This is a genomic window from Rosenbergiella collisarenosi, from assembly GCF_018494085.1.
In the GTDB taxonomy this organism is placed as follows: Bacteria; Pseudomonadota; Gammaproteobacteria; order Enterobacterales; family Enterobacteriaceae; genus Rosenbergiella; species Rosenbergiella collisarenosi.
Genome location: NZ_JABBFP010000002.1, coordinates 1 through 56,868, shown reverse-complemented (window position 1 = coordinate 56,868; position 56,868 = coordinate 1). Strand labels below are relative to the sequence as shown.

Below are 56,868 nucleotides of genomic sequence, written 5' to 3'. Positions count from 1 at the left end.
TTAATTACCTGTATTAACCGTATCCGCAATATGCTTCGCCGTATCATGAGGTAGCTCACCAACGACGCTAATTTCTTTATTATTGCGTATTTCAACGTAAAGCGTACGACGCCCAGTGCTATAAGATTGCGGAGGAGAAGCTTGCGTTACAGGCGAGACGTTTACCGTAAAAGTGAATAGCCCATCTGAATAGAGACGAGATTCGATAGTTTTCGCTAAAGCGGGAACGTGCCGCTGACTTTGTGAGAGCGCTATCGCCCCCGCGGGTAGCCAGCCAGCGGTCCAACTCAACTTTGTATGAGCGTTTTTAGGTAATGACGTCATCTCCGGAGGAAGTTGAGCATCCACGAGTGGCGCCATAACTTGTTGAATCTGGTCGTCCACGGCAAAATCAATAACCTGAAATTGCTCAATAGTCTCACCCTCTTGCGAGAGAAGATCGGCACGCAGCGGAAGCGATGTCGTGCTGTCTAACCAAACCGCATAACTGAAACGTGACCCATCCTTCGATACAATCCGTACCACATTACAAAGATGATCGGCGACGCGGGATCGTCCGACGCTGATAAAGTCGTAATACTCTTTTAGACGAGCGAAATTAGCAAAAAGTATCGAGGGCAAACCATCTATTATATGCTCACCGGGAAGTGTGAACGGATCAACCCCGGAGCTTGCATCAAAATAACTAATGGCATGATTGCGCTGAATCACTTCACGATGCGGGCCATCCATCTGCAATAGCTGTGCGAGAACCTGGTTGTTCATCACGGCGTGACGATAGCGTAAGGACTCTATCCCCTGCTCAGTGATATTGATATAGGAAAGCTGGTAGTTGAGCGAATCCACCGCTTTATCCATCTGTTCAAGCATCGCGAAAGGAGGAATAGCCTTGGTCGCTAGCGCATTCGTACCCTCGTCAGCAAAAAGGGCACAGGAATAGAGCAGGCTGCCGCAAAATGCGGCAGAGAGAAGCGTTTTTGCTTTCATTATTGATGAACAGTACCCGAATACTGTTGCTTATCAAGGATGGACGACGTAGGGGGTAGATTGTCACCATCGTTGAGCCGGCGCTGTAATTCGTAGTCTTGCAGCATCGCATTGATACGCGCGCGCTGTTCTTGAACTTGTCCCGTAGAAGACGAGGCTTCGAACATGTCACCTGGTACGCCGAGGCTAACAGGTGAAGCTTTCCCCATCATCGGCAGGGTATTAAATGCCGGGGTGTCTTGACTATCAGCTGAAGCAGAGTCGCCAGAGTGATTATACTGCTGTACACCGACGATGACCGCCATTGAGACACAGGCTGCCACACCTACTTGTGCCAATTGAGCGCCCCACCCACCTGTCTTAGAGAAAAAGCCCATTTTTCGCCAGCGAGACGGCGTAGGTTGCTCTTCTACAATAAGCGGCGTGACGGTGCTAGAAGCTGGCTCCTGAGCGATGGCTTCGGCAACCTTAGCAGCAATATCAAAATGAATGATTGGTGCAATATCACCCCGTAAAGTGTCACGGACTAAGTGATAGCGCTCCCAGCTAGCCTGTAACTCAGCGTCTTTAGAAAGTTCAGTGAGTAAAGATTGATCTAAGGCTTCGCCATCCATTAACGCGGAAAGTTGCTCTTTCTGCATACCTTAATACCCTTTAGGTAGTCACCCTGCGATGCGCATCAGCGCTGCAGTAGTGGTTGAACTTTATTATCAATCGCTTCCCGTGCACGAAAAATACGTGAACGAACTGTGCCGACTGGGCACTCCATAATTTCAGCGATTTCCTCGTAACTCAACCCATCTAATTCACGAAGCGTGATCGCCATCCGTAAATCTTCCGGAAGAGTTTCAATTGTCCTAAAAACTATCTGCTTCAATTCCTCTGACAACATTAAGTTCTCAGGGTTCGAAATTTCTTTCAATGCGCTCGCCGCTTCGAAATTCTCAGCGTCGCTGGCATCAACATCACTGGCGGGTGGACGACGCCCCTGAGCCACTAAATAGTTTTTCGCGGTATTGACTGCTATACGATATAGCCACGTATAGAAGGCACTATCCCCGCGAAACGACTCCAGTGCACGATAAGCCTTAATAAACGACTCTTGTACGACATCTGGCACATCACCTGGGGGAACATAACGTGTCACTAAACTGGCCACTTTGTGTTGATAACGTAGCACCAGTAAATTGAACGATTTTTGGTCCCCTTTCTGGACCCGCTCAACGAGAACTTGATCCGTTAACTGCTCGCTCATCTGAGGTTCTGTCCTCATAAAATATTCAATTTGTCACCACCCAGTACCGAAATGCTACTGCCATTAGCGAGCCAAAGGTTGGAACTGAATAATGTTCAAAAGTTCACTGAAAATTAAGTTAATTGCTATCTAGCTCATTCCAAATGGAATTTATCTTAGAAACAATAAAACTGACTGTACGGCAATTTACCCTATTAACCATTAATTTTCATGTTTTTATCAGTATAGATGATGGCTTAAAACGCTAGATAAAATTGTTGCGTGAGGGACTTAAAATCTGCGCTGTAGTCATCTTGGGGGTCACGAATTATTAGCTGCCCACGTTGACAGCGGTGGGTGTGACGACACCATGTCATTAATACACGTTTAACGGGTGTATTAATCCGTTCCCTCACCTCACACTGTTGATGCAACATCCAACCTTCTTGGTGAGCTAATTCCTCGAAACGCTGCGCCTCCTGTTGTGGGAGGATGAGTGAAAAAAAACCGTTATCCGCGATCACATCAGCAACCTGCCGTAATAAGTCACGATGACCAAGTGTACGACTATCACGTGCTTTTTCTCGCTGCACGTCTCGATAGTCTTTGCCTTGTTCGAAATAGGGAGGGTTACAGATGACTAACCCATACTTTGGCGAAGATGAGCGATCCCAAGTTAGAAAATCCTGCTGTTCTACCCGAATGCTTGCCCGCCATGGGGTGTAAGTGCAGTTATCTATCGCTTGTTCGACGGCGAGGTTATCGATGTCGATTGCATCAATTTCAAAGGCGGTATCTTCCAGACTTAAGCGCTGAGCCAGCATTAGCGCTAACAGACCGCTTCCTGTCCCAATATCTAACACGCGCCTAATGGCGGGGAGTGGTGCCCAAGCTCCCAGCAATACTCCATCCGTGCTCACTTTCATTCCACAGCGGTCATGACCAACGAAAAATTGTTTAAAGGTAAAGCCCCCACGACGAAGTGGTGATGATATGCTGGTCATCTTATACGTCTCCGGATCGTCTCTATTCGCCTACTCAGGCCACTGTCTTCGGCGAACTTTACCAGTAATTGTTATCTTTTACCTGAACAAAGCAGAATTAATCGGCAGTAAAAGGTGAACAATTCCGGTGAAATGTCTATAATCGGCGCCCCAACCAGAGGTAGAACATGACTGTAACCACATTTTCCGAATTAGAACTTGATGAAAGCCTGCTAGAAGCCCTACAGGATAAAAACTATCAGCGCCCAACGGCTATCCAAGCAGCTGCAATCCCACCCGCCCTTGAAGGCCGTGATATCCTCGGTTCAGCCCCTACCGGCACTGGAAAAACTGCGGCTTACTTATTGCCTGCCTTACAACATTTATTGGATTTCCCGCGCAAGAAACAAGGTCCACCCCGGATCCTAATCTTGACGCCGACCCGCGAATTGGCTATGCAGGTTGCCGATCAAGCGAAAGCGCTAGCGAAACACACGCATCTTGATATCTCGACGATTACCGGTGGTGTGGCGTATATGAATCACGCCGAAGTGTTTAGCACGAATCAAGATGTTGTTGTCGCCACGACAGGTCGGTTATTACAATACATTAAAGAAGAAAATTTTGACTGCCGCGCAGTTGAAACGCTAATCCTCGATGAAGCCGATCGCATGTTAGACATGGGCTTTGCTAACGATATCGAAACTATCGCAGCCGAAACCCGCTGGCGTAAACAGACGATGTTGTTCTCTGCCACACTCGAAGGCGAAGACATTGAAGATTTTGCCCAACGCATTCTCAATGAGCCCGTAACATTAGATGCCGATCCGAGCCGCCGTGAGCGCAAAAAAATTCAGCAATGGTATTACCGCGCCGACGATTTAGAGCACAAACGTAAATTATTGATTCACTTGCTTCAACAAGAAGATGTCACACGTTCCGTGGTCTTTATCAGAAAAAGAGATCGTGTACATGAAGTGGCTGCATGGTTACGTGAGGCCGGTATCCGCTGTACTTACCTTGAAGGCGAAATGGTACAGATCAAACGTAACGAAGCCATCAAGCGCCTAGCGGAAGGCACTGTAAATGTTCTCGTTGCGACCGATATTGCAGCCCGTGGCATCGATATTGATGACATCAGCCACGTCTTTAACTTCGATATGCCGCGTACTGCCGATATTTACTTGCACCGTATTGGTCGTACTGGCCGTGCAGGACGCAAGGGAACAGCGCTTTCACTCGTTGAAGCCCACGATAACGCACTATTACTTAAGATTAGTCGTTATATTAACGAACCGCTTAAAGCACGCACTATCGACGAGTTACGCCCGACGACTCGCGCACCTTCTGAAAAAGGACCGAAAAAAGCGTCTAAAAAAGAGATGGAGCGCCGGAAACAAAAACGTGATGCTTTAAAAGATGATGACAAACCTCGTGTTAAAAATCGTCATCGTGATGCGAAGAATGTTGGTAAACGTCGTAAACCCGCTGAAAAGCCAGCTGTTGTAGACGCTAAGCAGCCACCAAAAAGTAGCGAATAAAAGACAGAGGCGCATATCGCGCCTTTTTTTTATACCTGAAGACAGGAGTCAGTCATGAGAACCTCGCTGACCTGGCATGATGTGCTAGGGGATGAGAAACAGAAGTCCTACTTTACGCAGACGCTTGGCCACGTTCAGCAAGAACGTAGTGAGGGTACGATTATTTATCCTCCTGCTGCAGACGTATTCAGTGCCTTCAAACTCACTGATTTTGCCAATATCCGCGTCGTTATTTTAGGGCAAGACCCTTATCATGGCCCCAATCAGGCCCACGGTTTAGCCTTCTCAGTACAACCTGGTATCGCCCCTCCACCATCGCTGGTAAATATCTATAAAGAGCTCGTTACCGATATCCCTAATTTTACCCGCCCAAAAAGCGGTTATCTGGCGAGTTGGGCTGAGCAAGGAGTGTTACTCCTCAATACCGTATTAACGGTAAGAGCGGGTCAAGCCCATTCTCATGCTGGCTTAGGGTGGGAAACTTTTACTTCTCATGTTATTAGTATGATCAATCAGCATCATGAAGGGGTTGTTTTCTTGCTATGGGGCGCACATGCGCAGAAGAAAGGGCAGATCATCGACTCACAACGGCATCATATCTTAAAAGCGCCACACCCTTCCCCACTCTCTGCACACCGTGGTTTTCTTGGATGCCAGCACTTCTCGCAAACCAACGCTATCCTAACCTCACAGGGCTTACCAGAGATTGACTGGAAGATAGAATAATACCGATAAAAAAAGCTGCCCTGGGGCAGCTTCTCAAGCATTGATTCATAACTACGCTTTGGAGACCGCAACCATTGCTGGGCGCAGTAGACGACCATTTAAAGTATAGCCACGTTGCATAACCATAATCACGTGGTTTGGCGCAACCTCAGCTGACTCGATCATTGACATCGCCTGGTGGACATCTGGGTTAAACGGCACATGGACATCCCCAACCACTTCGACGCCAAATTTACGTACCGCATCTAACAATGATTTCAGAGTCAGCTCGATCCCTTCCACCATCGAAGCTAGTTCAGGATTTTCTTTATTAGCAACTTCTAACGCACGTTCTAAGCTGTCGATGACCGGTAGGAGCTCATTTGCGAATTTTTCTAACGCAAATTTATGTGCTTTGCCAACATCGATTTCAGTACGTCGACGGATGTTTTCAATTTCTGCCTGCGCACGAACCTGTGCTTCGCGTACGCCCCCCTGGGACTCGGCCAGAGCTTTCTCTAATTCAGCAATACGTGCATCGCGAGGATCGATATCCTGCGCGTCGCCTTCGAATTGCTGTTCAGCTTGCTCGGCATTCAATACTTCAGGATCTTGTTGATTCGGGGTATTCTGTTCTTTACTACTCATGAAAAATCTCCGCTGTTCACATTCATCTCGGCAATAAAGCTATTATGGGGATGAAATTTTCGGATTCAAGAGACTCTGACAGATTGTCGAGCGTTTTGCGCAAAGAGGAAGCATTAATTAATGAATAAGTTGTTTAATTGTATCGGTATTGTAGGCCATCCGAGAAATTTGAGCGCACTATCTACCCACGAGCAACTCTGTTGTTGGCTAAGTCAGCAAGGCTATGAGGTGCTTGTTGAAGAACAGATTGCTCGTGAAATGCAATTATCCAACGTGCAGACGGCAACTCTTGCCCAGATAGGTCAGAACGCCGACCTTGCGGTCGTTATCGGTGGGGACGGTAATATGTTAGGGGCCGCACGTGTGCTCGCCCGTTACGACATTAAAGTCATTGGTATCAATCGAGGGAATTTGGGCTTTCTTACCGATCTTAATCCCGAGAATGCCATTGAAGAGCTCGCCAAAGTCCTAGCCGGTGAATATATCACCGATTCGCGTGCATTACTCGAAGCCTCCGTAAGAGGTCACCAACCTCAGCCGCGGCTCGCTACCGCGCTCAACGAGATTGTGCTCCATCCGGGTAAAGTCGCGCATATGATTGAGTTTGAAGTCTATATCGATAATCAGTTCGCGTTTTCTCAACGCTCCGACGGTTTGATTATCTCGACGACCACAGGTTCCACGGCTTATTCCCTTTCTGCGGGTGGCCCCATTTTAATGCCCTCATTGGAAGCTATTGCTATCGTTCCTATGTTTCCTCATACCCTCTCAGCTCGACCGCTCGTTATCGATAGCCGCAGCACTATCAGCTTACGTTTCGCCTGTTTACGAAACGAGTTAGAAGTCAGTTGTGATAGTCAGTTGGCACTTCCAGTCCAGGAAGGTGAAGAGGTGATTATCCGCCGCAGCCCGGATGAACTCTTCTTATTACATCCTAAAGACTACAACTATTTCACCACGCTAACCGGTAAATTAGGATGGTCCGAAAAATTATTCTGAAAATCACCGTAGGGGTCTTTACTCAGTAAAAAAGATGCTTATACTGTATAAAAAAACAGTCATGTTTTTCTATACAGGTGATTATATGCTGGCACAACTTACTATCAGTAATTTTGCTATTGTTCGCGAACTAGATATCGACTTCCAACCGGGTATGACGGCGATTACCGGTGAAACAGGTGCCGGTAAATCAATTGCTATCGACGCGTTAGGACTCTGCTTAGGTAATCGAGCCGATGCGGAAACCGTACGCCCTGGTGCGCAGCGTGCAGATATTTGTGCCAGATTTCTTCTTAAAAAATCGCCTTCAGCCCAGCAATGGCTTATCGATAATCACTTGGATGATCAGGGCGAATGTTTATTACGTAGGGTAATAAGCGCTGACGGGCGTTCTCGCGGTTTTATCAATGGTACTGCCGTTCCCCTGTCACAACTGCGTGAGCTCGGCCAATTATTAATCCAAATTCATGGACAACATGCTCACCAACTACTGTTGAAAGCCGACCATCAGCGTATGCTCCTCGATGCTTACAGCCATCATCCCGTGCTGTTAGAGAACATGCGAGCTGCCTACGAAAATTGGCATAAAAGTTGTCGACAGCTAGCGGTATTGACTCAGCAAAAAAATGACCGCGCCGCTCGCCGCGAACTATTGGAGTATCAACTCCAAGAACTCAATAAATTCTCCCCGGTCGCGGACGAATATACGCAAATCGACGAAGAATATAGGCAACTCGCGAGCAGCGGTCAGCGCATCACATTAAGTCAACAGATTGTTCATATCGTCTCAGAAAGTGAAGATGCCTCATTACAATCACTCATGCATCAGGCTCAACAGCTCTTACAGGAATTAGTCTCGCTCGATGACCGTTTAGCTCCTGTACATGGGATGATGGATAATGCCGCCATTTTACTCAGTGAAATCAGTGACGAACTACGCCACTATCACGAAGCGATTGATTTAGACCCTAATCGTCTGCAAGGGTTAGAACAGCGCCTCTCACGTTATATTTCGCTAGCGCGTAAGCACCATGTAACTCCTGATATGTTATATAGCACTCATCAGCAATTACTCGACGAATACGCGCAACTAGAAAATGTTGAGTCTGATATTGAACAACTCGTCGTTGAAGTGGAGCACCATCATCAGCAAGCACTAGCGATTGCTGGCGAGTTGTCTGCCCAACGGCAGCATTTTGCAGTGGAGCTATCGGCGCTAATCACCGACTCAATTCAGCAGCTCGCCATGCCTCATGGTCAATTTACTATCGCGATGACACATGCGCCTGAGAAACTTACGGCCGAAGGCGCAGACAATATTGAGTTTCGTGTTTCGGCTAACCCTGGTCAATCGTTACAACCATTGGGTAAAGTTGTTTCAGGAGGCGAGCTTTCGCGTATCGCCTTGGCCATTCAGGTCATTACTGCTCGTAAAATGGAAACCCCTGCAATGATCTTTGATGAGGTCGATGTCGGGATCAGCGGCCCAACGGCAGCGATAGTCGGTAAGATGCTGCGCAAGCTAGGCGAATCGACACAAGTGCTTTGTGTAACACACTTGCCACAAGTCGCTGGCTGTGGTCACGCGCACTTCTACATTAGCAAATTAACCGACGGCACAATGACAGAAACACGCATGGTAAACTTGGATAAGCCTGCGCGTTTGAAAGAATTAGCTCGGTTACTAGGAGGTAGCGAGGTTACTCGTAATACCTTAGCTAACGCAAAAGAACTTTTAGCCGCCTAATCGGGCACTTTTTCTCTCTATAACAGTCATATCTTGCGCCAGAGGTTTTCATCTGGCGTAAGGTCTATTATTATCGACATCTAGCTTCCCTGCGATCAGGGTAAACTTATTGTGATGGCAAGTCATGCCTGCGGGCAACTGGTCAAGAAAAAGGAAACGATTCATGCGCAGTAAAATACTGACTGCTGCGACCGCGGCGCTGTTATTAACCACCGCTGGTTGCTCGACGTTGGAACGTGTAGTTTATCGCCCAGATATCAACCAAGGGAATTATTTAGTCGCGACCGATGTCAGCAAAATTCATACTGGTATGAGTCAGCAGCAGGTTGCCTATACATTAGGAACTCCGATGATGAGTGATCCTTTCGGAAGCAATGTATGGTATTACGTCTTCCGCCAAGAGCCAGGCCATGAGAAGGTTACTCAACAAACCCTCACCCTGACGTTCAACAGTAGCGGCATCCTCACCAATATTGATAATAAGCCTGCGTTAAGTAAGACCCGCTAAGTTTTTTCGCTACGCGTAAGTCTACGTGTAGCGAGAGTTTTATTTTTTAGTCGCTGCAGAACGCTCCGCGCGCTGCCTACGAAGCTCTTTCGGGTCTGCTAATAACGGACGATAGATTTCTACCCTATCGCCTTCTTCAACGATGTCCGAAAGCTTCACTGGTCGGCTGTAGATACCCACTTTGTTCTCTGTCAGTTGGATATCCTTGCGAAGCTCTAACAGACCTGAGGCGATAATCGCTTGTTCAACGGTGCATCCCTCATCTACCGTTACCGGTCGTAGATATTGTTTTTCTGGTAGAGCGTAGACAACTTCGACACGAATATCAGCCACGGTAAACCTCATGGGCACGTTCGCTGAACGCTTTAACCATATTATTCGCCAATTCTTTGAAAATTCGACCGAAAGCCATCTCTACTAACATATTGGAAAATTCGAAATCGAGACTCAATTCCACTTTGCAAGCGTCATCACCCAACGGCGTAAACGTCCAGCCACCGGTTAATTTTCGAAACGGCCCGTCGACAAGCTCCATCGCGATACGCTGATCTTCAGTGAGCGTATTCCGGGTCGTAAAAGTTTTACTGATCCCCGCTTTTGAGACATCCACTGAGGCGGTCATCTGCTGCTCGGATTGCTCTAAAATTTTGCTACCGGTGCAGCCAGGGAGAAATTGTGGGTAGCTATCGACGTCATTAACGAGTTGATACATTTTACCCGCGCTGAAAGGCACCAACGCTGAACGACTGATCTGGGCCATAAAGAGTTCCTGGTCTGAAAAAAACATCGTGATCATAGCAGTTTCAGCAAGTAAACAGAAATGTCTAATCGGAATCAGCGTGCTAGAATAGCACCATTACTTAACTTTCTTACTTAAGGAAGTCAGCTACGCTTCAATGAAGTGGTGTAGAAAAGGGATACTATGACGAAGAAAAAATCAAATAAGCCTGGTTCCGCGACCATTGCAATGAATAAGCGTGCGCGCCACGAATATTTCATTGAAGAGGAATTCGAAGCCGGTCTTTCCTTACAGGGATGGGAAGTAAAATCCTTACGAGCCGGCAAGGCAAATATTAGTGAAAGCTATATTTTATTACGCGATGGCGAGGCATACCTCTTCGGTTCGACCTTTCAGCCATTAATGGTCGCCTCCTCCCATGTGGTCTGCGACCCGACACGTAATCGTAAATTATTGCTTAAACAGCGTGAGCTGGATTCACTCTATGGTCGAGTGAACCGCGAGGGATATACCATCGTTGCATTATCGCTGTATTGGAAAAATGCATGGTGTAAGCTGAAAATTGGCGTAGCCAAAGGTAAAAAAGAGCACGACAAGCGCGACGATATCAAGAATCGTGAGTGGCAGTTGGATAAAGCACGTATCATGAAGAACGCAAATCGTTAAAATACTGGTGTGGCAGCGTAATTATCTGCTACACTGTATAACAGTACTTGGGGCTGATTCTGGATTCGACAGGATTCGCGAAGCCCTAGGAGCATGCCGAGGGGCGGTTGGCCTCGTAAAAAGCCGCAAAAAAATAGTCGCAAACGACGAAAACTACGCACTAGCAGCTTAATAACCTGCTCAGAGCCCTCTCTCCCTAGCCTCCGCTCTTAGGACGGGGATCAAGAGAGGTCAAACCTAAAAGAGATCGTGTGGATGCCCTGCCTGGGGTTGAAGCATTAAACTTAATCAGGCTAGTTCGTTAGTGGCGTGTCCATCCGCAGCTAATTGGCGAATGTAAAGATTGGACTAAGCATGTAGTGCCGACGGTGTAGTAATTCTGGACGGGGGTTCAAATCCCCCCAGCTCCACCAATCATGGTTGGACAGTGACCGGACAAAGCTAGAGAAATCAAGCATTTGGACACTGTACCCAGACATCGACCAGACGATGATGGGACATGAAAGGATATGCAAAAGAGCCGCGGCTCCGAGCGTAAAAAAAAAGCCTTAGACTTCGGTCTGAGGCTTTTTTTATGGGCGGGAGTTAATAGGTGTGTAATTATCCCTCAAAAAAAACCATTCACTTTTAGATATCTTCCGACATACTAAATATGTTCCCTATAAGCGATCTCTATGCGTAAGGTCCAATTTACTGAACACCAGATTATCGCCGCTCTGAAGCTTGTTGGGGCCGGTCTAACGGTGAACAATGTCTATCGCGAAGCGGCAATTTCAGAAGTCAGCTATTACAGCTGGAAAGCGAAATACGGCGTGATGAAGTTGTCATTGATGCTCTAACCGTGCTGGCTGAACGCTATCCTTAAGGAGCTTTTTCAAGTTATTCGCAAGCGGGGTCATGTATGGAATTATACGCGGGTCATCATAGTTTTGGGTCGCATCATTGCCAGCCGCGGTTATCCGCTGAAACTTAGGATGGATAACGAGCCGGTATTTATTTCACTGACGCTGGCTCAATGGGCTGAAGATCATGGTGTGCAACTGGAGTTTATTAAGCCTGGGAAACCCACTCAGAATGCTTTTATTGAATGATTTAACTAGACATACAGGACTGAAATACTGGATTTTTATCTGTTCAGAATCCTGAATGAAGAACGGGAAATTACAAATCGCTGGCAAAGGTAATATAACAGTGAGCGACCTCATGAATCCCTGAACAACCTGACGCCTGAAGAATACCGATTGATTGCTGCTAACCCGGAAACCTCAAAAAGTGTCTTGAACTAAAATAGGTCTACTTACAGAAGCACTTAATAGAGCTATATTGAAGAGTAGATAGCTTATCAACAAAAGGATTCGTGATGGAGCAGAAACATTTCCAAGATTTTCTAAGTAAACTTGAGATACCACTGGACGATACAGCGCTGCGCTGGGTGGCTGAGCAAAATCATAAAACCATGTCGAAATTTACCCAAGGTGATCGTTTTCAAAATATGCAGCAGGATGTCCTGACATCACTAAATGACAAAGCGCATATTCCTTGGGGTACCCATTATAACGATACTATTTATAATTTCTGGCAAGATGAATGTCACCCTCGCGGTATCTGGCGACGAACTCACGAAACATCCTATTTGACTACTGATCCAGAATGGGAAACAGTGCTGGATATCGATCACTTGAATGAATGTGAAAATACAAACTGGAGTTTCAGAGGTGCTGACCTACTTTATCCTAATTTTTCACGAGCACTTATTTTTTTATCGAAGGGTGGCGATGCTTGTGAAATAAGAGAGTTCGATCTTCTTAGTAAAACTTTTATTAGCGGTGGTTTCTTTCTTCCCGAAAGTAAAAGTTCGGTAGTCTGGCTGGATGTTAATACTCTGTTACTAGCTTTGGATTCGGGAGCAGGTACGCTCACCACGTCAGGTTATCCGCGTTGTCTATACCGATGGTCGCGTGGAACGCTGCCTACCGATGCAGCTCTAATTTATGCCAGCGAAACTACCAATTTGACAGTTTCAGCTTGGCGGGACCTTACGCTGGGTTACGAAAAAACATTAGTACAATGTAATCTAGATTTTTATCGAAGTTGCATATTCCAGCTCACTGATCAGGGAATATTGCACTCCATCGATATCCCCGAAGATGCATCATGCAGATTTTTTAATAAGTGGTTACTAGTCACACTCACTAGCGCATGGGTAATGAAGGATAATACTTATCCCGCTGGGGCTTTACTGGCAATAGATTTCATTAATTTCCAACAGGGCAAGAGGACTTTTACCGCTTTGTTCATGCCTGATAGTCAAGCTATATTAAAGAGTTACAGTTCGACGCGTGATTATCTTCTCCTGAACATAATCCGAGATGTGGTGGGATGCGTTGAGATTTTAAAAATAGAGAAAGGACAGTGGGTTAATGTGCAAACACTGTCATTGCCTGATTTCACGACGATTACAGCTTCAAATTGTGACTTGGAAAGTAATCGTTACCAGCTGGTAAGTTATGGTTTTCTGCAGCCCTGTAGCTTGAGTTATGGCAATCTAGATGACAAAACGCTCTGTGTAGTGAAGCAAGATCCAGAATGCTTTGATAATACTAATTTTCAAGTTACTCAGCATTTTACTAATTCTCTGGATGGCACTCGTATCCCATATTTTCAGATAGCTAGTAAAGAACTTGCACTGACTGGTCAGCATCCTACTCAATTAAATGGTTATGGCGGTTTTGAAGTATCTTTAACCCCTGAATATATAGGTTCTAAAGGAATTACCTGGTTACAAAAGGGGGGAGTTTACGTTGTAGCTAATATTCGTGGGGGCGGTGAATACGGTCCAGAGTGGCATCGGGCGGCGCTTAAGCAGTATCGCCATCGCGCATATGAAGATTTCGTAGCCGTTGCTAAGGATTTGATTCGACGCGGCGTAACCTGTGCAGCCAAACTTGCAGCTCAGGGAGGGAGTAACGGAGGATTGCTGATTGGTAATATGCTGACAGACTACCCCACATATTTTGGGGCTTTGGTATGCGAAGTTCCACTTCTTGACATGAGCAACTACCATCGTTGGCTAGCTGGTTCCTCATGGATTGCTGAATATGGAGATCCGGAACTAGTCGAGGAACTACAATGGCTACAAAGCTATTCGCCATTCGACAAAGTATCATCCGAAGAATGCTATCCGCCAGTGCTATTTACCACAGGTACTCAGGACGATCGTGTTAGTCCTGCACATGCAAGAAAAATGGTTGCCATGATGCAGCAGCAGGGCCATAAGAATGTATGGTTGTATGAAGAAAGTGAGGCTGGCCACGGTATTGCCCTAGAAAATAGCCAGGCAGCATTTTACTACGCGATGCTCGAGGAGTTCATGTGGCAAATGCTTACAAAACGGTAACAATAGTTATCTAACGTTTGAATAACCCTAGGTAGTAGTTGTTGTAAGTTGGCATCAATAAATTATGGGCTGATCCATATACTCTGTTTACAGAGATAACTAGTATATTGTAGAACAGCCTTACTCAGCAAATTTATTCAGCAAAGCTTGGTGTTATGTGCGTAATATAATAATTAATTTCTAGATATCTTACCACTTCTCTTATTAATCATAATTCAAGTTTAACGATAAATATAATCACTTAATGACACTTCTTATTCTGACGGATTTTTTCTGATAATAGTGACATAAAAAATAACTCCCAAAGCTAGATGAATGTGAGTATAGAAAATGTAAAAATATACGATAAACTATATTAATACACTTTCTATTTAACATAAGGATGTTTTTTATACCACTGAAATACTACCTATCACGAAGATCTTTTCAACCGGAGAAAAGTGGTAATTTTCCTACTAAATTTTGACCAAAATGTGTTACGTATTTGGAAGAGACATCTAAGTATTACTTAGATATTATCTGCGGTTATCATTGTAACTATCATAAATTTTCAAACTGCTACTAGCAGCTCAATGGAAAATTTTGTTAACGCAATTTAAACCCTCAAACTATTCTTTGTTCAACTTTGGTGACCCGAACTAGCTATTTTTTGGGGTAGAGTTAATGGGTGGGAAGAGCCTAAAATGTCTCTTAGCCTTCAGCCGGCTTATCTGGCCATATTACTGCATCAGTATTAAGCTCTACCCGGCTAAGTATCACTCGATACCTTTTCCACTCTTTCAATCTCTGTATCTCTTCTTTAGTCGCTATTTGTAGATCCACGGCATCTTGTAACGGCGCTATTTTCTCTGCGGCGATTTTATGGGGTATCTTTTAGCTCGATGATTCTCCAAAAAATTCAACCTTTAGATTTCTATAACCCGCAACTCTTAAACCCTTTGTCTGACGCTGGTTATCAGATGCTAATCTTACCCTGATTTCTCAATAATATTTCTGCCTTCAACTGCATAACGCCCTGAAATAATTAAGTCACCCTCGATATGCCCGCCACTCAATGGCAAATAGTTCTAATCTCTTCTAGGTTGCTGATGGAGGTTATTGTTGACCACTACACCGCCACTTCACCTAGTTGAGCGCACCCCAGAGAGAAACGTGGCTTGTATTATTTATATCGACAAAGATATAGTGCATTTGTGCTGCAAATATTACCCATCTGTACAGTGCGCGTTAAAACCTCCACTAGTCAAAACGAGGGGAACATCCCGGCAATCACGCGTATAGAGTAGAATGTGCGCGCCGTTATCAAACATACAAGTATTAAGATCTATCGAGATCCGCGAACTTTGCATTAGTCCTAGTTCTAAGTCCCCTACCCTAAGCACCTGTCCTTTGACGCCTGTCTCTTCTTTAAAGCCGCGAAGTGGAAATGACCAAAGAATAAGCATCTTACGAGTATAATATTCACCCAGCATATCACGCGTAATAACCTGACGTTCAGCACCCGAATTCGAATTAGACGGTTAGCTCGTAAAACAATTTGCTTCTCGCGATAAGTTGAGATCTACGAAAAAGTCGCAGGGGCGCTTATCGAGAAGCTAATGTCCTACTACTCGGGGGCCCCTACTAACAAATTTATACCTAGTTATCTGATCTATAAACACATTTAGTTATCTGATCTATGAACACATTTAGTTATATTGAATCGTGATATTCCTAGCATTTGAAGCAATGTTCTGCGTTGATACCTTGACAAAAGTATTTGCAAACGGCTCATTTCCCTCCACATGAACGTCCTCAGCTTGTACACTCCCCGCTTCCATACAATGTACCAGCACTGCACGTGAAGTCTCTATTTCACAAGGTACTGTTGTAATGTATCCTTGGAAGTTGATTCGCCCATCCGATGCGTAACACAACGCACTGTGTATGAATATAATAGAGATAGATAATCCAGCGTATACGACCAGAGAACTTTTCAAGGAAATATACTCACAGTAGTCGAATGATTTAAGCTTATCTCAAGTTTTTGTATTTTCCAGTAACATTTACTATCAAACGTAATTTTTAAAAAGTTGACTATTTATCATTGGTGATACCTCTAATTGGTTAAATCTGGCGTGTAATGCTGGCCTTTGAGGTTCTGTAAGTATCTCCGCAAAAAGAACCATTCACTTTTAGAGATATTTCGACATACTGAATAGGTTTCCTAAAGGAGATCGCTATAGGTACCGATATCCCCCCTTAATTTGGCGATAATTGGTACACGTTATAATGTATACCAAAAAGTGTAATGATTGTGGATTGAAGCCAGTCATCCCTCGGATAACACGGGGCCCCCATAACAACATCTTCAAAGTAAAACCTCAGCTAAAGACTTTTTGCTCATTATCCTACCTAACAAGAAGAGATGCAGAGACGATACGGTGGCAATTGCTCCCCAAATATCGCGAAGTCCATTCCTTACACAGTCCGGTGTTAAATAACGAATGGGCACACTTCAGTAACTCCATTAGCGACGTATCGTGCAGCCGGGTTATCCTGACGTTCCCTGAGCGGATACAGGCGAAAGAGCATGACCTGCAATTACTAAACAAAATCAGTATCGAGCTGGCAAGTACGGTAATCCCCCGAAAATTTCGGCCGTTATTCACTTCGAGCAGAATGTGTATGCGGCTATAAAACGTACAATTACTAAAATATACGGGATCGCCGAACTTTTTTTAGTCCTTATAAGAAATCCCCTACGGTGAGTCCCTATCCCTCGGCACTTGTGGCTTTTGATTCGATTGACTCGGTATTAGCTACGCTTCCTAGCTGGGTATTGCCTTTCGCATCAGGTTTCTTATTATTCACCGATTTGGACGCTACATCCGCTATGCCCAATGTATTTGGCGTGTAAGCTCTATCAATCACCAATAAAGTGACTATTTATAAATTCAAAAAACTAAGGTGGAAAGTGTGTAAGCTCTTCTATAAAACTATTTTAATGGGACGACTAGATTTCAGATCCCTAGCTTGTTTTGGTACAGGTAGCTCAATATGGCAGATGGAATAAAAATGGACACGTCTTTTTTGAACTCAATAGACAGTCGCGGACGTGAGCAATTTAAAGTAGCTATTAATGTGCTTCAGGGGGGATATTTAGCGGTAGCGGCCCGGACCTCGTTTACGTCTTGTATATTGAAAGCGTATCGGAGAAATAGCTGAGGACCTCAGAACACGGGGTAATCTCGGTTTCGTCACACGGGAACAGGCCGCACGTGAGGCCGACGAAAAGCGAAACCTGATAATGGATATGATCCGATCGCGCAGTACTCCGTTAGACCGTGTAATGGCAGAGCAGATGAAATCATCTGGCAAAACGCTGGAAGTTGATAATTTTATTTCCGCCTATGGTGACGGTTTCGAAAAAGAGTTCAGAAGTCGATACGAGTTTGATTTTTCGCCTAAATTTTGGGAAACCACTGCTTATGAATTCCCGATGACAGTACGTCAGATCGCGTCAAAGAGATGAGGTTTACAGGAGAATATTTCATGATGAGAAAAAAATAATTGGCTCACTTTTAGGTACACGAAAGGAAACTTAATCAAACAATAACCTTTTGAGCAATAACTAGACGTACTTATTCAAACTCCATCAGTCTTCAAAGATTATTCCAGAGCCATCCGTAGAAGTTCTGAAAGCCCGCATGGGCCAATAACACTTTCCCCACTAATCAACCCTATTACGATTTACGCCTTGTATCGGCGTAAGTCGAGCACAACCAAGTTTGATAAATACCCCCTATCCTTACTTGCCAACACCAAAACCGTAATGTCGCTCACAAAATTCAGTAACATGTAAAACTTTATGACAAGCCACTGCTACGCTTTATAGGAAATCTTAAAAGGAGAACGCCGTGAAAAAGTTACTTTTACTCTCATTACTCTCGAGTTTAACTCTGCCAGCATTTGCCGATCAGGGAGGTTTTACAGGGCCGGGAAGTGACAGCACTCAGCGGGGAGGATTCAATGGCCCGCATAAAACGTTATCGGTTGCACAGGCTAAGGCGTTGAAAGACGATACCAAGGTAGTCGTAGAGGGAAATATCACCAAAAAGATTAGCGACGAGCACTATGAGTTTATGGATAGCTCCGGCAGCATCGTAGTAGAAATCGACGACCATAAATGGAATGGACAATCCATCTCGCCCAAAAATCGAGTGCGGTTAGAGGGTGAAATTGATAAAGATGGCAACAACGTCGATATTGATATTAAGACAGTAACGCTGGTGAACTAGCTACCGACTCGCCTCGCGGCTTATTTTCCGCGAGGCGTTAAGCTATTTGCTATAGCCACTCATCTTGCCTACTTCTTCTGATTGAATCGGTAGACCAAGGCGATAGAGGCCAATAACATGAGTACAGGAGGAATAACGACGGCAATAAGCGGAGTAATGGAGAAAATAAGCCCGAGGTTAATACATATCTGGTAGATGATATACGTCACCAAGCCGACAATAACCCCCAACGCCAGCCGATTTCCCATTCCTGTTTCCCGCGCATTAACGAAGGTAAAGGGAATAATTAACAGCACCATCGCTAATACTAAGATAGGCCGCCCCAGCTTTTGCCACAATGCCGAACGATATTCCATCGACGGCTGTTCGGTCGCTTTCAAATAGTGAATATAATTCTTTAGCTGAGGAATAGAATAGCTCTCGCTCGATAACTGTAGCTGTTTTAGGTTGTTACTATTAAATATAGATACCCAGGGCATCGTCGCCTGTTGGCTGGTGGATTGGCGGTCTCCCTGCCATTGCGTATGTTTTACATTGTGCAGTGTCCAAGCATTATTTTCACCATAGGTCGCTGATTCTGCAGACAAATAATTTTTTAAGGTGAGATCACTGTTGTAATCAAAGATCTCGATACCCTGAGGTTGCCCTTGTTTATCTAAGTGGTCAATACGGACAAACTCATCCCCCTGCTGCCCCCAAATCGTTTTCGCATCGGAATCGCTATCTTGGCTCTCCGCCAACGCCGTGTCCTTACGTAATTGAGCCTGTTGCTGCAAAGGCGAAGCAATCCACTCATCGATAATCGCCAACGAGGCGGTGAACATAACCCCTGAGAGTAATACGACGAGAGCGATGCGAAAAATAGAGAAACCTGCACAGCGGATCGCAGTCAGTTCCATATTCTTCGACATATTCCCCAATCCAACGATACCGCCTAATAATGCGATAAACGGGCTTAGATTCACCAAGCAGCGAGGGACGAGATATACCACGACGAGGAGTGCCTGTCCCCAGCTATAGCTGGTAGTGACATCTTCTAACTCAGAGATAAAATCAAAGAGCGTAAATAGCGGCACCAATAAGAGTGCCGCAGCAAAATAGCCGATGAACAGATGGCGGATGAGATAGCGCGAAAAGATATTCATTTAATAAACTTCTTTAGCAGTGAAGAGTCTCTAACCCAAAAATAAGCGATACCCAGTAACATACACCACGAAACTAACCATACGCCTGGGATTGACGGTAACATCCCGTTGCTCACCAAGGTGCGGCAGATATTCCCGGCAAAAAAGATCACGATGAATACCAAGGCTAACGGCAGTAAGACTGAGAAGCGTCCTTGTCGCGGACGAACGCGGCTAAGGGGGATCGCGAGCAAGGTCATGAGCACAGCATTAAGCCCACGTGTCTGACGCCATTGGCGCTCTGCAACGTCGGATAAATCCTGCGATCTCTCGAGCGTACGCATAGACTTGGCTTTACTGCGGGTTTCATCGTCGTCCACGGGCGGCTTTAGGTTAATGGCGAGGTTACGATACGTCTGCTGGCTATCGTTGCTACTACCATGTTCAAACGTGTAAGCCGACCCCGACTGTAGATGAGCAATTGGCGTCTCGGGATGAGTATTATCGATATTCGCCACCTGAGAGCGGAAGACCTTGGTGACGCCATTAGCTGTCGTGTAAATAAAGGTATTTTGAATATGATTATCGTTCGGCGTGATAGTTTGTGCGTGAACCATCGTACCGTTATCCTCGATATTAAATTTATTCGCTTGCAAGTGGCTAACGTCAAAACTCGACTGCGAATTCTGCATTAACTGATCGATGTGTGCGTATGCCCACGGGCGGCCATACATTGATAGCAGCGCACAGGCGATACCGACCGGGATGGCGAGTAACAGAATACCGCGATAAAGCCTTAGGGGTGAGATCCCTGCTGCGAGTGCCGCGGTAATCTCAGAGTCACTATAAAGCTGCCCCAAGGAGATAGCGGTCGCAACATACAGCCCGATGGGCAGCAGCATCTCCAAGGCGATTAATGCCTTATAAAAAACAATGACGAATACAGCCTTCAGCGCAAGCGTACCGTTTGCCGCATCAGTCAGATATCGTTGAGCAGAATAAATAGTGAAGATAAAGATTAAAAAACCGACAATCATCAACACGACGTTGCGGGTTTCTTTCATGACATAACGCTCAAACAGATACATAACTTAACATTGACCTCGCAATACGGACTAAGGGCGATTCACACTCGAGCCGTTCGATACACTGGGGTAGTGAGTGCCATTCGACGGGGATGTTAGCATACTAGCGCTAAATCGGCCGTCTAAGTTCCTTATTATACTGCGTCGAGAATAAAAAGGTTATCCTTAAACGGTTATCGCCATGAGCTCAACTTTTATCATCTTAGCCGAGAATCGCTCTGAAGGTAGTATGAGCGTCGCACTGATCATCCGTAGCGGAGCTTAACAATAGGCAGTGAATGCTTTATCATGCTGCGTCCGAAATAGAAGCGACAACGCCTGCTTACGCCGTATCGATTACGCCATGTGCATAATGAAAAGGTCGCATTACTCCTTCATTTCCAATAGGATCCTTCCGCACTCAGTATTGCGAGATATCCATCCTGCACGATTGGCCTGAAGGAGTCATACCCTAATCGCTATTAAAATTGTCTTAGAGTTGGTCTTTAATGAAAAATTGGTTTTCAGACGGTGCCTTCCGCACTATTCTTCGAAACAGCGCCTATTTACTCTCCGGTAATGTTGTCAGCGCGCTCCTCGGACTCTTAGCCCTCTCCTGTGCGGGCAAAGGCATGACTCCTCAAATGTTTGGGACATTAGTCGTCATCCAGTCGTACACCAAAGCCATCAGCGATTTCGTCAAATTTCAAACTTGGCAGTTTGTCGTGCAATATGGTGCTCCTGCCCACACTAAAGGCGATAGCCAACGTCTGCGTGACGTCATCTCTTTCTCATTTGGGCTCGATATCGTGAGTAGTATTGTCGCGATTGCAGGCGGCATGCTCCTGCTTCCCTTCCTATCTCATTCACTCGGATTGGACGCGACGTCTTTTAAGCTAGCCCTACTCTACTGCACCCTGATTCCTTCGATGGCATCTTCAACGCCAACGGGAGTTTTACGGACCCTCGATCGGTTCGACCTTATCGCGATTCAACAAGCCGTCAAACCCCTATTAATCGCGATTGGAAGCGTTATCTCTTATTTTGCGCAGCTCGGCTTCGCTGGATTCGTCGTCTCTTGGTATCTTGCTAACCTCGTCGGTGGATCACTATTTTGGTGGTTTGCACGCCAAGAACTTAAACGGCATAACCTGCATAATGCGTTACGACCTTCGCTATTTAAGGCGAGTAAGCGTATTCCTGGATGTTGGAACTTCGTATGGACGACCAACTTCGCACACTCAATCTGGGCCGCTCAGAACTCATGTAGCACCCTGCTAGTCGGTATTTTTATTGGCCCAAGCGCAGCTGGTTTATTTAAAATCGCCATGACGTTCTTCGACGCAACCGGAACCCCCGCTAAGTTACTGGAGAAGAGTTTTTATCCAGAAATTATGCGTCTCGATCCACGAACGGCAAAGCCTTGGCTATTAGGGATCCGCTCAGCGTTATTTGCCGGAGGTATTGGCTTACTTATCGCTTTAGTCATTTATGCCGCAGGGGGGTCAGTCATCGCCTTTGTATTTGGGCAAAAATATCTCGAAGCTTACGGCTTGATACAAATCATGCTTGGCGCAATTGTTATTTCTATGATGGGCTTCCCCCAAGAATCATTACTCTTAATGGCGGGTAAACAGCGTATATATTTAGGGGTACAGATAGTCGCCGCCGGCTCCTATATTTTCTTATTAATGCTACTATCGCACCTGTATGGCGTTGAGGGTGCAGCAGTTGCTTATTTAATAGGTCAATCTTCGGAAGCGATTCTGACGCTTTTCCCAACGCTAATGGCTTATCGTCGGCGGAGTACGCTGATTTATCATAAACCGCTTGAGACCGCATAAATGAAAAATATGGGTTGGAAAAAATATCCTCAAGAGGTCGTCGACCGCTTATTTCTCGCTATTGATGAAGACGATGTTATCAATAGTGAAACGACGGAGTTCCCCTCTGTCGTATTGGGTACATCACAGCAAAATATTCGTGATTATTACGCATTATGTTTACAACTATGGGAAGAAGGCTTCACCCGACAGGAATTACTCTCCCTAATTAACCAGGTACTCGCTGGACAAGAATTAACTAAGGCACAGCGTAAGCAATATAAATTTATTCGCGCACGTTATAAGCACCTACGGTTTGCTCAGCGTCTTTACAGCCAAAAACACGATGCTGATAAAATCTTCAAGGCCACGACCGTTTATTTAGGTCATTTCCAAGATGGCTTTAAGAATGGTGATAAGAACAGCGTACAGTACTACGGAAAAATTCTCCGCTTATTACTGAGTCGTCCAATTTGGAGCTGGGTGAAATACTCCCTAAATCATCTGCACGTCGATAGTGAGACCGGATTCCAACGCTACGTCTGCGCTCAACTTAATGAGCTTTCGACGATGTTAAATAAAGCGACGGTCACAGGAACAGAATTTCACGATATTCGGAAAATTGTTAGTCAACAGGTCTCTTTCTTCGATACGCAGCGTTCGATCGAAAATAACCCGACTCAGGTCTATGCGATTTCTCGTTTTCTGGCCAATATCAACGGCCTGATGGGTGATAAACACGATGAAATGGTGGCCGATAAACTCTCGGGCGTCCGGGAATATGAGACACCGACGACCCTCGATAGCCAACTAAGAAGCGACTTGGAACAACTGGTGGAGAAAACTGTCAGAATTTAACGATAACCAAACTATGCTTACCCTCTGCCATAGGATAGAAAGATGACACCTAAGATTGTCGCTGTATTACTATCGCTGATCCCTACACTCGCGCTGGCCAATAACTTTGTGATTGGCCAGCCGCTAAAGCCGCTATCCATCGCCGACAAAGGCGAGCTGCTACTCTCTGATGATCACATCTCATATCGCCCCTGGGAGAGTCAGAGCCTCGTAGGTAAAGTACGAATTATCCAATATATAGCTGGGCGTAGTTCCGCAAAAAAACAGAATGGCGATATGATTAAGGCGGTAAAAGCGGCGAATTTGCCAACCGCTGACTTTCAGCCTGTAACCATTGTTAATGCCGACGACGAGCTATTTGGTACTGGTCTTTTTGTACAGGGTAAAATCGAGAAGAACCAACGTAAATATCCTTGGGCGCAATTTATCATTGATAATGACGGGCGAGGTAAGGCTCTGTGGCAATTACCTCCCGCGACATCGACAATTATTGTGACCGATGAGCAGGGTAAAGTTCAGTGGGAAAAAGATGGGCCGATGACGGACGATCAAGTCAATCATGTCATTCAGTTGCTCAGAGAATTGATAGCGAAAGCCGCTCACTCGCGGTCATAAAGTAGGATGCCTTAATACTTACTCGTAAGTATTAAGGCATTAATGTGATTACGCTTTTACTTCTGCAAAAGCGCGGATGATGGCATCGATTTGCTCATCGCTGTGCGCAGCGTTAACACTACAGCGCAACAGGGTCATTCCAAAAGGTGCCGCAGGAGGAAGAACGAGGTTAACGTAAACCCCTTTTTCGACCAGTGAACGCCACATCTCTAGACCCGCCTCTTTAGACTCAATCATTACCGGTACAACGGGGCTGACACGCTCACCGAGTTTGTAGCCTAGCTCAGCAAGTCCTTTGTATAAGCGATGTGCATTACTCCATAGCTTTTCACGTAGCTCAGTCGAGTGTCCTACTTGACGCAGTGTCGCCCTGACTGAGGCAATACTCGCCGGAGAAGGTGATGCGGTAAAAATATAAGGACGGCTACAGTAGCGTAATACGTCAAGCTGCTTGCCGCCGACAGCGAAACCACCGATCGCAGCGAGGCTTTTAGAGAAAGTCCCCAAGATGATATCGATATCATCTTCAACACCTAACTCTTCGACTAAGCCACGTCCTTTGGCGCCCATTACCCCGAAAGAGTGAGCTTCATCGACCAAGATGTAGCCACCATAACGCCGTTTGATATCGACAATTTCTTTCAGTGGAGCCACATCGCCAAGCATACTGTAGATGCCTTCAACGATAATGATAGCCTCTTTCGCTTTCTCGCCAAGACGCTGCATACGACGCTCGAGGTCTTTTGCATCGTTGTGACGAAAGCGGATAATCTGGGCACCGCCCAAAGCACAAGCATCATAGATACTGGCATGAGAGTCTTCGTCGATAATCACTACGGCATCGGGGGTCGCCAATGCGCTGATCACACCGAGATTTGCAGTGTAACCGGTTGAGAAAACGATGGCAGTCGGGAGTTCAAAAAACGCGGCAATTTCTTGTTCAAGCGCCAGATGCGACCCAAACGTTCCGTTCGCCATGCGCGAACCGGTTGTTCCGGTCCCTTGTTGGCTCAGTGCTGCTTGGCTTTCTTTGATGGCTTGTTCATCAAAAGTTAGTCCAAGATAGTTATTCGATCCCGCCAGGATAATCTTTTTATCCCCGATCCGACCTTCGGTTGCAGAGTAAATCTCGTCAATGCAGGTTCCGAAGGGGTTGATCCCGGAAACCTGAAATTTTTGACGCTCTTCAACAAAACGCGTGAACTTGTCGTATAAACCCATTATTGATCTCCGATTAACGGTTCAATGGCAGCGACTAACTGCTCCGGGTTTTTTACATTCATCAGGATATTGATAGGGATCGAAATATCTAATTCGTCTTCCAGCATCATCAGTAAGCGCATGACATTGACTGACTCTAAGCCGAGATCATTGACGAGATCACTATCAGGCTTAACTGTTTTCCCTTCAGCTACTAATTGCCCAAGGCAATCAATAACGTAATCAAGTAGTTGCTGTTTATTTTCCATTACAATCTTCTTAGATAAAAATGTAAATCAAAATAGCCCGTCGCGAAGCGCGCGTTCTAACTGTATAGTCGGGGTCCAGCCGATGTTGCTGGTTATCATAACATTAGTTGCCGACCAGTCTATATGTGTTAACTCCCCTATCTTACTCTGCGTCAACATCGGTTCTTTCCCCGTTAGTCGACTGACTTGAGTAGAGAGCATTGCGATAGATTTCAGCAATGGCAGGGGAATTTTCAATACTTTGACCGGCTTATGACGGATAGATTCCCCGATCTCTTGAAGATCGGACCAGCGGTAACCGGATGGTCTGCCATCGCAAAGCTCATAAGGCGTTTCGTTATGCACATCAGCGGTGATCCATTTCGCGACAGCCTCTGCAAAATCGTAGACGTGTAAAAACGAGAGCTGAGTAGCAGATGAACCGGTCTGCGGAAGTAGTCCTCGAAGTAACCACGTGAAAACAGGCTGTAACTCTTTATCGCGAGGTCCGTAGACCGCAGTTGGCCGGAAGATCCCGATAGAGACTGACGAGGCATTTTCGATAAGTTGCTGTTCTGCCGCCACTTTGGATTGCGCGTACCAAGATAACTCTGGATGCCGCGCCGCAAGAGAGGAGATAAAGAGATAACGCTTACAGCTAAGACTGTTCTCAGCCGCATTGAGTAAGCGTAAACTTCCCTCAACATTTGCCTGAGTGAATGTTAAGAGGTTTTTACCTCTAACATGGCCAGCGCAGTGCACGACTACCTGCGCGCCATAGACTAATTCATTAAGAGCGCTTTCGTCTTCAAGACTTCCCCTCACCCAGGTTAAGCCATTACGCTGTCCTGCGGCGGGAGGGGAGCGGGTCAATGCTCGTACATGAAAACCCGATGACAACAGTTTCTCAACAATATGCGATCCGATAAATCCCGTCGCACCTGTTAAGGCAACAGTTTGAATCATTGTTTATTTCCGGCCAGTTGTAACTGAGGCTCGAAGTGCTGATTTAGATAGAGCTTTTTGGCTTCTGCGCGCGCGGGTTTACCCGACGAGGTACGTGGAATACTGTGCGGCGGCACTAAAACAACATCTACCGATACACCAAATTCGTTACGAATTCGCGAAGAAAGCGAATGAACGATCTGCCCACGACGCTCGGTCGACGTTACTCGGCATTGAATCTGCAAGATAATCCGTTCAGCATCATCGTGTTCTTGGTTAGTCATGAACGCAATAGCATCGCCAGTACGCACCTCAGGCTCTGCTTCGGCCATATATTCAATATCCTGTGGCCAGATATTACGTCCACGAATAATGATAAGGTCTTTTTTACGTCCAGTGATATAGAGGTTGCCATCAAGTAAATAGCCAAGATCACCCGTATCTAACCACCCTTTCTCGGCGATTTGCTGGTGAGACTCTTTATCACGAAAATAACCGCGCATTAAGCTCGGGCCAGCGATACAGATATGACCGATACTACGTTCGGGTAACGGCTCATATTTTTCGTTGCGGATCACAATTTCATGATCGGGCATAGCTTTACCGCAGTTAACGAACACGGCTTGCGTAGCGCTCTCGCTTTGCGGAGGCACGGCTTTGCTCTCGTATTCTAAGATATAGCGATCGACGATGTTGTAACGAGGACCTGTCGCTTTATCAAAAAAGCTTACTGCCAGTGTATTCTCGGCTAGGCCATAGCATGGCATGAAAGTATCGTCACCGAAGCCGACTTGGCTAAAGTGTTGAGTAAAGCGGTCCAGTAATCCAGACGGAATAGGTTCTGCGCCAACACCCGCAATTCGCCAGCTCGCTAAATCGAGCTCAGCTAACTCTTTTTCGTTACTACGACGTAAGCATATTTCGTAGCCAAAGGGGGGGGCAACAGAGACTGTACCTTTGTTTTTAGTAATGAGTTTCAGCCATTGCATCGGGCGCATCGCGAAGTCTTGAGTACGTAAGTAATCGACAGAGATTTGCGTGGCAACGGGAGTCAGAACAAACCCTACTAGCCCCATATCATGATAGAACGGCAGCCAAGAGACACAACGGTCATCTTTTTGTAGTTTAATCCCATCATGGCTGATGGCACGAAGGTTCGCCATTGCTGAGGCTTGTGTCACAACGACTCCACGAGGGAAGCGGGTACTCCCTGAGGTATATTGTAAATAGGCAATATCGTCCTCAACGACCTGTGGCAGTTCGCCGTTACTTTCATGAGTCAGCAACGCAAAGTCTTCATGGCTAAGAATAGTCGGGAGGGCGTAGTCACACACAACCTCTTGCACCATCGGCAACCACTCTTTACTGCTGAGCACTACAGAGGCTTGGCAGCCATTCAGTAGACCGGTTAATTTTTTTACGTATGAAGCGCTCTGCCCTATCCCCATAGGGATTGCAAGAGGGACAGCAACTAATCCTGCGTATTGGCACGCGAAAAAGGTTTCAACAAACTCAACGCTTGTTTCTGCAATGAGTGCAACGCGATCCCCTTTAGTCAATCCTAAAGAAAGCAACTTATGAGCACCCTCTACCGCTTTATCCCGTAGGACGCTGTAGGGCACGGCAGCAATTAAGGTGTTACGGCGGTCATAGAAATTCATGCCGGTTTCACCCAATGCAGCGTAATCCAAGGCTTCTGCTAATGTAGCAAAGTCTGCATAGCGAATTGGAAGTTGATGATGGGATTGAGTTGCAAACGTTGTAGACGCTTCCATATAGTGGTACACCTGTTGATACTGATAAATATTGAGGAAGTTCAAGCTCCTTAGAGAGCTCCCGACCAAAGTAGTAATTCAAGCATCTTCCAACTTACGATTATAACATCGTCGCTCGTTCGCCACAGAAAAGCGCCTAGGGTCGTGACGACTGCTTGCTGACCAGTGTATGCGCTTCTCAGGGTCTTGCTCCGAAAATACCCTGCAATTGTAAAGATCTTAAAATATCATGTCATAGGTAATATGTGCGTTCCACTACTTTTAGTAGGAAATAACGCACTCACCAGAAAGCTGTAACGTTTTCTATTAAAATCATGGTTTTCGTTACAAATTAATAGTATGTCAGAATGTTTTCACGCTAACGTTGAAAAATAAATTGACAATTACTACCGTGACTGTTTCGATATACTAACATACTGCCGAGCCTATAGCCTCCTCTTTCTTTATTGCTGCATGTTGCTGTTATTTGTACATGTAGTGATTTGCTATCCATTGAACAATTACTTGAAGTAATGGTATTTATGATCTCAATAGAAAAAGTATCGTCCAAACAGGATCTGAAAGCCTTCATCAATTTCCCCTCAACCCTGTTTGCGGGTGACGAGAATTGGATCGACCCATTATACGTCGAGCGTGAAGAGCATCTTTCCAAGAAAAATCCAGCGTCTGACCACGTGGTATGGCAAGCCTGGTTAGCAAAGCGAGGCTCTGAGGTTGTCGGGCGCATTACTGCCCAAGTCGACTCTCTACACCGAGAGCTCTATGGACCGAATACCGGCCATTTTGGGATGATCGACGCAATCGATGACGAAGAGGTTTTTGCCGCATTATTTAAAGCCGCTGAGGAGTGGTTAGTGTCCCAAGGCGCTCACCAAATCACTGGCCCATTCAGCCTCAATATCAATCAAGAAAGCGGATTACTGGTCGAAGGCTTCGATACCCCACCCTCTGCGTTAATGACGCATGGCAAGCCTTGGTATGCAAAACACATCGAGAAACTAGGTTATAGCAAAGCCATCGATCTCATCGCTTATTGGATGAAGCGCACCGATCTTCACTTTGAACCAAGTCTTACCAAGCTTATGGACAACGTACGCAAACGCGTCACAATCCGTCCGCTTAATCGTAAAATCTTCGATCAAGAGATGCAGATCCTGAGGAATCTATTCAACTTAGGTTGGCAAGATAACTGGGGATTTGTTCCTTTTACTGAGCATGAATTCGCGACGATGGGCCAACAGCTTAAATACTTGGTCCCTGACGACATGATCTACATTGCTGAGATTGACGGCGAACCGGCAGCCTTTATTGTGGGATTACCGAATATCAACGAAGCAATTAGCGGACTGAAGGGTAAGCTTCTTCCTTTCGGCTGGGCTAAGGTGTTGTGGCGCTTAAAGGTCAGCGGTGTACGAACCGCCCGCGTTCCCCTGATGGGCGTTAAGAAAGAATATCAATTCAGTCGTATAGGACCTATCATCGCACTTTTGCTGATCGAGGCACTGCGTGAGCCTTTCCGCCGCCGTAATATCGATGCACTTGAAATGTCATGGATTCTAGAAACTAACACCGGAATGCGGACTATCTTGGAACGTATTGGCGCTGAGCCTTACAAAAATTATCGTTTATTCGAGAAAAAGATCACGCCCGAAAGCTAAGCGATTATTATGATGGCAGCGACGCTGAGTCGCTTGCTATCGACTTTTTCTTTATTGACGATGGTTTATTATGTCGATTGAAAAACTAACTGGAACAAAGCGTCTGGTCTTCAGTATTAAAAACTCTTGGGCTGGCGTCACCGATGCCTTCAAGACAGAAGACGCCTTTCGCCACATCTTTATTTTTAGCACTATCTTAGTGCTTATTTCGCTAACTTTATCGATATCCAAGACGCAGCATATTCTATTAATTCTCTGTAGCTTCCTACTGATCGTCATTGAGTTACTTAATACTGCCATTGAGACCGTCGTTGACCGTATTTCTTATGAGATACACCCGCTTTCTAAGCGGGCCAAAGATATGGCCGGAGCCGCGCAACTTATCGCAATTGTCGCAACGTTATTAACGTGGTTAATCATTATTTTCTGACCGATATTAAGTAGTAGAATATGGGCGCGAGTGGCTATCTCACGCCCTTTTTTTCGTTACTTAACCGCTTTTACTGCTGCCAGCGCCCGACCGAGGACCTCATCGTAAGGTTGCCTTGAATCTAAATCGAGTATTTTTGCGCCATTGTAGGTAAGCTGGCGCATAACGCTAATCTTATCGCTAAGTTCCTGGTAATTATGATCGGGCTTACGTGCGAAGGCAGTATCGACGTCAATATCCAAGCGAATAATCAACTCCGGCTGGTATTCAGCCAATTTATGGTAGATGACCTCTTCTTTCTTGGCCATTTCCTTCAATAACCACCCTTTTACCCGCTCCATGCCTAGACCTGGACCGTCGTAGTGAAAACCTGAAATTTCAGCCTGCGGATAACGATCGGCGATCACTAAAACTCCGCTTTCAGCTAAGGCTTTCGCTTTGTGGAAATTTGAGGAACGCCAGCAAGAGAGCGCATACATGATTAAGGCGGCCCAGAGCGGTGGAGCGTCGCTTCGCATGCTCTGTGTTTTTTCAGATTTTTTGGCAAGCCGCCGCTCTAGCCATACCCCAATGATTGGGAGTTTTTTAATTTTATCGCCATCTTCACCAGAAATAAGACCTAAATAGCGACGTTCGGTTGGACGAACTTTCTGCATCTCTTTAATCAAATCAGCGGTGATTGTCGATTTACCGGAACCATCACAGCCGACAATCGCCACCATTCGTGGAATAACGATAGGTGTCGCGGTGGAGGTCGACGTGACCCGCGAGTCAGGAGGAGTATTCATATCTAGCGTTTTTACCGTTATTAAAATTAATTAGGGAGATCAAATGTGTTATGAATGGCGACAAGTGAAGCTTTAAACACTTCATCTTCAGGATCATTTCCACTCAGCTCAAGAATGTGCGCACCGTTAAACGTTAAGGTTGGAATAACCCTAATTTTCTCACGCAAGGAAGCTATATCATGATCGGGTTTACGTGCATAAGCCGTTTGCTCATCAACCGATAAACGGATGAGTAAAGCTGGGGGATAAGAAGCCATCCAGTCATAAAGACGTTGCTCACGCTTTCTTAGCTGCTGTATCCACCAGCTACCACCTTGTGCCTTGCCAAGATGCGGTCCGTCGACCCGAAAACCTGCGACTTCCGCTTGTGGATAGCGGTCTGTGACTAAGAGAACCCCTTCTCGTTCCCGACGCAACATTCGCTTGAACTTATACGCGCGCCAGCAAGATAAAAGAAAGATGACCGTCCCCTCTGCATTGCCCGGTGGAGTATTCGGTTTTTCATGAACTTTATCGGATTTACTGACTAGATAGGCTGCAATTTTTTCACCAACTACTGGTAACTCGGTAATTTTCTGTTTAATAAACCCCGATGACTGCCCTAAATATACCGGCTCTACAGGCGTTCTTAACGCAAGGGTTTGAACCAATCGATTAGCCAGTGTTGATTTACCTGAGCCATCACATCCCGTGATAGCAATGACACGTAAGGGAGGAGATTGAGGTGATGAAGTCGGTTTATTCACAATTTCTGTACGCATTCTACTATTCAATTTTCAATATAGTAGAGGATTTACTGCTCAATGTCTTCACTTCCCCTGTTAACACCAAAGCGTTACGTTTAAACGTTAATAGTGTTAAGGTATCAAAAATTCAGTATCTTTAGAGTTTAAGAAAATTTACCCTATTCGGAATCAGTAAAATCATTAACGATAGCTCACGGCGATCCTCGGTGTAGAAGATAGTAAACTGCTATCTACCTCCTACAGCAGCATAAAATGCCAAAATATGTGGAATCAACTGCTGCAGAATGCTCGGCGAAGCCTACCGTAGCCGTAATGTACCCTACTCAAGCCGATGATTTTTACTAACCAAAACTCTTACTACCATCCGTCTTTTAAAGTATTGAACACGAGGTTTATATGTCTACCAAGTCCACTCCCGTCATTGCCGTCATTGGTAGTGATGGTTCAGGTAAATCTACAGTCTGTGAGCACCTCGTGAGCACGCTCTCTGAATATGGCACCACTTCTTACGTACATTTAGGAAAGCAAGCAGGTAATGTCGGACGGGCAGCGGCAAACCTTCCGCTGATTGGCCGCTCAGTTGGGCATAAGATCGAGAAAACCCGTGTAAAGGTGAATAAAACAAACCACACAACTCTCTCTGGCTTAGTGGTTGGTCTTTTTCTGATCCGTCGGGTACGACGCTTTCGTAATATGCTTAGCCTTCGCAAGCAAGGACACATTATCCTCGCTGACCGCTATCCTCACTTACAGGTTCCTGGCGCTTACGACAGTCTTACCTTACCTAGCGCCCCCTCGAAAAACCCGTTTATTAATTGGATCACTAAACGCGAGCTCAATGCATTCCAGTGGATGACACAATATCGCCCAGATTTAGTCATAAAGTTGAATGTATCGTTAGATGTAGCCTGTGCCCGTAAGCCCGATCACCGCCGTGATGCATTAAGAAGAAAGATTGAAATCACACCTAAACTCGATTTCGGCGGTAAAAAAATCATCAATATCGACGCTGATCAGCCTTTGGCGCAAGTTCTCGCGCAAGTCGATACGCTGGTCGACGAGTTTATGGTTGAGCAAGGCTTCAAAAAAGTCATTAAAGGTGAGGTTGTCTAAGTCAGTTTCCCTGCGCGTACAACTGTGCGCGCAGATAGTTTTTGATACGTAAATGCTATGCCCCCGCTTTAGGCATTTGGACAGTGCTTCTCATTACCCTATCTTGTACGACACTCTCACCACTTCCCTTTCGGCCATGCGCCAGATTTCCTGTGGAGTTATCGAGTATGGACACCTTAATAGCCGCTCAGTAATTGATGAATACTATGCATAGGCACATCCTCTTTGCATAGGGTAATACCTGCTATTGAAATCGTTACACTTAGGCATGTGTAGAATATTAAGGAGAGAGCCTATGTCATCAACGTTAAATTCTTTTCAGCACGCGATTATCCCTATTGCCGCCAGCTCAGCGACCGGTGATATATCTCGGTTGACCGAACACTTAGACAGTGCGCTCAATCAGCAGCTACCGATTTCTATGGCGAAAGAAGTCATGGTGCACCTATATGCTTACGTAGGTTTTCCCCGTAGCTTAAACGCACTGAATACATTAATGACCCTAGTAGATAAGCGTCGAGATCAAGGATTAAACGATGTACCAGGAGACGTGGAACAGCCAGAAGTGGTTCTCCCCAACAGCCTGCAGATCGGCACAGAAAACCAGACCAAACTAGCAGGGCAACCTGTAAGCGGCCCCCTATTTAGCTTCGCTCCTGCCATCGACCACTTCCTAAAAGCGCACCTGTTCGGCGATCTTTTCCAACGCACGCAACTCTCTTGGATAGATCGAGAACTTACTACACTTTCCGCGTTATCAGTGCTGACCGGAGTAGAAAGCCAATTGAAGAGCCATTTCCAAATCAGCTTGAATGCTGGGCTCACTCCCACACAGCTACATGAATTTATTAGTATCTTGAGGTTAGGTTGTGATCCGTTAGCAGCAGATAGTGCCGAGAAAATTCTACTCTCGGTGCTTTAATTATTCCTTAAAGCATTAATGAATAGCCGTTATGAGGTGCTACTTCTATAAAAAAGCACCTCTTACTTTTTATCGATTAATCGTTACATTAACAGCTGCTTGATTTTGTTATTTCTGACTATCTCGAAATATTTTAAGAGTTATAGGATGCCACTCGCCAGTACATAACGGCAATCGAATGAGTATTGCTATATTTCATTGAGAATGAATAAGAGGGATCTTTCAGTTATCTGAAATAAATTAGTGATAATAGTAGCCATTGTTATTTTACTAGGCTGAGTCACCGGCCATAGACGAAGTGCTTGACCTTCAATAGCGCGAGCCTTGCACCTAGCCACTATTTTATATCGGTACGACCCGTTTTCTTCGCAAAATCAATTTTTCGCTGCGCCTCATAAGCATTCTGACAATTCTTGCTCTGTGCTTGCGTGGGTTGTGAACATTGCTTGAGAACTCGACTTCGTAAAGCGTCATCTTTCATAAAATCAGAAGGTGTGTAGCTCTTCTTACACCCGCTGAGCACAAGTAAGCCACAGGCTAAGACAGTCTTGTATCCATAACCACCCATACCTACCTCCCTCTGTTTTGATGGGTAACTATAGCATACAACATAAAAAAACTCATTACTTACCTTGATACTTATCAAGATAAGTAATAATCTATGCGCTTACTTAGAGGGTACTGAACATGAATGATAAGAAGTTCCATGCTGAAAATTTTGCGCATCGCCCACTGGGTATGCGACTGGCTATGCTGGCTAGATTATGGCGAACGGTAATCGACCACGCCCTGATCGAAACAGGACTGACGCAAAGTCGCTGGACAGTATTAATGCAACTACAGGTCGTAGATGGCCCACTGAGCGTCAGCGAGTTGGCTTTCTCGATGGGTATTGAACATCCCCCCCTCACGCGAACGTTAAATCAGCTAGTTGAAAGTGGACTAATCATGCGCATCGAAGATCCCACTGATCGTCGTATCCGTTTAGTCAAGCTGACTCCAGCTGGCGAACAGCAAGTCGCCAATGTTAATAAAGTGGTTGAAGAGTGCCAACACAAAGTGAGCCAAGGGCTAGCCCCTGATGACTTAGCACAATTTAGCAGCACTCTTAATCTATTAACTGAAAACATGAGCAAACTCATTTAGCTCTAATGTGGTCCTTAATTCTAAAGCGAGTTAACACAATGACCCCTGAACAACAATTTTCTCGTTGGGTAAAGTTTACGCTAATACTATTTATTGCCATGTTTGGCTATTTCTTAATCGCAGATATTTGGTTCCCTCAAACACCAGAATCTACCGTAATGCGCGTCGTTACTCCGGTATCCTCCCGAGCACCTGGCTATGTGACTCATATCTACGTAAGTAACAACAGCCATGTGAAGAAAGGTGACCTACTGTATGAGATCGATCCGCGCCCTTATCAAAATCAAGTGGACTCAGCGAGAATCGCTTACCAACAAGCAACCCTTGATAATCAACAAATTGATGCGCAGATCAGTGCAACACGGGCAAAAATACGCGCAGCCCAACTGGATGCCCAAAACGCAGGGCGTGATTATCAACGCTACCGTACATTAGATCATAATCAACTGATCTCTCGCCAAGCTCTTGATACCGCTTATACCACTTGGCAGACCAGTTTGCAGACTGTAGAGAATTTAACTGCCACCCTCAATCAACTAATCATTTCTCGCGGTAGTCACGATAATAAAAACGTTCTTCTGCAGAAGTATCAAAATATGCTTGAGGACGCTAACCTTAATCTTAACTACACCAAGGTTCGCGCAGACAGCGATGGGATCGTCAGTAACTTACAACTTAAAGAAGGCTGGTACTCGAATGCGGGTGTTGCAGCGATGGCCTTAGTCAACAATACACCCGATATCATCGCCGATTTTCGTGAAAAAAGCCTGACTAAGACACATATCGGAACGGCAGCCGAAATTGTATTCGATGGCTTGCCCGGACAGGTTTTTAAAGCATCTGTAGTGAGCCGAGATGCCGGAGTAATGGCCGGGCAACAAGATATCAACGGTTATTTAGCCGCCCCACAAGAGTCAAATCGTTGGGTTCGGGATGCACAACGTATGCGTATTCACTTGGTATTGAACTCAGGGCAACATCTAGACTTACCCGCCGGCGCTAGGGCAACTGTTCAGCTGTATAATAGCGGAAACGGAATATCATCCCTTTTAGGCCGCTTACAAATCCGCTTAATAAGTGTATTACATTATGTTTATTAGTCGCCTTTTGGAAAGAAAGTTTCCGGCCAGATACCAACCGCTTTCTGGAAATGACCTGCGACATATGTTGAGGATTACGTTCGCGGGGAGCGTAGGGTTATTCTTTCATAGCTGGATAGATACACAATATGGCGTTTTCTACGTCGTGTATCCTATTATGCTGACCGGATTAGTGCCGCTGTTTAACCTACACATCGCGCGGCAAATGGTCGCCAATGCGATTATCAACTGTGTAGAGATGCTGCTGCTGTTCACTTTTCTAGTCAACTATCCACTTCCAATGACATTGGCCGTGTTTATTCTCTATACCCTACGTTTTTATTTGATGAGTCGGGGTCCATTGTTCCTTTTCGGATCGATGGGAGTGATATGCCTTAGTGTGATGCCGCATTTTTTAAGTTATCCCACTACCGATATGAATGACCTGATGTTTTCCAACATAATCGGAAGTCTCTTAGCGGTTGTCTTATCTGCTATCGCCTGCTTTATCTTCCCTGACACTGAACCGCGGCAGCGTCCCGCTCCAATTATCAAGAGTAATCCGAGAATTATGCACGAGACGTTACTCGGATCGTTTATCGCTACATTACTCTTCGTGATATTTCAGGTGTACACATTAAGTGATTCTTTAGCCGCATTAATGGCAGGCATCTTCGCCCTGTTTCCAATGCATTATCGTGGTGCCATTCTCTCAGCAACTTGGCGAATTTGGGGCGTGATTGTAGGGTGTCTCTTTGCGCTATGCATTCAGCTCATCATGTATGATTTTAGTCGTCATCTATTACTGCTTCTCCCTTTAGTGAGCATAGCCTTGTTAATCGCAGCACGTGTTCATGTTTTCGAAAAAGTGGGGTCTGGCGTCGGTTTTTCAATTTTGACGACATTAGGCTTAATCTTCGGGCAGTATATGCATCCCGACAGCGACATCGTATTCAGTGATCTCTATCGTCTGACTTCCGTCACCGTATCGTTGCTGGCTACGTTAGTCGTAACCTTCGTGATGCATAAAGTATTAAATTATTTTGCCGCGACGCGATTTACGCCTGAAGAGCCCTGAGCTATCTCTGAGACTTTAGTTCATCGCATAACAACGTGAGGTCGCGATATTTTGATCGCCGCCGCTCCCTGCCCCGATAACGATACACATAATGTATTGCTTACCTTTTTTAACGGTAACGACCGGGCCATTAACATCACGCTGAGCGGTAATAAGCGTCGCCCCTTGGTTGAGTAATTTTTCTAAAGGGACAGATACAGGTTTCAGAGTAGTAGGAAGTTCTAAAGTATTGCCAGGGACCTTGGCGCCAGTTTCTGGTGGCCACTGGGCAGAAGAGAAAGGACTCGTTAACAGCGCTAGACTCCCTACAATAAATGCGAAAATCTTCATGCTCTTTGTCTCAGTAATTGTTTATGGATAGCCTGAGTGTAGCGTAGTTGATGACGGAGACTGAATAAGCGATCAAATTTATTCAGATAAATCTGGCGGAGTTAGTGATTCTTTTCTAGGCTTATTATATCCGTTTACTGCTCTCCCATACGAAGAGGTCACAAAGTATGAATATGATTTCGAAAGGATTATTGGTCGTCGTTGCAATGACTGCTCTCGCCGGTTGCCAACGCCATAATAGCGACGCACTTGAGAATGGTCGTCCTGTAGCACCAAGTGGCCAATCAGTCCCAGGAGGCCCCGTCGGGTCAGGGCCAGTCGGTCAGCCACAATCCTAGCAAAAGAGGAGCCCACTTGGGCTCCTCTTTGTTAACAGCAACGCATGCCGCCCTTCCCTTTTCCCGCATACCTCGCCTGCTGCCGCTCACGAAAGAAATCTTCGTAACTCATTACCGGGCTTTCAGGATGTTTTAACTGCATATGCTGAACATAATGCTCGTAATCTGGGATCCCGACCAGCATATTGCCTGCCTGAGCTAAACGTTTAGTGATACGTTGTAGTTGACGCAATACCATCATTTACCTACCTATTAGTGGTGTGAACCCGATGACATCGTTCTCTTCGCAACATTAGGGTCGAGTTCAACATAAGGCGTCTCATGATCAGAACGCTGAGGTTGACGTGTTGCTTGCCACCAAACTTTAATGCCATAGAACACAATCCCGTAAACAACGATTAAGAACAGGATACTCAGCGCTGCATTGGTATAATTATTCACCACAATATGTTGCCAATTCGCAACTTGCTCTGATGAGATAGTCCCTGCACCCTCAGCGATTTTCTGACGATAGAGACGTGCCATATAGAAAAATCCTTCCGCCTGTGGGTTATCGCTGAAGAGTTTTAACACTAAGGCCCAAGTCGTACAAATCATCAACCATACTGCAGGAATAATCGGAACCCAAAGATAACGGTCGCGCTTCATTTTAGCTAAAATCACCGCAACTAATACTAAGGCTACCGCCGCCAGCATCTGGTTTGATATCCCAAATAACGGCCATAAGCTTTTAACACCGCCTAGTGGATCGACAACCCCTTGATAGAGCAAGTAACCCCATAAGCCGACACACCCTGCCGTACCCAAAATTCCGGCGAGTAACGAGTTAGTCTTTTTCAAACTTGGAATAAAATTACCCAGCAGATCTTGCAACATAAATCGCCCGGCTCGCGTCCCCGCGTCTAACGCCGTTAAGATAAATAAGGCTTCGAAGAGTATTCCAAAGTGGTACCAGAATCCCATGTCTATAGCTGGAATAATCGTATGGAAAACCATCGCTATTCCGACCGCGAGAGTAGGTGCACCACCAGCCCTGTTCAATACTGAGGGTTCGCCGATAGCAGAGGCAGTATGTTGGATTGTTTCGGGCGAAATAACAAATCCCCAACTACTCACTTTGGCTGCAGCTTGTTCAGTGGCAATTTGTAATTGCTGCATGATTAATGCAGCCTGATCACCACCAAGCTCGTGAAGATTTGGCATAGTGATACCTAGACCGGCAGGTGGGGTGTTCATCGCAAAATAGAGGCCTGGTTCAATGATGGCTGCAGAAACTAGCGCCATTAGTGCCACAAAAGACTCCATCAACATCGCACCATAACCAATGAAACGCGCATCGGTTTCATTAGCGAGTAGTTTGGGCGTGGTACCGCTAGAAATTAACGCATGAAAACCGGATACCGCACCACAAGCGATGGTAATAAATAAGAATGGGAACATAGCCCCTTTCCAGACAGGACCATTTCCGCTAATAAACTGCGTTACCGCCGGCATTTTTAGCTGTGGATGCAGGATAATAATGCCGATAGCCAAGCCAACTATCACCCCGATTTTAAGAAACGTTGCTAAATAGTCACGCGGCGCAAGGATTAACCATACAGGTAATAGCGCTGAAATGAAGGCATAACCAATAAGCGCCCAGGTAATCGTAGTATCTTTGAACGTTAAAGCCGGCCCCCAATACGGGTCATGGGCGATTACGCCTCCTAACCAGATGGCGAGTAAGAGTAGAAGCCCGCCAATCACGGAAATTTCCCCGACCCGTCCAGGGCGAATGAAACGCATGTAGATCCCCATGAACAGCGCAATCGGTAGTGTCGAACATACCGTGAATACGCCCCATGGACTCTCAGCTAGCGCTTTTACCACAATGAGTGCCAATACTGCGAGAATAATGATCATTATTAGAAAACAGCCAAAAAGCGCTAAAAAGCCAGGCACTGCGCCCATTTCCTGTTTGACCATCTCTCCAAGAGAGTTACCGTTCCGTCTACTCGAGATGAATAGCACCATAAAGTCTTGTACCGCGCCAGCGACCACTACACCTGCTAATAGCCAAAGCGTGCCCGGTAAATACCCCATCTGTGCCGCAAGAACCGGCCCAACTAAAGGCCCGGCTCCCGCTATCGCCGCAAAGTGGTGGCCGAAAAGGACATAACGGTTAGTGGGGACATAATTGAGTCCATCGCCATTCACAAAGGCAGGCGTGGCTCGAGTTGCATCGAGGCCCAATACGTTACGCGCGATATAAAGGCTGTAATAGCGATAGGCGACAAGGTACACCGAGACTGCTGCTATCACTAACCATAATGCACTAATGCTCTCCCCGCGACGAAGCGCAATAACGCCGAGGCATCCAGCCCCCAAAAGGGCGACCAACAACCAGAGTAAATGTTTTTTTATAAAATTCCTGTCCATAGTTTTCCTGTGTTAATAATAATATCCAACGCCAACGGCAAACCACAGCATCATGTCCATAAATACTGTGCGAAAGGTAGAATGGTATTACAGATATGGGAGTATGGTCACACGAATATTGAGGGTAATAATAAAAGAGAAGACGATTCCAGCTTAAAGCTTGAAATCCAAGTCTTTTCCACCAACTTTTAACATCAAGGGAGTGATACGTTAGGTGAGAGAGCCTTTGGACAGGTGAAAACAAGAAATGCCTGCTTGGCAGAGAAATCTTTTACTCTCTGACAAAAACAAAGAAAAAGCCCAAGTTAGCAAGCTAACTTGGGCTTAAATTTTGGCGGAACGGACGGGGCTCGAACCCGCGACCCCCTGCGTGACAGGCAGGTATTCTAACCAACTGAACTACCGCTCCGCGCTTGTCCCCCGTCGGGAACGCTGCGTATACTAATCAGGTTAATGATTATCGTCAACCGATATTACGCCTGCCACCACTCGTTTGCTTCTTTTTCGATCAAAGCATTATCGCCACAGGCATTGACCCGACTTTTTCTCGATTCGGTCCAAATATTCTTCATGTAAGGCCTGTTCGCCTGCTGTGGCGGTAATCACTCGTAGCTGACCGGTCGTCTTCACTGATTGATGTTGAGCAAGAAGGCCTGAATCGGCAGCGTGTTCATTCTCTGCATTAAAGGTCAACGTCGTTTGCCCACCAGTCATGGCAAGGTAAACGTCGGCAAGAATCTCAGCATCGAGTAAAGCGCCATGTAATGTACGCTTTGTGTTATCGATGTCGAATCGTCCGCATAATGCATCAAGGCTATTACGTTTACCCGGAAACTGCTTACGCGCCATGAGAAGGCTATCTGTAATACTGCAAAACTCGCGGGTATGACCTATGCCCTGCTTAAGTTTATCAAACTCATAATCCATAAAGCCGATATCGAACGGCGCATTATGAATGATAAGCTCGGCACCCTTAATATAGTCCAGAAATTCTGCCGCGATATCTACGAAACTCGGCTTATCACTTAAGAATTCATCAGCAATCCCATGTACGCCAAAGGCTTCAGGATCGACTAAGCGGTCAGGTTTAATGTACACATGGAAGTTATTCCCAGTAAGCCGGCGGTTGATCACTTCCACCGCACCGATCTCAATGATGCGGTGCCCCTCATAGTGTACGCCGACCATATTCATACCGGTTGTTTCAGTATCGAGGACAATCTGACGGTTTTTTACTGTGCTCATAGCTCTCATTCCGATAAACTTGCCGTTTTACTCAAGGAAGTCTACCAGATATGCGTAAACAGGTAGAAGTTTTCACCGATGGTTCATGCCTAGGAAATCCCGGACCGGGAGGTTACGCCGCGATTTTACGTTACGGGCAACACATAAAGGAATTCAGCGCAGGTTATCAGCTTACCACCAATAACCGTATGGAGTTACTCGCGGCCATCGTAGCCCTTGAAGCATTATCGCAGCCTTGTGATGTCACGCTGACGACAGATAGCCAATATGTTCGTCAGGGAATAACACAGTGGATCCACAACTGGAAGAAACGAGGCTGGAAAACCACGGATAAAAAGCCCGTAAAAAATGTCGACCTCTGGCAGCGGCTTGACCTAGCATTGAAAGACCACACTATCAACTGGATGTGGGTCAAAGGTCATGCAGGACACCCTGAGAATGAGCGTTGCGATGAATTAGCCCGCGAGGCTGCAAACAGCCCCACTCATCCTGATAACGGTTATTTATCCGCTTCATGATCGCCAAGTGAGCAAATTTGCTGGCTCACGTTGACGGCAGGGCGTAAGCGCGCGCCCTGAGCTGAGGCTCTTTTCTTCGCAAAGATCAGCGGGTAAGTCCGCTTACGCGCCAAAATAAGATGGTTGCAACCAAGCATAGGTAAGTGTCTTGTTAATATCCCCGACTGCGAGCGCCAAGGGAGTAGTTGCGTAGCCCGATAGCTGACAATCTCGTAATTAAGTAAGCTTAGCCAATCGATTAATCGACTCTTAGAATAGAAACGCGCCTTCAGCGATACGCCTGGCCACCAGCGAGTGAGTCCTAGCCAGCTAAAAGGGTTAAACTCTGAGAGCACTATCCAGCCATCGTCGACTAATATGCGATCAGCCTCCCTCAAAACCTGATGAGGATCTGTACTCCACGCTAATGCATGAGTAATAAGGCAAGCATCTATCGACTTACTCATTATGGGTAATTTTTCTTTATCGCCCACCAAGTCTACCTGCCCTGCATCATGACCGATCCTAACTTGATGGCTTATGGCACAGCGACTAGTATCGATAGTGTGGCTCAGCGGCCCAATCTTAACGAAGTGCGAACCATAGAGTTTACTTAACCAAGGCTGTATCTCATCACCGATCATCGTCTGGAACTGTGGCCCCCAGCGCAACGAACACCATAGCAAAGGGCTAGAAAGAGAACGTCTGATTTTTGCAATCTTCATTGAGTAATCACTGGTTAGATGACAAAGGAATCCTTATGAGCTTAACACTAACAGCCCTGCCCGCATTAGACGATAATTATATCTGGGCTTTGATCGATGACAACAATCGGGCGATCATTGTTGATCCGGGGGAGGCGCAACCCGTTTTAGATGCGATCGCACAACATCGTTGGGAGCTTGACGCGATCCTACTTACGCACCACCATGCCGACCATACTGGCGGCGTTAAGTTACTTACTGACCGCTATCCAGCTATACCGGTTTACGGCCCGCAAGAGACGCTGAAAAAAGGGGCGACTCAACACGTTGAAGACGGCGATAGTCTCGAACTTCTTGGCCACAGCTTTTCAGTCATTGCCACACCCGGTCATACCTTAGGGCATATCGTTTATTACGCTAAACCTTACCTATTCTGTGGGGATACGCTATTTTCCGGCGGTTGCGGTCGGTTATTTGAAGGCACTGCTGACCAGATGTTCCTGGCATTGACCCGACTGAACCAGTTACCTAAAGAGACGCTCGTATGCTGCGCTCATGAATATACGCTCTCTAATTTAAACTTCGCCCATCGTACCCTACCGCAAGATTCGATGATTAATGAATACCGAAATAAAGTAAAAAAACTGAGAGAAAATGCCCAAATAACGCTACCCACCACACTGGAAACAGAACGACTAATTAACCTATTTCTGATGACAGAAAGGCCAGAGGTGATAGCCTTGTTCGAGGATAATCCGACATTAACCACCCCCGCACAACGCTTCGCCGAGTTGCGCCGCCTAAAAGACCAGGGATAAGTTTAGGGTTGTGTTAGGCAGCATGGTCACGTATCATTGCCTGTCTTTTAATCAATCAATGAACTTATATGAAGACTAAAGCGATATTTCTCGCCTCAGTCTTGTTGTTCAGTTGCCATGTATCAGGGAGTGATGCTGGTGAACCTGAACAACATGCACAGAGTCTGTCTTCAGCGAGTCAGGGAAGTGATGGTAATCTCGGAGAACGCATGTTGTCCCCCCATTGGCAGGATGATGGGAATACAACCGCAGAAAATAGCGATCTCTGGAATACCATTAGCGACAAGTTGAAGATGAAGGTTCCGAATAATCCTCGGATCCGCGAACAAAAACTGAAGTATTTGAAGGATAAGAGTTATCTCCACGAGGTAACTGCTCAAGCAGAACCGTATATGTACTGGATTGTTGACCAGATACAAAAACGTAAAATGCCGATGGAGCTGGTACTTTTACCTATAGTGGAGAGTGCTTTTGACCCCCATGCAACATCCAATGCTAACGCTGCCGGAATTTGGCAAATCGTAGCAAGCACGGGGCGAAATTATGGATTAAAGCAGACGCAATGGTACGACGGAAGACGTGATGTAGTCGCGTCCACCACAGTGGCACTTAACATGCTACAACGTCTGAACAAGATGTTTCATGGCGATTGGTTGCTGACTGTAGCTGCTTATAATAGCGGTGAGGGTCGAGTTCTGAATGCGATGAAAGCCAATCGAGCACGCGGTAAGCCGACCGATTTTTGGAGCTTATCACTGCCGAAAGAAACAACTGTTTATATTCCGAAAATGTTGGCCTTAAGCCAGCTGATTAAGAATCCAAAACAGTATGGGATTAAGTTACCTAAAGCAAACGACGGTCGTGCCTTAGCTAAGGTTAACGTTGGTAAGCAAATTAACTTGACCCAAGTCGCCTCAATGACAGGCATCCCGGTGGGACGGCTGAAAAGTTTTAACGCTGGCTATAAGCGCGGATCGACCGCTCCTAGTGGCCCGCAGTATGTGATGGTACCTAAATCTCATGTTGTTAGGTTAAAAGATTCTTTAGCCACACATGATATTCAGGCGGTTCAACCGATAGCCGTCGCAGAAAATAGTGCTGTTTCACAATACAAAGTGCGATCGGGGGATACCCTTTCAACCATAGCAGCAAAACACGGATTGAGTGTCCGAGCACTAAAATCAATGAACAATTTACGTACGGCAAGTGTACGAATTGGTCAAACCTTAGAGCTAGGCGGTCAGAGTAAAAACAGCAGGCAACAACTGGCTGATAATGGAAACAGCATCACCTATAAGATTCGCAAAGGTGATTCTCTTTCCAGCATCGCAGAGCGTCACGGCGTTAACATCAAAGATGTTCTTCGCTGGAATGGTAGTTTGACGCGTGATGAACAATCGCTGCAACCAGGTAAGAAACTGACGTTATTCGTTAATAACTCTTAAACTATCGATGAAAAAGCTGCTCGTTCTGAGCAGCTTTTTTTATTCGATAAAAACCCAGCCACCCGTTTTATCCTTTATCTGTCTAATGAGTTCGGCATGCGCTTTTTCTGGGGATAAATTATCCATTTCGTCCTTCTGTTTACTAACAGAGGGTAACGGTAAATGAGCCTCTAGGTAACGATCTATCTCCTCATCACCGCTGCCCTGATCGCCTAGTATCAACGGTGCCGCTAACGCTTTATCCGAAACGTTTAGTTCTTCAAAAAAAACTACCACGCGTTCGCAGAGTTGCGATGCAGAGAGATGTGAGGACTGTAAGATAATTTGTAGCCCCCAACGATCACGATAGACTCGCTGGCGGCAGGCTACGGCATAACCGACAGCTTCGACTTCCCGTAGTTGATGATAGAAAGCGCTCTCGTAATAACCTGCCAACCGATGATAAACCGTGTTCGAGTACGACGAGATGAGCGGATAAGGAATAAATGCCAACAGCGTTGCCGACCCGGGGGCATTGGCTGTGTAGTGCAGCGTACGCTGTAAAGGGAGTCTATCAGCGGTGAATGTCTGCCAGCTGAGGGGTAAGGCACTCAGCATGGTTTCTAAGGCCTCAGCCTCATCCTGTGCATGGCCTATGTAGGAAACCATCCACTGATCCAAGTCGTCGGCCAACAAGCTTGGCATATTCTGTAACAGTTCCCTGAGCGATAATGAAGCATAACGGTCTATCGTGCTAGGTGGGAGCGTTTTAGGCCAATACCTAATCAAGTTAGCCACGCATTCTTTAAGCTCAGTCACGTGCTTGAAGCTAATACAGAGTAAATCGTTACCCCTAACTTGCTGCCAAATAACTTCTCCTGCAGCATGTTTCGCTAGGCTAAATACTGGCGATAGGGCCTGGATCAAGGATTCTCGTACGGTATCAGTAATGGCTGCTCCCGCAGCAGGCCGTAATACTATTTTCACCCTACCGGATGGCTCGTGACAGTAATGCAGAGGCACTCGGGGAGGATTTTCTGTAAGTGCCGGGATAATCGTAGGCCTAGCGCGTGGCTGAGGATAGAAGGTAAAAGCATAAACTTTACCAGCTCGATCCCCCTGCTCCAATTGTGTGGTGCGAAATCGGCAGTCTAAGCCTTGGCATTCGACGTTCTGTATTGAGACGTCGTGTCGGCTTCGTAATAATGCGTAGCATGTTACCGAGGAAAAAGCCTGTTGCAAACGGTTTGCCCTCAGGTCTGTTTCAGTCGAGGAAGCGAAGATAAAGCCTAAGGCATGCTCGCGAAGAAACTCCATAGCAGGTAACCGCAGAGCCTCAGCTTGTGCTAAAGCCTCATAATGGTTGATATGTTCAGCGGAGAGCCGTGAGGCCTCCTCCCACCACTGCTGCCATATCCTAAGGCTCTGTTGTGCATCCTTCTCTGAAAAATCAGCCCCTTCGAACCATAGGGTAAAGAAAATCTGCTGGTTATCGTGATAATGGCGTTCCACCCGTACAGAGATAAAGTGCCCAAGCTGCTGGCTAATCATCTGACTGAGGGAGCCAGGCGCGGTATCGGATATAAGCTCTACCAATATTGGCCAGTCACTCAGTGAGCACGTCACAACAACCAGAGAAATACCCAAACCTGGCTGTCTGGTAAGGCAAATTTCTCCCTGCCAGTTTTGCCAAGTGATCGGCTCACCGTCCGCCACCCAACTACTAGGCGGTGGTTGCAAGATTTCCGATGCCTCGGTCATGGCAAGACACTCACTAATCTTAGCGTATTGTTGCTGACAGCTTAGAGGGGCCGCGATCCATACCTGGCTGCATTCGGGGGCATAGCTTTCGGCGTAAAAATGCTTAAGAGCCTCGGCCAGTTTTGTCATATCGTTGCCAAAGGTCCGTGCATTACCGATATGGAAGTCAGAAAAAGCGCGCGGGTACTCGATTTTGCTGTGGATCGCTGCGCTAGCTAGTGCATGAGGTGAGCGAGAATAGAGTTGATATTCTTCGTCGATGACTCTGGTTTCTCGTTGCAGATCTGCCAACGTAAAACGCGGCGCGGTCAGCATATCGTTCAGCCGCAACACCCCCTGCTGAAGCTCATCTGGCTCAATGTCGAAGTAGTAAGCGGTATAATTCTGTTGAGTCGTCGCATTGATTCGCCCTCCTCGCTTCTGAATCCAAGGCATAAGGCGCTGCTGATCACGAAATTGTTGACCACCCGCAAAGACCATATGCTCGGTGAGGTGAGCTAAGCCTGGCCACTCCTTTGGCTCTTGATGGCTACCGACAGGAACTATCCACACCACGGCAGCGCGTTGCAGATGCGGCACATGCTCTATATTTATCTCAAGGCCTGAGGCTAATCGGTAGCGCCTAGCATCATTGATTACATCCATGCTTAAACCGAGGTTTTAAAAATTAACTCTGAATTACGCTGATGCCTGAATTGCAGCTGTTCTATGGTCGTCTGACAATGGTTAGCGTCTTCTCTCGCCTGAAGAATTTTTCCATGGTGTGCAGACTTACTGCATACTGGATCAGCGTTGTCTGCATCACCGGTTAGCATGAAGGCTTGGCAACGGCATCCGCCAAAATCTTTCTCTTTCTCGTCGCAAGACCGGCAAGGTTCAGGCATCCAGTCATAACCGCGGTAGCGGTTGAAGCCGAACGAATTGTACCAAATATCGTCCAACCTGTGCTCTAACACCGACGGGAACTCAATCGGCAGCTGGCGTGCGCTGTGACAAGGCAATGCCTTACCATCCGGCGTGACATTCATAAAGATCGCCCCCCAACCGCCCATACAACCTTTGGGGCGTTCCTCGTAATAATCAGGGGTCACGAAAATTAGATTTGTCAGGTTACCCGAAGCCGCCATCTTCTCGCGATAGGCGGCGACGACTTTTTCTGCATCGGCGATCTGTTTTCTCGTCGGGAGTAACCCTTCCCGGTTAAGCTGCGCCCAACCGTAGAACTGACAGGTCGCAAGTTCGACATCGTCGGCGTCTAGCTCGATGCATAGCTCGATGATGCGATCGATTTGATCAATATTGTGCCGATGTAAGACGAAGTTGAGCACCATAGGATAACCATGTGCTTTAACTGCCCTAGCCATCTCTAGTTTCTGCGCAAACGCCTTCTTAGATCCTGCCAACGCGGCATTTAAGGTCTCATCGCTGGCTTGGAAGCTAATTTGGATATGATCCAGTCCAGCTTCGGCAAATAGATCTAATTTCTTAGTCGTTAAGCCTATCCCAGAGGTAATCAGATTAGTGTAAAAGCCCAGCCCACGTGCCGCAGCGATAAGTTCCGGTAAATCTTTACGCGTTAGGGGTTCACCCCCTGAAAAGCCGAGCTGGACACTGCCCATTGCACGGGCTTGCTTAAATACCTCGATCCACTGATCTGTAGTCAACTCTTCGCTTGCCCGTGCGAAATCGAGAGGGTTCGAACAGTACGGGCATTGCAATGGGCAGCGGTAGGTCAATTCCGCCAGAAGCCACAACGGTGCTTTGATAGCTGGATTACTTTGCATCGTTCAGTAAAATCCATTTTTGACGGTAAGCCGCCTGCAGAAAATCGATCACGTCCTCGTCCACGCCGCCGGCATCAGGAAAACGGGTATTGAGTGTTTCGATAATCATATCAACGCTCGCGTTACCATCGACTAGCTCTAGGATCATCGCTGCTGACTCATTAAGTTTAGCCATGCCTTCTGGATAGAGAATGACATGCTGTTGCTGAGTCTCTTCCCATTGCATGCGATAGCCACGGCGAAAACAGGGTACTGCGGATAAAGTCATCATCATTTACACCAAACGCGTAGTGTGCCAAACCGCTTGGTCGGTCACAGTGTGATAAGGGGCGCGATCCAAACTATAAGCCATAGTCATTGCATCAAGCATCGTCCACAGGATATCGAGCTTAAATTGCAAGATTTCTAACATCCGCGTCTGTTTTTCCGCCGTATCGAAAATCTCTAAGGCTAAGGATAGTCCATGCTCAACATCACGCCGAGCTTGGCCTAAACGACTACGAAAATAGAAATAGCCGTCTTCCTTAATCCAGGGATAGTGCTGCGGCCAACTGTCCAGGCGTGATTGATGGATTTGTGGAGCAAACAGCTCGGTCAACGAACTGCACGCCGCTTCCTGCCAATTGGCACGGCGTGCAAAATTAACATAAGCATCCACGGCAAAGCGCACTCCAGGTAGGACGTGCTGCTCGGATAATAGCTCTTCTCGTGTTAGCCCAACCGCTTCCCCAAGTTGCAACCACGCCTCGATACCGCCCTCACTGTCTTCATAGCCATCGTGATCCAGGATGCGTTGTACCCATTGACGTCTTACACTCGGATCGGGGCAGTTAGCCATAATGGCCGCGTCTTTCAACGGTATATTGGTTTGGTAATAAAAACGGTTTGCTACCCATCCCTGAATTTGTTTTTTTGTTGCTTGCCCATTGTGCATAGCAATATGGTAAGGGTGATGGATATGATAATAAGCCCCCTTATCGCGTAGGGCTTGTTCAAAAGCTTCTGGTGTTAGCGTTTCGCTGATATGCATTCTATTCTCCCAACGTGATTTCCATACCATCCCAACTGACTTCGATACCCGCCTGATCTAGGCTGGCTCTTTCCGGGGACGATTCATTAAGTATTGGGTTAGTATTATTAATATGAATTAAAATTTTTCGCTTAGCCTTGAGGGAAGCCAACATCGCCATCATGCCTTTCTCTTCAGAAAGCGCTAGATGTCCCATCGCTTTTCCCGTGTTATGTCCAACGCCGGTTGTGACGAGCTCGTTATCTCGCCAGACAGTCCCATCAATCAGTAAGCAATCGGCTTTTTGTAACCACGGTAGAATTACCTCGTCAGGCTCGCCTAAACCGGGTGCATACAGCACACTCTGACCAGAGGATTCATCTTCGATAAACAGCGCTACGTTATGACCGGGTAAGGGCTTATCACGCCAAGGGGAGTACGGCGGTGCATTACTAATAATCGGGATAGGGATAAAACGTAATTGAGTACAAACTTGTGTTTTAAAGGGCTGCATCGGTACGATCGGCTGATGAAGCAAGCCCCCATTCCAATGGGTGAGCATTGGGAAAATTGGAAAACCCGTTGATAGATCCTCATGTACCTCAGCTGTACACCAAACACGATGAGGGCACCCTTCGCGCAGGCTCAGAAGTCCGGTACTGTGGTCAATCTGGCTATCGGTGAGAATGATATCGCCTACCGTAGTACCGCGAAGATGGCCATGTTTAACGAATTCTGGAGTGTGGCGAATCTGCTCGGAAATATCTGGAGAAGCATTACACAATACCCAATCTTGGCGATTATCGCTGATAAGTATTGATGACTGTGTCCGAGGACGTGCAGGGATAGAGCCTTCTCGGACGCCCTGACAATTAGCGCAATTGCAATTCCACTGAGGGAAACCGCCACCAGCGGCAGAGCCTAAAACTTTGATAAACATAGAAGTGTCGATTTATAGAGAGGAAGATGCCCATACTAGAGTACGGGCATAGAAGATGACTTAGCGGTTAGAGATGTACAGAGTGATTTCCATACCTAAACGCATATCTTCAAATTCTGGTTTTTTCCACATGGTGTTGTCCTCATTATTATGGTCTGGGTAACTATTCGTTACCTTGGGGAGTAAATGTTGCGCTAATGTTTCCCCAAGGTCAACACTAAACCAAAATTAATCGTCGTTATTGACCCCAGGTGCGTTCGAGCACTCTCAGCCAATTTTTATAGGTTATTTTTGCCAAACTTTCGCCAGATAAACCTCTCCGACTCAGGCTTTCTGCCAGCAACGGTAGCCCGGTCACATCACCAAGTGTTTTTGGTACCGATACACCGTCAAAGTCTGACCCTAGGGCAACATGTTCATCACCCACCAGGTCAACCACATAACAGAAATGATCGACCAAGATGTCTAGATCGGTTTCTTCGTTACGTGCGCCATCTGGGCGGATAAATGCGTTACCAAAGTTGATACCGACCACACCACCACTCTTACCAATAGCTAATAGCTGTTCATCGGTCAGGTTACGGGGCTGTGCGCAGAGTTGATGTACTGAAGAGTGAGTGGCAATAAGAGGCTGGTGAGAGAGCTGAGCAACCTCCCAAAAGGTTTGCTCGTTCATATGAGAACAGTCAATAACCATTTTTTTATTAACTAACTGAGCAATCAACTGCTTTCCTGCAGGGGTGAGACCGGTGCCGCTGTTGGGAGTACCCGGAAAACTACCAGTTACCCCTGCACCATAGGCATTAGAGGTGTTCCAAAAAGGCCCTACACTTCTTACACCGGCTTGGTAAAAAGTATCAAGTGCTGTACTTTCTAAAGATAACGCATCGGCACCTTCTATATGAGCGACCGCAGCAAAGACCCGTTCTCTTTTAGCCTGCTTCAATTCTGCAGCCGTCGTACAGAGTTTCACTTTTCCTTCGGATAACCTAATCAATTCTTTCAGGATCGCCAGCTGCTCCCACATCACCTGTAGTGGATTATCTAACTTTTTAGCATGGTGCGGGTATTTCTCGCTAATGTAAGACTTAGGCGGGATAAAAATCGCAAAAAGGCCACCGATAAGACCTGCCTGTTGAATCCGGGGGAAGTCGAGATGCCCTTCAATCTTGTCGAAAAAAACACCGGGATTATCAGGATAGTTAAGCCATAAGTTCAGTAAGAGATCATTATGTCCATCAAAATAAGTCATACTTAGTTGCTCTCTATGCGAAACTAAATTCAGCTAATAGCGGGTTATGATCCGAAGCCTCGGTTTTTAATACTCGCGCTTTTTCGATAGACATCCCCCGATAAAAGATAAAATCGAGTGGCCTTCCAAAAGCCGTCCGGCGATGGTCGTGGTCGAAATGTACTTCTTTTAAATGATGTTTATGAACAAAATGATAGAGGGCCTTGCTTCGTGGCTGGCTCCAAGCATTAAAGTCTCCAGCCAGTAGTATCGGACCACTGTGGTGTTGGATATGCTCGCCCACTGTCGCCAATTGTTTACGATAAACATCAATCCCTAGGCTAAAATTCACCGCATGCATATTCACCGCCATGAGCATTTGACCATTCGGCATCGGATAGACGGTGATCAACGCAGATTTAGCTAATCGTAACAGCGGTTCACGCTCCCGCAAGGGGCAACAAAAGATTGGTGCGCTTTTCGCTAAGGTCATAACCCCAGATGGATGCTGTGGGAAAGATAATGCAGGAACTTGATCAACCGCGATAAAATGGCAGGTCGCAAAGGTAACGAGTTCTGGAGTCGTCTGTGCTTCTTGTAACATGACGAGATGACTATCCTTACCAAAATCGGTGATAACAGACTGCCATTCTGCACGCTGTTGTTTAAAAATATTCCACACCAAGACTTGTAGGTTTTTATAATCTGGCAGTAGTGCACCCTCGGGCAATCGGTGGACGAACGGGAATTGCAGCTCTGGTGAAAAGACCTGTTCTGCCGGTTGACCTGCCGTGTACCTCACTGCATACGTTTTTTTTCGCACCCTCAGCTCTACCTCTCGCTCGACTTTCATTGCCTATACTACGCAGAGCCAAGACATTTACCAATAGATGATGAATATAAAATCGACAGCTGGGTAGCTATACTTAGAAAAAATTTAATATAGATCAATCAGAGACTCGATTATTCGTTATCTCGGTAGACGCAAAAATCATATTGCTCTATTTAATCAATCGCTTATTAACACTCCCCGTACCGAACCAAAAGAACAGAGCATTTTTTAACCTTGTATTAACAATTAAACCCTCTTAGTTTGTGAGGTCTTATACCTACCAAGCAGAATGCCTATTCGCCCAACATAAGACTAATCAAAATAAAGAGGGACTTTTTATGAGTAACGATCCGCATATTTCTTCTCGGCGGCGTTTTCTACAGCGTTCGCTATCGCTTATTCCGCTTGCAGCAGCTGGCGGTACTCTACTTACGCAAGGAGCACAGGCGACAGTCGTTAAATCTGAAGCAGTCACAGAGCAATACGTCGCAAGCTTTTTCAATGACGATGAGTGGCGAACGGTAATCGCACTCACCGATCGGTTAATTCCTGAGGATGAGATGGGACCTGGCGCCGTTAGCGAAGGCGTTCCGATCTACATTGATAAACAATTGGAACTTCCTTATGGATATGGACATTTATGGTATATGCAAGGTCCATTTGCTGAGGCAGTCCCAGAGCTTGGTTACCAGTCACCGTTGGTTCCGCGAGAGACTTGGCGGCGTGGTATACGAGCATTAAATCAATGGTGTCAAGGACAGTACAATACAGTATTCGCCAGTCTTAGCCCCGCTATTGCGGACTCTATCCTGCAACAATTGGAGGAAGGTTCATTAAACTTCTCCGATATTTCTGGAAAGCTATTCTTTACCCAAGTACTCGAGAATACCAAAGAAGGATATCTCGCAGATCCCATACACGGAGGAAATCAGACACTTGCATCATGGAAGTTAATCGGCTATCCAGGCGCTCGCGCTGACTATCCTCAAGTCTTGGATCATCCTAATCAAACTTATCCCTTAGGTCCGGTAAGCATTTCAGGAAAAAGGACTCTCTAAATGGCGATTAAAAAACCTGATGTAGATATCGTGATCGTGGGTTTTGGTTGGACTGGATCATTAATGGCAAAAGAACTTGCTGAGAGCGGCCTAAAAATAGTTGCTCTGGAAAGGGGGGAATCTCGAGATACGTATCCGGACTTTGCTTATCCAAAAATTACTGACGAATTAACCTATGGCATTCGCCTAAAACTTTTCCAGAATGCCGCAAAAGAAACCGTCACAGTGAGACATAACTCAAGCCAAACCGCGCTTCCTTACCGACGATTTGGCTCTTTTTTACCGGGCGATGGCGTCGGTGGTGCTGGAAGTCATTGGAATGGAATGTTATGGCGGCCGTTGGAAGCTGATTTACATATGCGTACTACCGTCATCGAAAAATATGGTGCGAGCTTTATCCCTCAAGACATGACTGTTCAAGATTATCCATTCACCTATGCTGAAATGGAGCCCTATTTCGATAAGTTTGAGAAAATATGTGGGGCTGCAGGTCAAGCGGGTAATATTCAGGGTAAGATTATCGAAGGCGGGAATCCATTTGAATCAGCGCGTCAAAATGCTTATCCGACCAAACCGCTGAAGACTCAATATGCAGGTATTCTGTTTAGTGAGGCGGCTAAGAAATTAGGCTACCACCCCTTCCCTGTCCCTGCTGCGAACTGTAGCGAGCCTTATACCAATCCCTATGGTGTCCAGATGGGCGTTTGCAACTACTGTGGATTTTGCGAACGTTTCGGATGTTATAACTACTCTAAGGCATCACCACAGTCTTGTGTACTACCTGCGTTAAAGTCCTATCAAAATATAGAACTGCGCACCCAATGCCAAGTGATTAGAGTCAATACCGACTCTACAGGGAAGCATGCTACAGGAGTGACCTATATCAATGCCGAGGGACAAGAGGTTGAGCAGCCCGCGAGTCTGGTTATTCTAAGTGCATTTCAGTTGCACAATGTACGACTATTACTTTTATCAAAGATAGGTAAACCCTATAACCCAACCACCGGAGAAGGCGTAGTCGGACGTAACTATGCTTATCAAATGAATGGAGGAATTAATTTATTCTTCGAGAAGAATAATGTGTTCAATCCTTTCGCTGCAACCGGTACCACTGGCATGTTTATCGATGAGTTTAATTCTGAAAACTTCGACCACTCGACACTGAATTTTATTGGTGGAGCAACCATTTCAGCAACGACTACCGGCGGGCGCCCTATCCAGCAGATGTCTTTACCGTCTAGTTCCCCGAAATGGGGTTCCGGTTGGAAACGAGCCATTCGCGATAATTATCTTCACAACATGTCCGTGGGATCTTCCGGCTCAGTGATGCCATATAAACAATGTTATTTGGATCTCGACCCTACATATACCGACGTACACGGCCAGCCACTCTTACGCATGACTTTTGATTGGCAACAGAATGAGCTGAAAATGACCCATTTTATCGGTCTTAAGTCAGAAGAGATTGTTAAAGCAATTAATCCTCATCATTACGAAAAGCAATATATGAGCATGGACGCACATTATGATGTACGCCCTTATCAATCAACCCACACCACAGGGGGGGCAGTCATGGGAGACGACCCTAAAACCAGCGTAGTTAATAAATATCTACAGAGTTGGGATGTTCCCAATCTATTTGTCCTTGGTGCATGTTGTTTCCCGCAAAACCTCGCGTACAACCCTACCGGAATCGTAGGCGCAACCGCCTTATTTGCAGCTGATGCAATTCGCACCCGTTATCTCGCAAACCCAGGACCATTGGTTCAGGCTTAACTGAGGGAAAGTATTTTATGTTGAACTGGAAAACTCAGCTATCTACCCTTTGCCTATTGGTACTGACAGAGCCTTGTCTAGCAGTATCCGCTACCGATTTAGGGCAGCAGCTCGTTATAGCGGGAGATTGTATAGCTTGCCATACAGCGCCTGGGGGGAAATTCTTTGCTGGCGGGTTGAAGATGTCGACACCTATCGGTGCCATTTATTCCACCAATATAACCCCCGATAAAAGTACTGGAATAGGTGACTATACCTATGATGATTTCGTAAAAGCGGTACGTAAAGGTGTCGCGAAAGATGGCCATAATCTCTATCCAGCGATGCCGTATACCTCGTTTTCTAAAATTAGTGATGCTGATATGAAAGCATTATACGACTACTTTATGCAGAAAGTTCCCGCTGTTTCTCAGAGGAATCGGTCTAGTGATATTCCATGGCCATTAAGTATTCGTTGGCCCTTAGCTATCTGGAATTTGATTTATCATGATAGTAAGACCTTTCAAATCGATCCCCAACAGAGCTCGCAATGGAATCGAGGTGCATACCTCGTCCAAGGACTTGCGCACTGTGGTACCTGCCACACGCCCCGTGGTATCGGTTTTCAGGAAAAAGCCTTGGATCAGTATGGTCCAGCTTATCTTACGGGAGGAACGTTAGAAGGATGGCATGCCCCGGATCTGACCAGTAATATCAATAATGGTTTAGGCCGTTGGTCTGTGGCTCAACTCGTAGAGTTCCTAAAAACGGGTAGGTCTGAGCAAAGTGCTGCATTTGGGTCAATGACTGATGTTATTGAACATAGCACACAATACCTTACTACGCAGGATCTGACCTCTATCGCTATTTATCTTAAATCACTTAAATCTTCCAGTCCGAACGCTATCGCTCCGACCTATAACGAGGCAACGCGTATCGCGTTAACCAAAGGGGATATATCACAGAGAGGTGCGCAAGAATATATGGATAACTGCTCTGCCTGTCATCGTATTGATGGACAAGGTTACACAAAAACTTTCCCCTCACTAGCACAAAATACCGCCGTACTAAGCGATGATCCTTCTTCACTAATCAGTGTCGTGCTACGTGGAAGTAAAATGGCGGTGACTCACGATGCAGTAACAGGCTTACGCATGCCAGACTTTGGTTGGCGGTTAACTGATCAGCAAGTTGCTAACGTAGTAACTTTTATACGCCAAAGTTGGGGGAATAAGGCGTCGCCAGTAACGAGCGAGGAAGTTAAGAAATTACGTGATATTGATTCAACTGTAGAAAGAAAACAGTCAGACAATCCATCACATTAACGGTCGAATAGCGATCCGTTACTAGTTTAGCGGGTCGCTATAATGAAAAGAATATTATCCGATGTTAAAGCAAAAAACCCATGCTATTTCTAGCATGGGTTTTTCTTAATAAGTGGCGGAACGGACGGGGCTCGAACCCGCGACCCCCTGCGTGACAGGCAGGTATTCTAACCAACTGAACTACCGCTCCACCGATTCTGTCTCAAAGTAGCGCTGCTACTTTGCTTGTTTCACCCAAACCGTGTCAAAGGTATGGTCACGACCTTTCGGTCTTAATTGGATGCCTGGCAGTTCCCTACTCTCGCATGGGGAGACCCCACACTACCATCGGCGCTACGGCGTTTCACTTCTGA

General features: G+C 46.1%; 57 protein-coding genes, 2 tRNA genes, 1 other RNA gene and 2 pseudogenes. 30 read left to right on the top strand and 32 right to left on the bottom strand.

The window, feature by feature from the left end; all coding sequences use genetic code 11:
* The 4 genes from rseB to HGT70_RS02900 form a co-directional block, all read right to left on the bottom strand.
* Positions 1–987, bottom strand: coding sequence for a sigma-E factor regulatory protein RseB (rseB, locus tag HGT70_RS02915; protein ID WP_214194845.1), 987 nt, complete (start codon positions 985–987; stop codon positions 1–3).
* Entirely contained in the window at positions 987–1,628 is a 642-nt protein-coding gene (gene rseA, locus HGT70_RS02910) for an anti-sigma-E factor RseA (RefSeq protein WP_071431207.1), read from the bottom strand. Before rseA ends, rseB begins: the two co-directional genes overlap by 1 nt.
* A 38-nt stretch (positions 1,629–1,666) precedes the next feature.
* On the bottom strand, positions 1,667–2,242 hold the full coding sequence (rpoE, locus tag HGT70_RS02905) for an RNA polymerase sigma factor RpoE (protein ID WP_071431209.1): 576 nt from the start codon (positions 2,240–2,242) through the stop codon (positions 1,667–1,669).
* Between the two features lie 236 nt (positions 2,243–2,478).
* Positions 2,479–3,225: a tRNA1(Val) (adenine(37)-N6)-methyltransferase gene (locus HGT70_RS02900; protein ID WP_214194844.1), complete on the bottom strand. Its 747-nt coding sequence runs from the start codon at positions 3,223–3,225 to the stop codon at positions 2,479–2,481.
* Positions 3,226–3,392: 167 nt separating this feature from the next.
* Between HGT70_RS02900 and srmB the strand changes: the two genes are divergently transcribed.
* Entirely contained in the window at positions 3,393–4,745 is a 1,353-nt protein-coding gene (gene srmB, locus HGT70_RS02895; RefSeq protein ID WP_214194843.1) for an ATP-dependent RNA helicase SrmB, read from the top strand.
* Between the two features lie 54 nt (positions 4,746–4,799).
* Positions 4,800–5,471 (top strand): uracil-DNA glycosylase, encoded by a 672-nt coding sequence (gene ung / locus HGT70_RS02890; protein WP_214194842.1) that lies wholly within the window; start codon positions 4,800–4,802, stop codon positions 5,469–5,471.
* A 51-nt stretch (positions 5,472–5,522) separates the two neighbouring features.
* On the opposite strand, the gene grpE is transcribed toward ung, so the two are convergent.
* Positions 5,523–6,098 (bottom strand): nucleotide exchange factor GrpE, encoded by a 576-nt coding sequence (grpE, locus tag HGT70_RS02885; protein WP_071431216.1) that lies wholly within the window; start codon positions 6,096–6,098, stop codon positions 5,523–5,525.
* A 120-nt stretch (positions 6,099–6,218) separates the two neighbouring features.
* Here grpE and nadK point away from each other — a divergent pair, with 120 nt between their 5' ends.
* The 3 genes from nadK to bamE all read left to right on the top strand — a co-directional run bounded on the left by nadK (position 6,219) and on the right by bamE (position 9,352).
* Positions 6,219–7,097 (top strand): NAD(+) kinase, encoded by an 879-nt coding sequence (nadK, locus tag HGT70_RS02880; RefSeq protein ID WP_214194841.1) that lies wholly within the window; start codon positions 6,219–6,221, stop codon positions 7,095–7,097.
* Positions 7,098–7,182: 85 nt separating this feature from the next.
* Positions 7,183–8,844, top strand: a complete 1,662-nt coding sequence (gene recN, locus HGT70_RS02875) for a DNA repair protein RecN (RefSeq protein ID WP_071431220.1) — start codon at positions 7,183–7,185, stop codon at positions 8,842–8,844.
* Positions 8,845–9,007: 163 nt separating this feature from the next.
* On the top strand, positions 9,008–9,352 hold the full coding sequence (bamE, locus tag HGT70_RS02870; RefSeq protein WP_071431222.1) for an outer membrane protein assembly factor BamE: 345 nt from the start codon (positions 9,008–9,010) through the stop codon (positions 9,350–9,352).
* 39 nt (positions 9,353–9,391) lie between these two features.
* On the opposite strand, the gene HGT70_RS02865 is transcribed toward bamE, so the two are convergent.
* Positions 9,392–9,697, bottom strand: a complete 306-nt coding sequence (locus tag HGT70_RS02865; protein ID WP_157725343.1) for an RnfH family protein — start codon at positions 9,695–9,697, stop codon at positions 9,392–9,394.
* Positions 9,678–10,112, bottom strand: a complete 435-nt coding sequence (locus HGT70_RS02860; RefSeq protein WP_071431226.1) for a type II toxin-antitoxin system RatA family toxin — start codon at positions 10,110–10,112, stop codon at positions 9,678–9,680. The genes HGT70_RS02865 and HGT70_RS02860 overlap by 20 nt, the downstream gene beginning before the upstream one ends.
* 162 nt (positions 10,113–10,274) lie before the next feature.
* Here HGT70_RS02860 and smpB point away from each other — a divergent pair, with 162 nt between their 5' ends.
* The 5 genes and pseudogenes from smpB to HGT70_RS02840 all read left to right on the top strand — a co-directional run bounded on the left by smpB (position 10,275) and on the right by HGT70_RS02840 (position 14,154).
* Entirely contained in the window at positions 10,275–10,757 is a 483-nt protein-coding gene (gene smpB, locus HGT70_RS02855; RefSeq protein WP_071431228.1) for an SsrA-binding protein SmpB, read from the top strand.
* 49 nt (positions 10,758–10,806) lie between these two features.
* Positions 10,807–11,170: a transfer-messenger RNA gene (ssrA, locus tag HGT70_RS02850) on the top strand.
* Positions 11,171–11,431: 261 nt separating this feature from the next.
* Positions 11,432–11,596, top strand: a complete 165-nt coding sequence (locus HGT70_RS16825) for a transposase (protein WP_425328674.1) — start codon at positions 11,432–11,434, stop codon at positions 11,594–11,596.
* 75 nt (positions 11,597–11,671) lie between these two features.
* A pseudogene (locus HGT70_RS16820) lies at positions 11,672–12,043 on the top strand (integrase core domain-containing protein); the annotation flags it as partial.
* Between the two features lie 74 nt (positions 12,044–12,117).
* Positions 12,118–14,154 (top strand): prolyl oligopeptidase family serine peptidase, encoded by a 2,037-nt coding sequence (locus tag HGT70_RS02840; protein WP_214194840.1) that lies wholly within the window; start codon positions 12,118–12,120, stop codon positions 14,152–14,154.
* A 690-nt stretch (positions 14,155–14,844) separates the two neighbouring features.
* Here the strand turns inward: HGT70_RS02840 and HGT70_RS02835 are convergent.
* On the bottom strand, positions 14,845–14,997 hold the full coding sequence (locus HGT70_RS02835; RefSeq protein WP_425328679.1) for a tail fiber assembly protein: 153 nt from the start codon (positions 14,995–14,997) through the stop codon (positions 14,845–14,847).
* Between the two features lie 587 nt (positions 14,998–15,584).
* Here HGT70_RS02835 and HGT70_RS02830 point away from each other — a divergent pair.
* The 3 genes and pseudogenes from HGT70_RS02830 to HGT70_RS02820 form a co-directional block, all read left to right on the top strand.
* Positions 15,585–15,707: pseudogene (locus HGT70_RS02830) on the top strand (IS1 family transposase); the annotation flags it as partial.
* A 1,778-nt stretch (positions 15,708–17,485) separates the two neighbouring features.
* Positions 17,486–17,668 (top strand): hypothetical protein, encoded by a 183-nt coding sequence (locus HGT70_RS02825; protein WP_241569998.1) that lies wholly within the window; start codon positions 17,486–17,488, stop codon positions 17,666–17,668.
* A gap of 385 nt (positions 17,669–18,053) precedes the next feature.
* A complete protein-coding gene (locus tag HGT70_RS02820; RefSeq protein ID WP_071431312.1) occupies positions 18,054–18,434 on the top strand; it encodes a YgiW/YdeI family stress tolerance OB fold protein in 381 nt (126 codons plus the stop codon).
* Between the two features lie 68 nt (positions 18,435–18,502).
* Here HGT70_RS02820 and lptG read toward each other — a convergent pair whose 3' ends face one another.
* Positions 18,503–19,579: an LPS export ABC transporter permease LptG gene (gene lptG, locus HGT70_RS02815; protein WP_071431314.1), complete on the bottom strand. Its 1,077-nt coding sequence runs from the start codon at positions 19,577–19,579 to the stop codon at positions 18,503–18,505.
* On the bottom strand, positions 19,576–20,646 hold the full coding sequence (lptF, locus tag HGT70_RS02810) for an LPS export ABC transporter permease LptF (RefSeq protein WP_071431316.1): 1,071 nt from the start codon (positions 20,644–20,646) through the stop codon (positions 19,576–19,578). The genes lptG and lptF overlap by 4 nt, the downstream gene beginning before the upstream one ends.
* 485 nt (positions 20,647–21,131) lie before the next feature.
* On the opposite strand from lptF, the gene HGT70_RS02805 reads away from it, so the two are divergent.
* From HGT70_RS02805 to HGT70_RS02795, 3 genes are read left to right on the top strand one after another with little or no spacing between them, the layout of a single operon-like run.
* Positions 21,132–22,466, top strand: a complete 1,335-nt coding sequence (locus HGT70_RS02805; protein ID WP_071431318.1) for a lipopolysaccharide biosynthesis protein — start codon at positions 21,132–21,134, stop codon at positions 22,464–22,466.
* A gap of 9 nt (positions 22,467–22,475) precedes the next feature.
* On the top strand, positions 22,476–23,303 hold the full coding sequence (locus HGT70_RS02800) for a hypothetical protein (RefSeq protein WP_214195192.1): 828 nt from the start codon (positions 22,476–22,478) through the stop codon (positions 23,301–23,303).
* Between the two features lie 42 nt (positions 23,304–23,345).
* On the top strand, positions 23,346–23,918 hold the full coding sequence (locus HGT70_RS02795) for a YtfJ family protein (protein ID WP_214194838.1): 573 nt from the start codon (positions 23,346–23,348) through the stop codon (positions 23,916–23,918).
* Between the two features lie 48 nt (positions 23,919–23,966).
* Here HGT70_RS02795 and spt read toward each other — a convergent pair whose 3' ends face one another.
* From spt to HGT70_RS02775, 4 genes are read right to left on the bottom strand one after another with little or no spacing between them, the layout of a single operon-like run.
* Positions 23,967–25,139, bottom strand: coding sequence for a serine palmitoyltransferase (spt, locus tag HGT70_RS02790; protein ID WP_071431321.1), 1,173 nt, complete (start codon positions 25,137–25,139; stop codon positions 23,967–23,969).
* Positions 25,139–25,387: an acyl carrier protein gene (locus HGT70_RS02785; protein WP_071431324.1), complete on the bottom strand. Its 249-nt coding sequence runs from the start codon at positions 25,385–25,387 to the stop codon at positions 25,139–25,141. Before HGT70_RS02785 ends, spt begins: the two co-directional genes overlap by 1 nt.
* Before the next feature lie 27 nt (positions 25,388–25,414).
* Positions 25,415–26,332 (bottom strand): NAD-dependent epimerase/dehydratase family protein, encoded by a 918-nt coding sequence (locus HGT70_RS02780; RefSeq protein ID WP_214194837.1) that lies wholly within the window; start codon positions 26,330–26,332, stop codon positions 25,415–25,417.
* On the bottom strand, positions 26,329–28,086 hold the full coding sequence (locus tag HGT70_RS02775; protein ID WP_214194836.1) for a fatty acyl-AMP ligase: 1,758 nt from the start codon (positions 28,084–28,086) through the stop codon (positions 26,329–26,331). The genes HGT70_RS02780 and HGT70_RS02775 overlap by 4 nt, the downstream gene beginning before the upstream one ends.
* Positions 28,087–28,607: 521 nt before the next feature.
* Between HGT70_RS02775 and HGT70_RS02770 the strand changes: the two genes are divergently transcribed.
* Entirely contained in the window at positions 28,608–29,744 is a 1,137-nt protein-coding gene (locus tag HGT70_RS02770; RefSeq protein ID WP_071431330.1) for an N-acetyltransferase, read from the top strand.
* Between the two features lie 70 nt (positions 29,745–29,814).
* On the top strand, positions 29,815–30,174 hold the full coding sequence (locus HGT70_RS02765; RefSeq protein WP_071431332.1) for a diacylglycerol kinase: 360 nt from the start codon (positions 29,815–29,817) through the stop codon (positions 30,172–30,174).
* Positions 30,175–30,230: 56 nt separating this feature from the next.
* Here HGT70_RS02765 and HGT70_RS02760 read toward each other — a convergent pair whose 3' ends face one another.
* Complete coding sequence (locus HGT70_RS02760; RefSeq protein ID WP_422047387.1) at positions 30,231–30,962, bottom strand: nucleoside/nucleotide kinase family protein; 732 nt, start codon at positions 30,960–30,962, stop codon at positions 30,231–30,233.
* A gap of 26 nt (positions 30,963–30,988) precedes the next feature.
* Entirely contained in the window at positions 30,989–31,723 is a 735-nt protein-coding gene (locus tag HGT70_RS02755; RefSeq protein WP_214194835.1) for a nucleoside/nucleotide kinase family protein, read from the bottom strand.
* Positions 31,724–32,104: 381 nt separating this feature from the next.
* Here HGT70_RS02755 and HGT70_RS02750 point away from each other — a divergent pair, with 381 nt between their 5' ends.
* A complete protein-coding gene (locus HGT70_RS02750; RefSeq protein ID WP_071431338.1) occupies positions 32,105–32,821 on the top strand; it encodes a nucleoside/nucleotide kinase family protein in 717 nt (238 codons plus the stop codon).
* 295 nt (positions 32,822–33,116) lie between these two features.
* Positions 33,117–33,743: a carboxymuconolactone decarboxylase family protein gene (locus tag HGT70_RS02745; protein ID WP_214194834.1), complete on the top strand. Its 627-nt coding sequence runs from the start codon at positions 33,117–33,119 to the stop codon at positions 33,741–33,743.
* A 337-nt stretch (positions 33,744–34,080) separates the two neighbouring features.
* Here HGT70_RS02745 and HGT70_RS16815 read toward each other — a convergent pair whose 3' ends face one another.
* Positions 34,081–34,311, bottom strand: a complete 231-nt coding sequence (locus tag HGT70_RS16815) for an EexN family lipoprotein (protein ID WP_071431343.1) — start codon at positions 34,309–34,311, stop codon at positions 34,081–34,083.
* Positions 34,312–34,430: 119 nt separating this feature from the next.
* On the opposite strand from HGT70_RS16815, the gene HGT70_RS02735 reads away from it, so the two are divergent.
* From HGT70_RS02735 to HGT70_RS02725, 3 genes are read left to right on the top strand one after another with little or no spacing between them, the layout of a single operon-like run.
* Positions 34,431–34,889 (top strand): MarR family winged helix-turn-helix transcriptional regulator, encoded by a 459-nt coding sequence (locus HGT70_RS02735; RefSeq protein WP_071431345.1) that lies wholly within the window; start codon positions 34,431–34,433, stop codon positions 34,887–34,889.
* 38 nt (positions 34,890–34,927) lie between these two features.
* Positions 34,928–35,989 carry an HlyD family secretion protein gene (locus tag HGT70_RS02730; RefSeq protein ID WP_071431347.1) on the top strand — a complete coding sequence of 354 codons (1,062 nt, stop codon included), beginning with the start codon at positions 34,928–34,930 and terminating at the stop codon, positions 35,987–35,989.
* Positions 35,979–37,046 carry a DUF2955 domain-containing protein gene (locus HGT70_RS02725; RefSeq protein ID WP_214194833.1) on the top strand — a complete coding sequence of 356 codons (1,068 nt, stop codon included), beginning with the start codon at positions 35,979–35,981 and terminating at the stop codon, positions 37,044–37,046. Before HGT70_RS02730 ends, HGT70_RS02725 begins: the two co-directional genes overlap by 11 nt.
* 15 nt (positions 37,047–37,061) lie before the next feature.
* Here HGT70_RS02725 and HGT70_RS02720 read toward each other — a convergent pair whose 3' ends face one another.
* Positions 37,062–37,376 (bottom strand): hypothetical protein, encoded by a 315-nt coding sequence (locus HGT70_RS02720; RefSeq protein WP_071431351.1) that lies wholly within the window; start codon positions 37,374–37,376, stop codon positions 37,062–37,064.
* A gap of 167 nt (positions 37,377–37,543) precedes the next feature.
* On the opposite strand from HGT70_RS02720, the gene HGT70_RS02715 reads away from it, so the two are divergent.
* Positions 37,544–37,714 carry a hypothetical protein gene (locus HGT70_RS02715; protein ID WP_198363415.1) on the top strand — a complete coding sequence of 57 codons (171 nt, stop codon included), beginning with the start codon at positions 37,544–37,546 and terminating at the stop codon, positions 37,712–37,714.
* A 31-nt stretch (positions 37,715–37,745) separates the two neighbouring features.
* Here the strand turns inward: HGT70_RS02715 and HGT70_RS02710 are convergent, their stop codons facing one another.
* The 4 genes from HGT70_RS02710 to dnaQ all read right to left on the bottom strand — a co-directional run bounded on the left by HGT70_RS02710 (position 37,746) and on the right by dnaQ (position 41,377).
* Positions 37,746–37,952: a YbdD/YjiX family protein gene (locus HGT70_RS02710; RefSeq protein WP_071435044.1), complete on the bottom strand. Its 207-nt coding sequence runs from the start codon at positions 37,950–37,952 to the stop codon at positions 37,746–37,748.
* A 14-nt stretch (positions 37,953–37,966) separates the two neighbouring features.
* On the bottom strand, positions 37,967–40,132 hold the full coding sequence (locus HGT70_RS02705) for a carbon starvation CstA family protein (protein ID WP_214194832.1): 2,166 nt from the start codon (positions 40,130–40,132) through the stop codon (positions 37,967–37,969).
* A 332-nt stretch (positions 40,133–40,464) separates the two neighbouring features.
* Positions 40,465–40,541, bottom strand: a tRNA-Asp gene (locus HGT70_RS02700).
* A 107-nt stretch (positions 40,542–40,648) separates the two neighbouring features.
* A complete protein-coding gene (gene dnaQ / locus HGT70_RS02695) occupies positions 40,649–41,377 on the bottom strand; it encodes a DNA polymerase III subunit epsilon (RefSeq protein ID WP_214194831.1) in 729 nt (242 codons plus the stop codon).
* 50 nt (positions 41,378–41,427) lie between these two features.
* Between dnaQ and rnhA the strand changes: the two genes are divergently transcribed.
* Positions 41,428–41,895: a ribonuclease HI gene (rnhA, locus tag HGT70_RS02690; RefSeq protein ID WP_214194830.1), complete on the top strand. Its 468-nt coding sequence runs from the start codon at positions 41,428–41,430 to the stop codon at positions 41,893–41,895.
* On the opposite strand, the gene HGT70_RS02685 is transcribed toward rnhA, so the two are convergent.
* Complete coding sequence (locus HGT70_RS02685) at positions 41,877–42,599, bottom strand: class I SAM-dependent methyltransferase (RefSeq protein WP_214194829.1); 723 nt, start codon at positions 42,597–42,599, stop codon at positions 41,877–41,879. The genes rnhA and HGT70_RS02685 overlap by 19 nt on opposite strands.
* 35 nt (positions 42,600–42,634) lie before the next feature.
* Between HGT70_RS02685 and gloB the strand changes: the two genes are divergently transcribed.
* Positions 42,635–43,396: a hydroxyacylglutathione hydrolase gene (gene gloB, locus HGT70_RS02680; protein WP_214194828.1), complete on the top strand. Its 762-nt coding sequence runs from the start codon at positions 42,635–42,637 to the stop codon at positions 43,394–43,396.
* Between the two features lie 68 nt (positions 43,397–43,464).
* Entirely contained in the window at positions 43,465–44,841 is a 1,377-nt protein-coding gene (gene mltD, locus HGT70_RS02675) for a murein transglycosylase D (protein ID WP_071431364.1), read from the top strand.
* A gap of 39 nt (positions 44,842–44,880) precedes the next feature.
* Here the strand turns inward: mltD and HGT70_RS02670 are convergent, their stop codons facing one another.
* The 8 genes from HGT70_RS02670 to HGT70_RS02635 form a co-directional block, all read right to left on the bottom strand.
* The gene (locus tag HGT70_RS02670; protein WP_214194827.1) at positions 44,881–47,226 is read right to left on the bottom strand and encodes an insulinase family protein; all 2,346 of its coding nucleotides are present in this window, start codon (positions 47,224–47,226) and stop codon (positions 44,881–44,883) included.
* Between the two features lie 2 nt (positions 47,227–47,228).
* On the bottom strand, positions 47,229–48,365 hold the full coding sequence (gene pqqE / locus HGT70_RS02665) for a pyrroloquinoline quinone biosynthesis protein PqqE (protein WP_071431368.1): 1,137 nt from the start codon (positions 48,363–48,365) through the stop codon (positions 47,229–47,231).
* Entirely contained in the window at positions 48,355–48,633 is a 279-nt protein-coding gene (gene pqqD / locus HGT70_RS02660; protein WP_071435046.1) for a pyrroloquinoline quinone biosynthesis peptide chaperone PqqD, read from the bottom strand. Before pqqD ends, pqqE begins: the two co-directional genes overlap by 11 nt.
* 6 nt (positions 48,634–48,639) lie before the next feature.
* Positions 48,640–49,395, bottom strand: coding sequence for a pyrroloquinoline-quinone synthase PqqC (gene pqqC, locus HGT70_RS02655; protein ID WP_071431370.1), 756 nt, complete (start codon positions 49,393–49,395; stop codon positions 48,640–48,642).
* Between the two features lies 1 nt (position 49,396).
* Positions 49,397–50,314, bottom strand: coding sequence for a pyrroloquinoline quinone biosynthesis protein PqqB (gene pqqB, locus HGT70_RS02650; protein ID WP_214194826.1), 918 nt, complete (start codon positions 50,312–50,314; stop codon positions 49,397–49,399).
* 60 nt (positions 50,315–50,374) lie between these two features.
* Positions 50,375–50,446 carry a pyrroloquinoline quinone precursor peptide PqqA gene (gene pqqA / locus HGT70_RS02645; RefSeq protein ID WP_099823985.1) on the bottom strand — a complete coding sequence of 24 codons (72 nt, stop codon included), beginning with the start codon at positions 50,444–50,446 and terminating at the stop codon, positions 50,375–50,377.
* A gap of 106 nt (positions 50,447–50,552) precedes the next feature.
* Positions 50,553–51,566 (bottom strand): dipeptidase, encoded by a 1,014-nt coding sequence (locus tag HGT70_RS02640; RefSeq protein ID WP_214194825.1) that lies wholly within the window; start codon positions 51,564–51,566, stop codon positions 50,553–50,555.
* Between the two features lie 13 nt (positions 51,567–51,579).
* On the bottom strand, positions 51,580–52,368 hold the full coding sequence (locus HGT70_RS02635) for an endonuclease/exonuclease/phosphatase family protein (RefSeq protein ID WP_071435048.1): 789 nt from the start codon (positions 52,366–52,368) through the stop codon (positions 51,580–51,582).
* 347 nt (positions 52,369–52,715) lie between these two features.
* Between HGT70_RS02635 and HGT70_RS02630 the strand changes: the two genes are divergently transcribed.
* From HGT70_RS02630 to HGT70_RS02620, 3 genes are read left to right on the top strand one after another with little or no spacing between them, the layout of a single operon-like run.
* Positions 52,716–53,435, top strand: a complete 720-nt coding sequence (locus tag HGT70_RS02630) for a gluconate 2-dehydrogenase subunit 3 family protein (RefSeq protein ID WP_214194824.1) — start codon at positions 52,716–52,718, stop codon at positions 53,433–53,435.
* Complete coding sequence (locus HGT70_RS02625) at positions 53,436–55,211, top strand: GMC family oxidoreductase (protein WP_214194823.1); 1,776 nt, start codon at positions 53,436–53,438, stop codon at positions 55,209–55,211.
* Positions 55,212–55,228: 17 nt separating this feature from the next.
* A complete protein-coding gene (locus HGT70_RS02620) occupies positions 55,229–56,515 on the top strand; it encodes a c-type cytochrome (RefSeq protein WP_214194822.1) in 1,287 nt (428 codons plus the stop codon).
* Positions 56,516–56,628: 113 nt separating this feature from the next.
* On the opposite strand, the gene HGT70_RS02615 is transcribed toward HGT70_RS02620, so the two are convergent.
* Positions 56,629–56,705: transfer RNA gene (locus tag HGT70_RS02615), tRNA-Asp, on the bottom strand.
* Positions 56,706–56,868: the final 163 nt, after the last annotated feature.

Excerpts from the sequence above, each read along its gene's own strand:
- ung (WP_214194842.1), top strand. The coding sequence starts at position 4,800 with ATGAGAACCTCGCTGACCTGGCATGATGTGCTAGGGGATGAGAAACAG.
- srmB (WP_214194843.1), top strand. The coding sequence starts at position 3,393 with ATGACTGTAACCACATTTTCCGAATTAGAACTTGATGAAAGCCTGCTA.
- HGT70_RS02805 (WP_071431318.1), top strand. The coding sequence starts at position 21,132 with ATGAAAAATTGGTTTTCAGACGGTGCCTTCCGCACTATTCTTCGAAAC.
- smpB (WP_071431228.1), top strand. The coding sequence starts at position 10,275 with ATGACGAAGAAAAAATCAAATAAGCCTGGTTCCGCGACCATTGCAATG.
- HGT70_RS02765 (WP_071431332.1), top strand. The coding sequence starts at position 29,815 with ATGTCGATTGAAAAACTAACTGGAACAAAGCGTCTGGTCTTCAGTATT.
- HGT70_RS02785 (WP_071431324.1), bottom strand. The coding sequence starts at position 25,387 with ATGGAAAATAAACAGCAACTACTTGATTACGTTATTGATTGCCTTGGG.
- mltD (WP_071431364.1), top strand. The coding sequence starts at position 43,465 with ATGAAGACTAAAGCGATATTTCTCGCCTCAGTCTTGTTGTTCAGTTGC.
- pqqC (WP_071431370.1), bottom strand. The coding sequence starts at position 49,395 with ATGCATATCAGCGAAACGCTAACACCAGAAGCTTTTGAACAAGCCCTA.
- rpoE (WP_071431209.1), bottom strand. The coding sequence starts at position 2,242 with ATGAGCGAGCAGTTAACGGATCAAGTTCTCGTTGAGCGGGTCCAGAAA.
- nadK (WP_214194841.1), top strand. The coding sequence starts at position 6,219 with ATGAATAAGTTGTTTAATTGTATCGGTATTGTAGGCCATCCGAGAAAT.
- HGT70_RS02770 (WP_071431330.1), top strand. The coding sequence starts at position 28,608 with ATGATCTCAATAGAAAAAGTATCGTCCAAACAGGATCTGAAAGCCTTC.
- pqqE (WP_071431368.1), bottom strand. The coding sequence starts at position 48,365 with ATGCAAAGTAATCCAGCTATCAAAGCACCGTTGTGGCTTCTGGCGGAA.
- HGT70_RS02630 (WP_214194824.1), top strand. The coding sequence starts at position 52,716 with ATGAGTAACGATCCGCATATTTCTTCTCGGCGGCGTTTTCTACAGCGT.
- HGT70_RS02625 (WP_214194823.1), top strand. The coding sequence starts at position 53,436 with ATGGCGATTAAAAAACCTGATGTAGATATCGTGATCGTGGGTTTTGGT.
- HGT70_RS02775 (WP_214194836.1), bottom strand. The coding sequence starts at position 28,086 with ATGGAAGCGTCTACAACGTTTGCAACTCAATCCCATCATCAACTTCCA.
- HGT70_RS02795 (WP_214194838.1), top strand. The coding sequence starts at position 23,346 with ATGACACCTAAGATTGTCGCTGTATTACTATCGCTGATCCCTACACTC.
- HGT70_RS02685 (WP_214194829.1), bottom strand. The coding sequence starts at position 42,599 with ATGAAGATTGCAAAAATCAGACGTTCTCTTTCTAGCCCTTTGCTATGG.
- dnaQ (WP_214194831.1), bottom strand. The coding sequence starts at position 41,377 with ATGAGCACAGTAAAAAACCGTCAGATTGTCCTCGATACTGAAACAACC.
- recN (WP_071431220.1), top strand. The coding sequence starts at position 7,183 with ATGCTGGCACAACTTACTATCAGTAATTTTGCTATTGTTCGCGAACTA.
- HGT70_RS02755 (WP_214194835.1), bottom strand. The coding sequence starts at position 31,723 with ATGCGTACAGAAATTGTGAATAAACCGACTTCATCACCTCAATCTCCT.
- HGT70_RS16825 (WP_425328674.1), top strand. The coding sequence starts at position 11,432 with ATGCGTAAGGTCCAATTTACTGAACACCAGATTATCGCCGCTCTGAAG.
- rnhA (WP_214194830.1), top strand. The coding sequence starts at position 41,428 with ATGCGTAAACAGGTAGAAGTTTTCACCGATGGTTCATGCCTAGGAAAT.
- HGT70_RS02780 (WP_214194837.1), bottom strand. The coding sequence starts at position 26,332 with ATGATTCAAACTGTTGCCTTAACAGGTGCGACGGGATTTATCGGATCG.
- HGT70_RS02825 (WP_241569998.1), top strand. The coding sequence starts at position 17,486 with ATGGCAGAGCAGATGAAATCATCTGGCAAAACGCTGGAAGTTGATAAT.
- lptG (WP_071431314.1), bottom strand. The coding sequence starts at position 19,579 with ATGAATATCTTTTCGCGCTATCTCATCCGCCATCTGTTCATCGGCTAT.
- HGT70_RS02745 (WP_214194834.1), top strand. The coding sequence starts at position 33,117 with ATGTCATCAACGTTAAATTCTTTTCAGCACGCGATTATCCCTATTGCC.
- HGT70_RS02865 (WP_157725343.1), bottom strand. The coding sequence starts at position 9,697 with ATGAGGTTTACCGTGGCTGATATTCGTGTCGAAGTTGTCTACGCTCTA.
- grpE (WP_071431216.1), bottom strand. The coding sequence starts at position 6,098 with ATGAGTAGTAAAGAACAGAATACCCCGAATCAACAAGATCCTGAAGTA.
- pqqD (WP_071435046.1), bottom strand. The coding sequence starts at position 48,633 with ATGACTTTATCCGCAGTACCCTGTTTTCGCCGTGGCTATCGCATGCAA.
- HGT70_RS02640 (WP_214194825.1), bottom strand. The coding sequence starts at position 51,566 with ATGACTTATTTTGATGGACATAATGATCTCTTACTGAACTTATGGCTT.
- rseA (WP_071431207.1), bottom strand. The coding sequence starts at position 1,628 with ATGCAGAAAGAGCAACTTTCCGCGTTAATGGATGGCGAAGCCTTAGAT.
- HGT70_RS02735 (WP_071431345.1), top strand. The coding sequence starts at position 34,431 with ATGAATGATAAGAAGTTCCATGCTGAAAATTTTGCGCATCGCCCACTG.
- spt (WP_071431321.1), bottom strand. The coding sequence starts at position 25,139 with ATGGGTTTATACGACAAGTTCACGCGTTTTGTTGAAGAGCGTCAAAAA.
- HGT70_RS02840 (WP_214194840.1), top strand. The coding sequence starts at position 12,118 with ATGGAGCAGAAACATTTCCAAGATTTTCTAAGTAAACTTGAGATACCA.
- gloB (WP_214194828.1), top strand. The coding sequence starts at position 42,635 with ATGAGCTTAACACTAACAGCCCTGCCCGCATTAGACGATAATTATATC.
- HGT70_RS02710 (WP_071435044.1), bottom strand. The coding sequence starts at position 37,952 with ATGGTATTGCGTCAACTACAACGTATCACTAAACGTTTAGCTCAGGCA.
- bamE (WP_071431222.1), top strand. The coding sequence starts at position 9,008 with ATGCGCAGTAAAATACTGACTGCTGCGACCGCGGCGCTGTTATTAACC.
- HGT70_RS02750 (WP_071431338.1), top strand. The coding sequence starts at position 32,105 with ATGTCTACCAAGTCCACTCCCGTCATTGCCGTCATTGGTAGTGATGGT.
- HGT70_RS02715 (WP_198363415.1), top strand. The coding sequence starts at position 37,544 with ATGAATATGATTTCGAAAGGATTATTGGTCGTCGTTGCAATGACTGCT.
- HGT70_RS02760 (WP_422047387.1), bottom strand. The coding sequence starts at position 30,962 with ATGAATACTCCTCCTGACTCGCGGGTCACGTCGACCTCCACCGCGACA.
- HGT70_RS02670 (WP_214194827.1), bottom strand. The coding sequence starts at position 47,226 with ATGGATGTAATCAATGATGCTAGGCGCTACCGATTAGCCTCAGGCCTT.
- HGT70_RS02720 (WP_071431351.1), bottom strand. The coding sequence starts at position 37,376 with ATGAAGATTTTCGCATTTATTGTAGGGAGTCTAGCGCTGTTAACGAGT.
- HGT70_RS02900 (WP_214194844.1), bottom strand. The coding sequence starts at position 3,225 with ATGACCAGCATATCATCACCACTTCGTCGTGGGGGCTTTACCTTTAAA.
- pqqB (WP_214194826.1), bottom strand. The coding sequence starts at position 50,314 with ATGTTTATCAAAGTTTTAGGCTCTGCCGCTGGTGGCGGTTTCCCTCAG.
- HGT70_RS02800 (WP_214195192.1), top strand. The coding sequence starts at position 22,476 with ATGGGTTGGAAAAAATATCCTCAAGAGGTCGTCGACCGCTTATTTCTC.
- HGT70_RS02725 (WP_214194833.1), top strand. The coding sequence starts at position 35,979 with ATGTTTATTAGTCGCCTTTTGGAAAGAAAGTTTCCGGCCAGATACCAA.
- HGT70_RS02705 (WP_214194832.1), bottom strand. The coding sequence starts at position 40,132 with ATGGACAGGAATTTTATAAAAAAACATTTACTCTGGTTGTTGGTCGCC.
- HGT70_RS16815 (WP_071431343.1), bottom strand. The coding sequence starts at position 34,311 with ATGGGTGGTTATGGATACAAGACTGTCTTAGCCTGTGGCTTACTTGTG.
- rseB (WP_214194845.1), bottom strand. The coding sequence starts at position 987 with ATGAAAGCAAAAACGCTTCTCTCTGCCGCATTTTGCGGCAGCCTGCTC.
- HGT70_RS02730 (WP_071431347.1), top strand. The coding sequence starts at position 34,928 with ATGACCCCTGAACAACAATTTTCTCGTTGGGTAAAGTTTACGCTAATA.
- lptF (WP_071431316.1), bottom strand. The coding sequence starts at position 20,646 with ATGTATCTGTTTGAGCGTTATGTCATGAAAGAAACCCGCAACGTCGTG.
- HGT70_RS02860 (WP_071431226.1), bottom strand. The coding sequence starts at position 10,112 with ATGGCCCAGATCAGTCGTTCAGCGTTGGTGCCTTTCAGCGCGGGTAAA.
- HGT70_RS02620 (WP_214194822.1), top strand. The coding sequence starts at position 55,229 with ATGTTGAACTGGAAAACTCAGCTATCTACCCTTTGCCTATTGGTACTG.